Raw genomic sequence first — 57671 nt, forward strand, 5'->3', positions numbered from 1 at the left:
CAGAAAATATACCGGGCTCTATTTGAAGCTGTAAACAGCTTTAACAGTAATACCCGGATCTTTAGTTATTCAGAAGTTAAAGGAGAATGTACTCTTACAGAACTGACCCCTTCGCATGGAATGTTTTATACAGTGATCCCCAGGGGCAAGACTGCATCTGCTGAGGCAATTATCGCCACTGCTTTAATGTTGAAAAAGCATGCCAAGCGTCCGTTTATTATACATTTAACGGATGGAGCTTCAAACTGGGGGAGCGAGGTTAAGCTAGCCATTGATTACTGTAAACAAAAAAAAATTAGCTTGAAGACCCTTGGTTTTGGCTGCTCGTCAAGTAATATGGTTGGCTTAAAAGAAGAGTATGACAACCAGGTCGTGTTTGTGGAGGGCTTAAAAGAACTTCCCAAAGAATTCGCCAAATTATTGGCGAATACGAATTATTTATAAATTAAAACCTAGGAGGGATCTTATGTCTACAGAGGCGTTAAAAATAGAAACAGAGATAAGAGAGCCTTTGATATCTAATATTCAGCGTTACTCCCTTCAGGACGGACCGGGATTTAGAACAACTATATTTTTTAAGGGATGTCCCTTACGGTGTCCTTGGTGTCATAATCCGGATACGCACTCCATCGAACCGGAAATAAGTTATTATTTTGAAAAGTGCATCGGTTGTGGGAGATGCGCCGAGGGTTGTTCAACTGGGGCAACCTATACTGAAGTGAAGGGGCAAGGGTCAGTTCTAAGGTATGATAGAAGCAAGTGCAGTGGTTGCGGAAAGTGTGCAGAGGCTTGTTTATCAGGGGCAAGGGATATCGCTGGTCGAAAAATGCCGCTGAAGGAAATTATTCGAGAAGCAACTGCAGACGCGATGTTTTTTTTCAATTCCGGCGGGGGCGTGACGATAAGTGGTGGAGATCCTATGTTATTCCCAGACTATACTATAGAATTGGCAAGGCTCCTTAAAAAAGAAGGGCTTCATGTAGCGCTTGAGACCTCAGCGTTTGGTCAATGGCAACATCTTGAAAGACTACTAAACTACATAGATTTATTTTTAATCGATATTAAGACAATGGATGCAGATAAATGTAAAAATGTGATTAAGGGAGATTTGAAGGTTATCTTAGGAAATTTTGAGAAACTAGTTGAAGCCGGCGCCTCTGTACGGGCAAGATTACCGATTATACCAGGTTTTAATAATAGCCAGAGTGATTATGAAGCTTATACCGAATACCTAAGCAAATTTGTCGGGAAAATTGATGCTGTAGACCTTTTGCCATTCCATAGTTACGGCGAAAAAAAGTATCAGTTGCTGGGGAGAATGGAAAGTTATCAGTTTCAAAATGTACACTCCCTAGAGTCTAAAGAACTAAAGCCTTTTTTAATCATGCTAATTGAAGCGGGTTTTATCTCCGGCCAAAGTCTGACAGTCGGTGGTTTAATAGGCGTAAAATAAGTAAAAGCTGTTGGTCACATTTTATCTTTACCAAGGAGTTTGGTATCATAAGTTCTCAAAAACTGATGAATCCAAACATCGTAGATGACATTTGTCATCAATACAGGTATCTGTTGGTATACGCTAATCTTTTATAAGGTTCCTACAAAACTGATGATATATTTCATCAGTTTTTTTCACAATAATTTTAATATTCTAATAATACTGCGCAATTAGTGACTGTGCTGAGTTTGGAATGAATCTTGCAATGATTAACGATATTAATGATTACCTATGTGTAATGTCAACTGTATGTACCAAATGAAATAGGCTAGTTCTGGTTAAGGCCAAGTGCAACTCATTGAAGAAAATTTGGTAAAACCAAGTCTCGACTAAAACAAGGTGTAATCATACCCTGTGACAATCAAAACAAAGGAGGGAACGTTTATTTACAACGACAATCAAGGTTTCGTCTAGAAATTATAAAAGAATGGAGCTGTTAGAATGAGCGGTCAACCTACTATTGACACCAATGAACCGGTTTTTTTTCACCCTGATTTATTCGTCGTTCCAACGAACGGGGAAGCACCTTACCTTTTGGGGTACAAATGTGAGGATTGTGGTAAAGTATGGTTTCCAAAATTAGAGATATGTCCCGAGTGTTGGACGGATTTAAAACAAATTACCTTAAGTAGAAGTGGGAAATTGTACAGTTATTCTATTATTCATATAGGTCAAAGAGGGATCAAGTCCCCATACGCAGTTGGTTATGTGGATTTTCCAGAAGAGGTACGAATCTATGCTCAATTGGCCATTCCACACGAAAAATTAAAATTGGGAATGGATGTGGAAGTTATTGAGGGTGTTGTTAGGTTGGATAAAAATAGTAATCCAGTCATGCTCAGCTATATGTTCAAAGCAGTAGAGTAAATACCTTTACATAGAAGGAGGGCTAACAGATGAGAGAAGTATATGTTGTGGGGGTCGGGATGACTCCTTTTGGTAAGTTTCCGGATAGGCCTTATTATGATTTAGGAAAAGAGGCAGTTGTTAAAGCGGTCAAAGATGCGAATGTCGACAAACGTGAGATTCAAGCTGGTTATGTCGGAAATGTTAAAGCAGGAATGGCCCCCGGCCAAAAAGTGTTTAAAACATTAGGCATGACCGGAATGCAAATTGTCAACGTAGAAAACGCTTGTTCTAGCGGACAAACAGCCCTTAATTTAGCTTATTCGGCTATAGCCAGTGGACAATATGATATGGTCATGGCTGTAGGATGTGAGAACTTGACCGGTGGTAGGACTAGCGGAGAGGCCTTGGCTCCCGATCAGGATGACATTGAAGGAATTTTGGGTAATGTTATGCCAGCAATCTATGGTATGCGGGCTAAGAAATATATGGAGCAATATGGCGCTACTCCTGAAGATTTGGCGCTTGTTGCGGTGAAAAATCATAAACATAGCTCATTAAATCCTTATGCGCAATTTCGTAATTTAGTGACTATAGAAGAAGTTTTGGCTTCGCGGATGGTAGCCGAGCCCTTCACTCTTTTGCAATGTTGCCCGATAGCAGATGGGGCAGCAGCAGCGGTTGTCTGTTCGAAAGAGAAGATGCTGCAACTGGGTGCTAAGGGAGTTAAAATTGATGCTTCGATTCTGGTTTCCGGTTTATTCAAGAATCAACCCAGTGATCTGACTGTTCCGGAAATTACCCAGAGAGCTAGTCGCTTAGCCTATGAAATGGCAGGCATGGGACCGGTAGATATCAATATGGTAGAGTGTCATGATGCGTTTACGATTGCTGAATTTCTCTACTACGAAACGTTAGGTTTCTGTGAAAAGGGTGAAGCTGCTTCCTTTATACGAAGTGGTGCAGCTGAATTAGGGGGCAAACATGTTTTCAGTGTCAGGGGAGGTTTACTATGCATGGGACATCCTCTAGGAGCTACAGGGGTTGCTCAGACAGTTGAAGCAGTATGGCAGTTGCGAGGGCAGGCTGGAGATCGGCAGATTCCAGGAGCAAAAACGGCTATGATCCATATTACTGGGGGCGGGGTATCTGGAATGGATAACGCTGCCTGCGGTGTACACATCTTTACAGTTTAGAAAACTATCAGTAGGCGAAAGGAGAACTTCTTATGTCGATTAAGGATAGGGTTGCCCTAATCACCGGCGCGGGAAGTGGGATCGGTGAGGTAGTCGCGAAGACCTTTGCACAACATGGGGCCGCGGTAATTGTTAATGATGTTAGTTCTGAACAAGCAAACCGGGTTGCGGATGAAATTACGAAGAGTGGTAACCGCGCCTTAGCGATCTGTTCAGATGTTTCCAAGAAACCACAGGTTACGGAAATGTTCAAAGCCGCAATGGATACTTTCGGTCGTATTGATATTTTGATCAATAATGCAGGCATTGATAAACCTAAGGGAATAGTCGGAATAGCTGAAGAGGACTGGGACAGGATTATCAATATTAACCTCAAAGGACAATTCTTATGCTGTCAGGCAGCAGCTGCCTCCATGAAAGCGCAAAACTATGGTCGGATCATTAATATCTCTTCTCGCGCTTGGTTGGGTGGAGTTGGGCAGACCTGTTACTCCGCTTCTAAAGGTGGAGTGGTAAGTTTGACTAGAACCTTGGCCCTGGAGTTGGCCAAGAATCAGATCACTGTCAATTGTATTGCCCCAGGAATTATTGAAACTCCTCTCTTTAGAACTCTTCCTGAAGATGCCATTGAGAGATTAATGAAGATGCAGCCAACTGGAAAGATAGGAAAGCCGGAAGACATTGCCTTAGGAGCGGAGTTTTTCGCAGATGACGACGCGAGCTATATCACTGGCCAGGTCATCTATATTTGCGGTGGCAAAAGCATTTACAGTTCACTTTCAGTTATGTAAAGAGGGGGGTGGCAGCATGCATTTTGATAAACGTGTGGCTATGATTACGGGTTCAGGCGGCGGAATCGGTGAGGGTGTAGCCAAAAAACTAAGCGAATTAGGGGTTAAAGTTGTTATTAACGACGTTGACCAGGCAAAAGTAGATCGGGTGGTTCAAGAAATTAACGATAATGGCGGGGAAGCGGTGGGCATAGTCGCTGACATAACGAAGCTCGATGAAGTGGAAAACATGTTCAAGGCTATCGTAAGTCGGTTTGGAAAAATTGATATATTGGTCAATAACGCTGGGATTGCCAAAGATAGGGCGCTTAGGAAAATGACTGTGGAAGATTGGGATTCGGTCATTGCCGTAAATCTCAAGGGACAATTTCTGACTTGCAAAATTGCTTCAGAATACATGCGTGAGCAAAGCTTTGGTCGGATCGTTAATATTTCCTCCCGTGCTTGGTTAGGCGGGCCGGGTCAGGCAAACTATTCTGCTTCCAAAGGGGGAGTTGTAAGTTTGACCAGGACCTTGGCTTTGGAGCTTGGTAAGAGAGGGATCACGGTGAACTGTATTGCTCCGGGTTTAATCGAAACGCCCTTGTGGGAGACCCTCCCAGATGATGTAAAGCAGCGGTTGTTAAAGGCGCAACCCACAGGCAAAATTGGTTCTCCAACGGATATAGCCCATGCAGTAGCGTACTTTGCTTCAGATGATGCGAACTATGTTACAGGACAGACTATTTTTGTTTGCGGTGGTAAAAGTCTGTTTGCTAATATCGGCTAAGTGGGTAGATATTCGAAAGGGGGGGGACTAGTGCAGAATAAAACAGCGGAGGGGACCGTTTTTAGTAACATGAGGATCGTCGAACTTGCTGGTGAATTAGGTGCTTATACGGGCAAGCTCTTTGCGGATCTGGGGGCTGACCTAATTCGTATTGAGGCTATGGAGGGAGATCCTACCCGGTTAGAAAAGCCCTTTTTTAATGAAACCCCTGGAATTGAAAATAGTCTTAGATATCAATATCTAAACACAAATAAAAAAGGAATTGTATTAGATATAACATCTCCAGAAGGGAAAGAGGTTTTTCTTAAGCTAATCAAAACAACCGATTTGCTAATTGAAAGCTTTCCTCCCGGACATCTTGAAAGTCTAGGTTTGGGGTATGAAGTACTTTCGGCAATCAATCCTAAACTGGTGCATACTGCCATTACACCCTATGGTCAGTTTGGGCCTTATAAGGACTATCCTTTTTCAGACTTAACTTGCTTGGCTATGGGCGGAATGTTGTATCTAGCTGGTACCGAGAACGAAAAACCAGCTCAAGTTCCCGATAAACAGTCCTTTTTTCAGGCGGATTTGTATGCTGCCTATGGAAGTATGGTGGCCTTAATTAATGCCGATCTGACCTTAGAAGGGCAATATATTGATGTGTCCATACATGAGAGCGTTGCCACGGCACAAGAGAACGCGATTCAAACTTATGATTTGGAAGGACGGATTCGCCGTGGACTGGGCTTGATAGAAGCAGGTAATGGAACCTATAAATGTCAAGATGGCTATGTCTATATTGTAGCTGCTATGGGAAGCAATGCTCATTTATGGTACCCCTTAGTGGATTGGATGATTGAAGAAAAGATACCCGATGCTGAAGTTTTACGAGGCGAAGAATGGGCAATAAGTGACTATCGAAAAAGAGAAGAATCCATGGAAACATTCAAAATAATCTTTGAGAAATTCTCTGCAAAGTATACCAAACAAGATCTTTATCAAGAAAGCCAAAAGCGAAAAGTTGTGATTTATCCAGTTAACACAGCAAAAGACGTTTTAGAAAACCCTCAACTTAATTATAGAAAGTATTTCAAAGAGAGGTACTCGGAGTCAGTGAACGGTACAATCACCTATCCAGGATGTCCTTACGAATTAGAGAAGATACCTTGGGAGTTAAAGTGTGGAGCCCCTGCTTTCGGGCAACACACCGCCGAAGTGTTAAGGAACTTGGGTTACTCGACAGACGATATGAAATCCTTTGTGAAAAGGGGTATCAGCTATGCCAAATAAGCGACCTTTAGAAGGGGTAAGAGTTTGCGATTTTTCCTGGGTAGGCGCTGGTCCGTCCACAACCCGCCTATTATCGGAATATGGAGCAGATGTTATCCGCCTGGAAAGTAAGTCGAGATTGGATCTCCTTCGTCTAATCGGGCCGTATAAAGACGGCATTGCTGGCATCGAGCGGAGTGGTTATTTTAGTAATCGTAATCCTAATAAAAGAAGTATAGATATTAATATGAAAAACCCACAAGCTAGGGATCTAGTCGTTAAACTGATCAAAGAAAGCGATATTGTCATTAACAATTTTACTATGGGGGTCATGGAAAAATGGAACCTGGGCTACGAAGAGGTAAATGAGATTAAGCCTGATATCATTTATGTCACAATGCCTACTCAGGGTTCAACGGGTCCCCACAAGAACTATATGGGTTTTGGGATAACCATGAATGCGTTGGTGGGGATACATTATCTTACTGGTTATCCAGATAAGGTACCCTTTGGGATGGGAACGAACTATCCTGACCATGTGCCGAATCCTGTGCATACTGCTTTTGCTATTGCGGTAGCTCTTTTGCACCGGCGGAAAACAGGCCAAGGCCAGTTGATCGATGTTTCTCAAACTGAGGCAGCTTTGGCTGTATTACCTACCTCAGTTATGAATTATGCGGCAAATGGTAAGGTACTAGAGCGACGGGGCAACCGTGACCTAAACGTAGCGCCTCATGGGGTCTATGCCACTAAAGGCGACAGAAGGTGGATTGCGATTGCTGTTTTCAATCAATCGGAATGGGCAGCTTTATTAAACGTAATGGGAAACTCTGAATGGTCTAATAGCGAAAAGTTTTCTTCTGCGGCAAGTCGTTTGGAAAATCAAGATGAGCTTGACGAGATGATTGAAACGTGGACCAATCAACATGAAGCATATCAACTAATGGATCGACTGGCCCAAGCTGGGGTTAGAGCCGGAGTTCTGCAAAATTCTAAGGATTTGTTGGAAGACCCGCAGCTTAATGAGAGAGGTTTTTGGGCTTACCTAAACCATCAGGAAATGCGCAGACATGTCTATAATGTTTCGCCAGCTCATCTATCCAAAACTCCCGCGCAATTATATTCGCCTGCCCCACTATTGGGGGAGCATACGGATAGGGTGTTGAAGGAAGTCTTGGGGTTAAGCGAGGCGGAGATTGTGAAGTTAAGGGAAGAAAAAGTCATTGGATAATAGCCTAAACGGGGAGGACAACTTAATGGATTTTAGAATATCGGATGAATATGTAGCATTAAAAAAAATGGTGCGAAAATTTACCGAAAATGAATTGTTTCCTTTAGAACAAGATGTCATTGACCGTGAGTCAGCAAGGGGCACCAGTGATGCTCCATCCTTAGCACCGGAAGTAGAAATGCAATTAATGAAGAGAACTGAGGAATTAGGCTTATGGGGGATTGAGGTTCCCGAAGAATTTGGCGGACAAGATCTGGGCGCATTGGCCAAAGTTATTGTTGTAGAAGAAATGAATCGATCAATTGTTCAATTTACGTTACCCCCAGATGCTCCAAACCTTAATTTCTTAAAAGAGTGCTGCACTAAGGAACAATACGATCGATACCTGACGCCTTATGCCACGGGAAAAAAGCGTTCTGCTTTGGCCATGACGGAGCCCAATGCCGGATCAGACGCATCTGCTATTGAAACCCGGGCTGATTTTAAAAATGGCAAGTGGATTCTAAACGGAACTAAGGCATTTATCAGTTTTGCACCAAAAGTCGATTTTTTTATCGTGATTGCCTTATCGGATAGAGAAAAACGCAAAAAAGGCGGATTTACGGCATTTTTAGTGGATAAAGGAACTCCGGGATTGCAGATCGTCCGCAATGTTAATACTGTTGGCGATATGTTAGCCTACGAACTCGTTCTCGAAGACGTCGAGTTAGACCCAGGCCAGGTCTTGGGTGAGGTAGGGAATGCATTTATTCCGTTACAAAACCGTTTTGGAGTAAGGAGAATGGAGCTTGCTGCTCGGTGCTTAGGTTATGCAGATCGTCTCATTCAGCTGATGATTGAGCAAGCAAATATTAGAACGACCTTTGGTAAACCTTTAGCAGATCGGCAGGCAGTTCAGTGGTGGATATCAAATTCAACGATGGAACTGCACGCTGCCCGTTTAATGGTGTATCATGCCGCTTGGAAAGTTGATCAGGGTCATAAGGATATGCGCAAAGAAGCGGCAATGTTGAAGGTGTATTGTACAGAAATGCTTTCCAAAATTGCTGACCGCGCTATTCAGGTCCACGGTGGCCTGGGGCTTTCCAAAGAAATGCCAATCGAATATATTTATCGCTTAGTTCGCGTCTTCCGAATTGTTGAGGGCCCCTCGGAAATCCATAGGTGGCTACTGGCTAGGGAAATCCTCAAAGACGGTAAACCCTACGATGCATTTAGATAATATACTTGCCAAATTGAAAGGGGTATGAAGAAAATGGGTGTGCTTTTTAACAAAGAAGGACATGTTGCTTATATTACATTAAACAGGCCAGAACAATTAAATGCCTTAGACCCTGAATCATGGAAGGAACTTCATGAAATTTTAAGGATGGCAAAAGCTGATTTGGATATTCGCGTTTTAGTTTTGACGGGGGCAGGTGAGAAGGCATTCTGTACTGGATCGGATCTAAAAAAGAGTATGCCACCGCAAACCAGTTTTGCTTCAACTTATTTTGACGAGGATAATTTACTGGCTCCTATGGAAATGTGGAAGCCAATCATTTGCGCGATTAACGGTTATGCAATCGGTGGGGGTTTGGAAATGGCCCTGGCTTGTGATATTCGCATTGCATCTGAGAAGGCCTCCTTTGGTTTGTCGGAGGTTAAGGTAGGTAGTTTATCGGGATTAGGAGGTACCCAGAGACTGATAAGGGCTATTCCGAAGGCAGTTGCCATGAGAATGCTGCTAACGGGAGATAGGATTGATGCTCAAGAAGCGTACCGGATTGGTCTGATCAGTGACGTTGTTCCTGCAGATAAGTTAATGGAGACTGCTAAAGCCATAGCTGAAAAGATTGCGTCTAATGCTCCTTTATCAGTTAAAGCTGCAAAACAAGCTGTGGTAATCGGAGGAGATTTACCAGTCAAACAAGGTTCTCAACTGGAAGGATTGCTTTGGGGCATATTGCGTGATTCCGAAGATAGGATTGAAGGACGTGTAGCGTTTGCAGAAAAAAGACCTCCCAAATATAAGGGTAAATAAAGAGTGCAACTAAAACTCAAATTTAGAATGCTCACCTTTTTTGGAGGAAAAAACCTATCCAAAAAGGTGAGGTATATAAGAATGAGATGGTTAAATCTTATTTATCAAATGCTTAAATGGCTAATAAAAAATCAGAATTTTTAGAGTATTTATACAATTAAAAGACGCCGCCTAATTTGTCAAGTTCTTCTTAGAGTAGGATCTTTATGTTTAGGAGGTTTACAAATGATGGATGTAATTCGGATTGAAGTTCCATTAAGCCGTGATAAAGTCAGTTTTCTTAAAGCGGGTGATAACGTTCTTCTCAGTGGTACTGTGTATACTGGGATGGATGTAGCTCAGCGTAAAATTGTGGAAACGTTAACACGGGGTGACCGCCTTGAGTTTGATTTGTGTGACCAGCTATTTTATTTTGTAAACCCCTCCCCTACAAAACCAGGGCAGATTATTGGATCTGCTGGTCCGCAAGCTAATGGTTGGATAGATGAGTATTCATTAAAGTTGCTTGAACTGGGAATTACCGGAATTATTGGTAAGGGACTATGTTCTCAAGGCATAGTTGATGGATTTAAGGAACATGGTGCGGTATTCTTTGGGGCAATTGGTGGAATAGGTGCCTTAATTGCTAAAAAAATAATCTCTGCAGAAGTCATTGCCTACCCGGAATTAGGGCACGATGCTATCAATCGTATTGAAATTAAAGATTTCCCAGTTGTCGTTATCGTTGATAGTCAGGGGAATAATTATTACGAGAGCGCTAAAGCCAAGTACAGAAGAGTCTAGGAATTAAGATTGGGATAATATTGAGCTAGCCGTTTGAATGCGTTTACCTTGACATCCTTTACAAGTCTAGCTAAAATAGAACAGTGAGATAAAGAAAAATAGCGAGACACCTATTGAATCGTTGCCCGAGTTGTACCTATACACAAAACATAGTCTTTCTGACAGGAAAAATAAAAGCTAGTGCGGTTCTCGGACTAGCTTTATTTATGTGTTTTGTTGCAGAAGATAGTCTTGTAAGATAGTCTACTGCTTGAGAAATAGAGGAACTCTGTTTACATTTAAAGGTCTGAAAGGAAATGGTAAAGCGCATGACAAAATTTATTTTCGTAACGGGCGGCGTTGTGTCTTCCCTAGGAAAGGGAATTACAGCGGCATCCCTGGGTTGCCTTCTTAAAAATAGGGGTTTCAAAGTGGCAATACAAAAATTTGATCCCTATATTAATATTGACCCTGGAACAATGAGCCCATATCAACACGGTGAAGTGTTTGTTACGGATGATGGAGCGGAAACAGATCTAGATTTGGGTCACTATGAGCGCTTTATTGATGTTCCAGTTTCAAAAAACAGCAATGTTACCACCGGTAAGGTCTACTGGTCGGTCATCCGAAAGGAACGTAAGGGTGATTATCTAGGCGGGACTGTTCAAGTCATACCTCATATTACGAATGAGATTAAAGAGCGGATCTACCGTGTAGCGCGAGAAAGCCATCCAGACTTCGTGATCACCGAGATCGGTGGAACGGTTGGGGACATTGAATCCCTACCTTTTCTTGAAGCAATCCGCCAGATGAAGAATGATATTGGGCGAGAGAATGTCGTCTATATTCATGTAACCCTAGTCCCTTATTTAGCGATGTCTGGTGAATTAAAAACAAAACCGACACAGCATTCGGTTAAGGAATTACGGGGAATCGGTATTCAACCATCGATTATCGTTTGTCGTACAGAGAAAGCCCTCTCCAAGGACATGAAGGAAAAGTTAGCTTTACTATGTGATGTAGACTTAGAAGCGGTTGTTCAATGTTTGGATGCATCGACTATTTATGAAGTCCCCCTTAAACTCCAAGCAGAAGGACTTGACGATATTGTCCTACGCTGCGCAGGTCTAGAAGCCCCTCCGGCAGATATGGCCGAGTGGAAGGTAATGGTGGAGAGAATTAAATCTCCGACGAGGGAAATCGAGATTGCGATTGTTGGCAAATACGTGGAACTCCCTGATGCCTACCTAAGTGTGGCAGAGGCTTTACGGTCAGCAGGGACTGAGCACGGCGCTAAAGTAAAAGTTCGCTGGATTAATTCGGAGAATATTGAGGAAGAATCGGCCGAAAAGTACTTAGAAGGCGTTGATGGAATCCTTGTCCCCGGAGGATTTGGTAACCGGGGCATTGAAGGGAAAATCGAAGCAATCCGGTATGCTAGAGAACAAAAGACTCCATTTCTAGGGATTTGCCTTGGGATGCAAACAGCCATCATAGAAGTTGCACGCAATCTCTGTGGTATGGAACGTGCAAATAGTACAGAATTTGATGCAGACACACCTTTTCCAGTCATTGATATTCTCCCAGAGCAAAAGGACATCGAAGAAAAAGGCGGCACCATGCGCTTAGGTATTTCTCCTGCGAAATTAGTTGAGGGAAGTATTGCATACGCTGCATATCAGGATCAAGTTATTTACGAGCGCCATCGTCATCGCTATGAGGTCAATAATCAATTCCGAACTCAACTTGAAGAAGCTGGGTTGAGGTTCTCGGGCACATCGTTAGATGGACGTCTGGTAGAAATTGCTGAGTTCCCAGATCATCCCTGGTTTGTTGCCTCCCAGTTTCATCCCGAATTCAAGTCTCGGCCGAACCGAGCACATCCACTTTTCAGAGAATTTATACGTGCTACGCTATCGCAAGACGCGAAGTAGTTCGAAGTTCGAATTAATGTACGATATTCGTGCATCGTAAGGGTTCATATTTGCGAGGCGCGGGGTTCAATATTCGAACCTCGCGCCTCGTACTTCGAACCTCAACAGGAAGAGTTCTGCTAAACCTGGATTAAGGGTCAAGCATGAACTCTTCCTGTATAATAGTGAGTTACTGATTAGAGGAGCAAGACCATGGCAAGAATGAAGAGAGGAAGGGGACTGAACCGGATGCCCTATGTTGCAAGATGGATCGATAAAAATGAACATATGCGATTTAATGCTTTTTTAGCTAAAGATTCCAAAGGACACGTGCTCCAGTCGTGGGAGTGGGGAGAAATTAAGAGCAGGACAGGCTGGGTACCCTGGCGTTTGATAGTCGAAGAAAACAATGAGATCGTTGCAGTGGTCTCTATTCTTGAACGGAAAATACCGGTTATAGGGATTCCTATTTTTTACGCTTCACGAGGGCCGGTACTCAACTTAAAAAATAGTGCATTATTAGACTTAGTTTTAAAGGAAATTAAAACGTTAGCTAAGGCTCGAGGGGCTATTTTCCTAAAAATTGATCCAGATGTGTCTTCTTCAGAAAAAGAACTGGAGCAGTATTTGCTTTCGAGAGGATTCAGATCTGCTGAGAGCGGCAAGGGTTTTGAAGGGGTTCAACCAAAGTATGTGTTTCGGCTAGATATATCTCCAGATGAAGCAACCCTGCTCGCAAATATGCAACAGAAAACACGCTATAACATCCGTCTTGCCCAGAAAAAGGGGGTTCAGATCAGGCGAGGAAAACGAGAAGATTTGCCGGAATTTTATCGCGTATTGAAAGAAACGACCGAGCGCGATCGCTTTTTGGTGCGGGCTTATTCTTATTTTGAAGACCTTTATGATTCCTTGGTCCCGGCGGGCTTAGGGGAATTATTTATCGCCGAATATGAAGGGAATATTGTAGCCGGAACCTTGGCATTTGTCATAGGGGATAAGGCTTGGTACATATACGGGGCTTCCTCAAACGCTCACCGCAATGTCATGCCGAACTATTTAATTCAGTGGGAAATGATTCGGTGGGCAAAATCCCTGGGCTGCACTCTCTATGATTTTCGAGGGGTGCCCGGACATTTAACGGAAGATAATCCACTTTATGGGCTTTATCGATTTAAGAAGGGATTTAACGGAGAGTATACAGAGTTCATCGGAGAATGGGACCTAGTGTATCGCCCCATGGTTTATTTTCTTTGGAACCATCTAGAGCCCATCTATTCTGATTTGTTAAAGGGATTAATCACAAAGCTGCGGCGAATGCGGAGGGGATAACGCAATGGCTGGGACCTGGATTGAAGTAGACCTGGATTCCTTAGTTGGAAATTATCAAGAAGTCATTAAGCATCTTCGTCCCGGCTCAAGGTGTATGGCAGTTGTAAAATCTGATGCTTATGGCTTGGGAGCGATTGAAGTTGCGCATTCCTTACAACGTGCTGGATGTGATGCGTTTGCGGTCACGAGAATAGAAGAAGGGCTAATCTTACGTGAGCACGGAATTGAGGGACTCATTCTAGTTTTGGGACCCACACTAAAGGAAGAATGGCCCATGGCTATCGCAGCAAAGTTACAGCTAACAATGACTGAACTAGCCTGGATTGCGGAGTTAAATGAAACGGGTTCGAAATTGGAATTGCAGCTTGATCAGCCAATCCAGGTACATCTGAAGGTAGAGACTGGAATGGGGAGAACTGGGTTCCGGTTCTCTGAACTTGAAGAACTTAGTATGGCCTTGTCCAAATCCAATCATATTCAGGTTGTGGGAGTATATACTCATTTTGCCAGGGCTGCCCAAAGGGATAAACGCTTTACTCTAGAGCAGTATGAACGCTTTAAGTCTTTCTCGGCCCGTTTAGAGGAACTAGGAATTCATCCTACTTGGAAGCACGTCTGTAACAGCGCTGCGTTTCTCGGCTATCCTGAATGGCATCATGATTTTGTGCGCATCGGGACTCTTTTGATCGGGCATTATCCAGGGCCAGGTTTTTCGGGAAAATTAACCTTGCGTGATCCCTGGCTTGCTAAAAGCCGGATTGTTCATCTGCGCAAAGTCCCTAACGGAACGTATGTAGGATATCAAAGTATTTATCGGACGAAGAAAGCTACACAGCTGGCAGTGATCCCTGTGGGATATGCAGATGGATTTGGGGTAGCGCCACATTTTGTTCCCCAAGGCTGGATAGATTTTTTTAAAATTATTATCAAGAATTTTGTAGCCTTGTTTGGTATTTCTCTCGGTCAGGAAAGGGTAGAACTCCAAGGTCGGACGGTTCAGGTTGCTGGAAAAATCGGAATGCAGCTTACGGTGATTGATGTGGGGATGCAGGAATGCTCTTTGGGGGATGATGTGAGGATTCCACTGCGTAGAACCGTAGCAAATCCACGTATCCTTAGGAAATACAGACAAGATGGACAAATATTGTCAGAGAGATTTTTAGAAGAAGGAATTTCACTAGAACATAAAGAATATTCATTTCTTAGAGAATAAGAAACTTGCGTTATCATAAGTTTGGTTAGAGCTTATCTAAAACCAGTTTGTTATTCGATATTCGAATGATGAACTACGAACCAGGATTCAGACTAGAGGAGAGACTTGAGGAATAGGGGGTTATGGGGTGGCAAAAGTTCTTATCGTAGACGACCAATTGGGTGTGCGTCGTCTACTCTTTGAGACCTTCAGGGAAGATCAACATGAGGTTGAAATGGCTGCGAATGGTACGGATGCTGTTCAGTTACTTAAGACCTTTAAGCCTGACCTCATCTTAATGGACATGAAAATGCCAGGAATGAACGGGCTAGAAACATTAGGAAAAATTCGTGCAATAGACCGTCAAGTTGGCGTGATTATGATGACCGCCTACGGTGATGCACAGAATATGGAACAAGCTAAGGATCTGGGGATTCTCTATTATATGAGTAAACCCTTTGATTTATTTGACCTTAGAAAACGGGTGAAGGAAATATTACAAACCTCGTAGCTTTACGACAATAGTTTCGCCGCTTACTACTTGCTTTTTTTGTTAATCAAAAGGCAGGAAATTCTTTATGCATGACGAAGTATATGCAGTAGGAAGAGGTGGGAATTATGATTCTAACAACAAACTCAACAATTGCTATGCAGTGTTCCCAATGTGGAGAGCTAGAATTTCATGCCCTCTCTCTCTTTGCATTTTCTCGACCAGGACGTAAGAATCTGCATTGCAGTTGTGGTTTTCAGTCTATGTCGGTAACCAGCCGTAACAGTCAGCAGTTCAATATTGCTTATGATTGTGCTTACTGTGGGGAGACCCATTATTTAAGATTAAACCGACATGCCATTTGGGGGAGAGATGCTTTGCCGCTCACTTGCCCCGACGTAGGCGCTTCGGTCGGATATATAGGGCCAAAGCAGAAGGTTAACCATGCTTGTCATGAACGTGAAAAATCCATGGAATTGGCAGTAGAGTTAGGTTATGAGGAAGAGTTTGAAAATCCGGAAGTGATGCTTTGGATTTTAGATCATCTTCATCGTCTCGCAAAGCAAGGAGATTTAGGGTGTGCCTGTGGAAACCATCAGTTAACCTTTGAATTGTTGCCGGACCGCATCGAGCTTTATTGTGAATGCTGTGAAGCGGTAGGAGTGGTCTATGCAGACAGCTCAGATAATGTTCGTCAATTTGAAGGTATAAATTCCTTGTATTTGAAGGAGAATAAAACTTGGCTTATTAATAGTCCACTACGAGGGCAACATATATCAAGAAAAATTGAGGAGGAAAAAAAATGGCGTTAGTATCGATGATTGAATTATTAGACAGGGCGCAAAAAGAACGTTATGCAGTAGGGGCATTTAATTGCAACAATATGGAGATTGTCCAGGCTATCGTGGCTGCTGCTGAGGCTGAAAAGGCTCCCGTTATTATTCAAGCTAGTCAAGGCGCGATTAAATATGCGGGAATTGAATATATTACCGCGTTGACAAAACTGGCGGCAGAAAAGGCCAGCGTACCTATAGCTCTGCATCTTGATCATGGAACTAGTTTCGCACAGGTTATGCAGTGTGCGCGAAACGGATTTTCTTCCGTGATGATCGATGGTTCCAAACTTGCGTTAGAAGACAACATTGCTTTGACCAACAAAGTCATTGAGGCAGTTCGACTTTTAGGGGTTTCCGTAGAGGCTGAATTGGGCAAAATAGGTGGAACGGAAGATGATATTACCGTAGACGAGCGAGAGGCGTTGTTTACGGATCCGGCTGAAGCAGAGTACTTTGTTCAAGCGACAAAGGTAGATGCCTTAGCAATAGCTATCGGGACAGCTCATGGTCAATATAAAGGGATTCCGAAACTCGACTTTGAACGGCTAACGAAAATTCGAGAACGAGTTTCCACGCCGCTTGTATTGCATGGTTCCTCCGGAGTTCCAGATGAGGCACTGATCGAAGCGATTTCACGGGGTGTCTGCAAAGTAAACATTGACACAAATATCCGCGAAGCGTTTGTATGGGCTGCTCGCCAAGTGCTTGAAGGGGACGCCCAAGAAATTGACCCGCGCAAAATGTTGGGTCCTGCTCGAGAAGCTGCAACCAAAATAATCCGCGAGAAAATCCGGATTTTTGGAAGCAACGGGAAAGCATAAAAGAAAGAAGGCAATAGAATGCAGTTTTTTTTAGACTCCGCAAATATCGGAGAAATAAAGCAAGCTTGGGATATGGGAGTTATCGCAGGCCTAACGACAAACCCCAGTTTAGTTGCTAAAGAAGGACAGGACTTCCACGAGCTTCTAAACACGATCATTGGGATTGTCGACGGCCCGATCAGTGCAGAAGTAATAGCCCTTGATCATGAAGGGATGTTACAGGAAGCACATGTTTTAGCGGGGATTCACCCAAACATTGTGATTAAGGTTCCGATGACGGAAGATGGTCTTAAAACTGTTAAAGTATTATCGTCTGAGCAAATCAAAACGAATGTCACACTCGTATTTACAGCGAATCAAGCGTTACTAGCAGCACGGGCAGGTGCAACCTATGTAAGTCCTTTTCTAGGGCGACTAGACGACATCGGTGAAAATGGACTCAACTTGTTGGCTGATATATGTGATATTTACCAAGTACATGGTATCGAAACAAAAACTATTGCGGCTAGTATTCGGAACCCAGTCCATGTAACGGAATCCGCCAAAATCGGAGCTGATTTTGCAACGATTCCCTTTGGAGTTTTAAGACAGCTATTTCGTCATCCTTTAACTGAAGCTGGGATCGAAAAGTTTTTAGCAGACTGGAATAAACGATAGATAACTATACTATTTGATTAATACTGCTAGTAAGGTTAAGGTTATAAACGACCTCAAACATTGGCATCTGCTTGTCTGAAACCAGATAGATAGATGCCAATGTTTCTATCTATCTCAAGAGGAATCGAGACCATTAAGGTGTTGAAAACTCTTTTAAAGTATGTCACAATAAGAGTATAGGCGATCAATGTGATAACATAATTAAGGATTACTTACATAGAAGTAACTCGTTTGTTTAAGTCAGCTAAGTAGAAATAAGGGTAATACTATGGGTTAATTTAAGGAGGAGTCGAAAATGGAAAGAGAACTAACAATGGAATTTGCTAGAGTGACAGAGGCTGCGGCGCTAGCTTCGGCACGTTGGGTAGGGTTAGGGGATAAGATAGCCGCTGATAATGCTGCTGTTGAAGCGATGCGGGCAGTTTTTAACACAATTCACATGGATGGTACAGTGGTGATCGGCGAAGGGGAAATGGATGAGGCCCCGATGCTCTACATTGGGGAACGTGTCGGAAATGGAGACAGTCCGGAATTGGATGTTGCAGTTGATCCTCTAGAGGGCACCAATAGTTGTGCGAAAGGAGTGGCAGGGGCGATTGCTGTTGTAGCGATTGCCAAGAGGGGCTGCTTACTCCACGCTCCAGATATGTATATGGATAAGATTGCGGTAGGTCCTGCTGCTGTTGGGAAGATAAGTTTAGATGCCACAGTGCGTGAAAACGTCTCGAATGTAGCTAAAGCGTTAGGGAAAGATATGAAAGACATAACGGTCGTCATTTTGGATCGCCCACGTCATCAGAAATTGATTCAAGATGTGCGTGATTGCGGAGCGCGGGTGCGGCTTATTACCGATGGGGATGTTTCTCCGGCTGTGGCCTGTGCATTTGAAGATACGGGTGTCGATATGATGATGGGGGTTGGCGGAGCGCCTGAAGGGGTCCTAGCAGCTGCGGCCTTGCGTTGTATGGGCGGGGAAATGCAAGGCCGCCTGTGGCCGGAAAACGAAGAAGACGTCGCTCGAGCTAAAGCCTTAGGGATTGAGGACGTCCAAAAATTATTAACGATGGATGACTTGGTGAGTACTGATGATGTCTTTTTTGCAGCGACTGGGATTACAGAAGGCCCTTTACTACGCGCTGTAACCTATACCTCTAAAGGTGCATTGACTCACACTGTTGTCATTCGAGGAAAAACGGGGACAGTTCGCTTTATTGAAGCACGTCACTGCTTTGACAAGAAGCCTGATTATGCTATGAAGGGCTGTTAAATAGGCCGCTAACAAGATCCTTGACCAGCGGATACTATTTGTGCTAGAATAGTAAGAGTTGACTGGAATTTTGTCATGAGCAGGCGTGGTCAAGAAAGCCGCGCCTTGATCTAAACGGGAAAGAGGTGAAGACATGAAAGAAAAAATTCACCCGAAATACGAACAAACCACGGTGACATGTGCTTGCGGAGAAGTCATTCCAACAGGCAGCACAAGAATGAACATAAAAGTGGAAATCTGTTCGAAGTGCCATCCCTTCTATACCGGGATACAGCGGTTTGTCGATGCAGGCGGACGGGTTGATCGGTTTAAAAAGAAATACGGGATGTAAACAACGGCCTGCGGTCGTTGCTGGTGGAAAAGCAGAGCGCAAGCTCTGCTTTTTGCGTAAATGTTTGAAGTGAGGTTCGAGGCGCAATGTTTGATATGCGATATACGATATTTGACCTTTGACCTTCGAGTATCGAACCTCGCGCCTCGAACTTTGATATAATGGATATTAGATTCAGATTAAAGAACTTACGTAATTTTTGAGGTGTAAAAATGTTAGAAAAACTTTATGAGATTGAACGAAAATATGATGAATTGACGGAACTTCTGAGTGATCCGGAGATTATAAAGAATCAGAGTGAGTGGCAAAAATATGCTAAGGCACAGGCCGGCATGACAAATCTCGTCACAGCCTTTAGGGAATACCAAGGAGTAAAGCGTGAGCTTGAGGAAACGGAAACTATTCTTCAAGAAAAATTAGACTCTGAAATGCGAGAAATGGCGGAGCAAGAGAGAGGTCAATTGCAGAGCCAAATACAGGAACTAGAAGAACAGATCCGTGTCCTACTTTTACCCAAAGATCCCTTAGATGAGAAGAACGTCATCATGGAAATTAGAGCAGGCGCAGGAGGGGATGAAGCATCCTTGTTTGCCGGAGATCTCTATAGAATGTATACTCGATATGCAGAAGCTCAGGGCTGGAAAACGGAAGTTCTAAGTGCCAGCTATTCAGATGCGGGTGGTTATAAGGAAATCATTGTGCTTATGGAAGGGCATGGTGCCTATAGCAAATTAAAGTTTGAGAGTGGTGTGCACCGCGTTCAACGGATCCCTGCAACGGAGTCGCAAGGCAGGATTCATACCTCTACGGCGACGGTTGCAGTTCTTCCCGAAGCAGAAGAAGTGGAAGTATCCATTAATCCCAATGACCTGCGCATCGATGTCTATTGTTCTAGTGGACCGGGTGGACAGTGCGTGAATACCACCCAATCAGCGGTACGAGTTACCCATCTACCGACAGGGATTATTGCCTCTTGCCAAGATGAAAAATCCCAACTTAAGAATAAAGAGAAAGCGTTACGCGTCTTACGGGCTAGAATACTAGAGAAAGCTCAAGAAGAGGCGAGCGGTGAACAGGCTTCTGAACGCCGAAGCCAAGTAGGCACAGGAGATCGGAGCGAGCGGATCAGAACGTTTAACTTCCCACAAGGACGGGTTACAGACCATCGCATAGGCCTTACCTTACATCGCTTGGAGACAATCTTAACAGGTGATCTGGATGAAATTATCCAAGCCTTGAATTCGTCGGATCAAGCTGAACGACTTAAGGCTGAGATTCAGTAATGGAAAACTTGCTTTAGATCAAAATCTTATGTCATCTAAAGTAAGCGGAACTTATCTAAGGACTTAATGAACGAACCTCGAACTTCGAATCTCGAACTTCGAGTATGGGGGCTTTTGCTGGTGAAGGTAATTGACAGTCTGCGTTGGGGCGAAGCGCGGCTCACAGAAAAAGGGATTACAAATGCTCGCTTTGATGCAGACATGTTGTTGGCCTGGGTTTTAAATGTTTCCCGACCCCAACTCTATCTGGACGGGGACCGAAATTTGTCTGAGTTAGAGGAGGCAGATTTTCGGGGGGGTATTATCCGTCGCGCCGGGAACGAACCTCTCCAGTACATCTTAAAGCGGCAGGAGTTTATGGGGCTTTCTTTCTACGTCGATGAACGGGTTCTAATCCCGCGTGCGGACAGTGAGATTTTAGTCGAGAAGTGGCTCGAGGTTGTAAGACAGGAAGAAGACGAGCGGCAAGAAAGAAAGATCAAGGTTGCGGATCTTTGTACTGGAAGCGGGGCTCTTGCTATTTCGATGGCGCATTATTATCCTAAAGCAGAAGTGGTTGGAACTGATCTTTCGTCTGACGCACTGGAAGTGGCGCGACAGAATTCTCAGAGTTTGGGTGTCTCGGTGCAATGGCGTCAGGGGGACTTTTTGGAACCTATTTTGGGTCAACTTTGGGATTATATTATTACGAATCCTCCCTATGTTTCTAAGGAGGAGTATAAGCAGTGTGATCCGGAGATTTTCAGAGAACCATCCATGGCCTTTTTAGGAGGACAAGATGGTTTAGATTATTATCGCCGTCTGGCAGAAAATGTGCGATCTATACTAAATCCTCAGGGGATGCTGCTAATGGAAATTGGTTGTGATCAAGCGGAGGCGGTTTGTAGGCTTTTCCAGATGAGGGGTTTTGAAACACAGGTTTTCCCGGATCTGGCAGGGAGAGACCGGGTGATCATAGCGAGGTGACAAAGATGCTAACAAAACGGAGTTATATAGATAGAATCCACCCAGAAGTCGAATTGTTAAGAGAAGGGTCAGAATGGCTGCGTTCGGGAGAACTGGTAGCTTTTCCTACTGAAACGGTCTATGGGTTAGGGGCCAGTGCGCTGGATGCCCTAGCCTGCGAAAAGATTTTCTGGGTAAAAGGACGGCCACAAGATAACCCTTTGATTGTGCATGTTAGCAATCGTGCTATGGCAAACAAGCTGGTTGAAAGATGGACCCCAGAAGCTGAACTATGCGTTCAACATTTTTGGCCGGGTCCACTAACTTTAGTTTTGCCCAAAACCGCTTTGGTTCCCGATGTTGTCACTGCTGGGTTAGCGAACGTAGCGGTCCGTATGCCCAGTCACCCGGTAGCCCTTGGCCTAATCGAAGAAACCGGCCTTCCCATTGCTGCGCCAAGCGCTAACCTTTCAGGCAAGCCTAGTCCGACGAGCGGCAGCCATGTCTGGCGCGATATGAAAGGCAAAATACCGCTGATTCTAGACGCTGGGGCCTGTCAAGTAGGGGTTGAATCAACGGTCCTCGATGTCACTGGAGGGGTACCCACCATCCTACGCCCAGGTGGTATTTCCAAGGAAATGTTGGAAGAGATCTTAGGTGAGGTTCGAATGAATACTCTGACGGATAATCGGGTTCCTAAAGCACCGGGTATGAAATATAGGCACTATGCTCCCCAAGGAGATATGATTGTAATGGTCGGCCTTCAAGAGCGTGTCATACAGCGGATGGGGCAAGAAATTCAAAAAGGACATGCTCGCTTAAAAAAAGTAGGAGTTCTTTGCACGCTTGAAAGTGCACCCTTTTTACATAGCCGTTTACCGGATCTTTTGTTTGTGTTGGGATCTAAGCATCGATCGGAAGAAGTTGCCAGTAACTTGTTTGAGGGATTAAGATTATGCGATGAAAGAGGAGTGGACATAATCTTAGCTGAAGGAATCGAAGAGGGAGGCCTTGGAGCGGCTATTATGAACCGCTTACAAAAAGCATCAGGCCATCGGATTGAATATATCTAAACATCATTCATCTAATAAAACCCTTTCCCTTGCATATACATAGAGGGAACGGAGGGAAGGGTATGAATTTAACGTGGGTTGTGGCAGTAGCAATTGCCTTGGGAGCAGACGCGTTTTCATTGTCTCTAGCGATTGGGCTGGCGGGAATTCGGAAGCGTATGATCGTCCACTTGTCGTTAGTGGTCGCTTTTTTCCATGTCTTCATGCCTCTTTGTGGGATGATCCTTGGCCAAGCGTTAGGAACTATTCTTGGTCGTTATGCAAATCTGATGGGCGCATTAGTCCTGATTGGATTGGGCGGGAGAATGATTTATAAGGTTTACCGTCCGAGCGAGGAGCATTTTTCATTTGGGGAAGCCAGGAAGGTTCTTTTTCATACCAAGTTATCCAGCAACAGTTCTTTAAGTGGATGGGGTATCTATGTATTGGCTGCTAGTGTAAGTTTAGATGCCCTTAGTGTTGGGGTTTCGTTAGGAACAATTAGAACGGACATTTATATAACCGTTATAATAATGGGTTTGATTGCGGGGTTAATGACTGGAATTGGCTTAGTTTTGGGACGAATGATAGGAACACGCCTAGGAGATAAGGCGGAATTGCTCGGCGGGTTGGCATTATTGCTGATCGGAGTTAAATTGTTCTTCTAAGGGAGTGGGGATGGTCTGATGGGTTTTAAACTTTTATTTATTTGTACAGGAAATACCTGCAGAAGCCCAATGGCTGAGGGATTAGCACGAGATATGTTTGGGGACATGGTTCAAATAAGTTCGGCAGGAATGTCAGCCTGGGAAGGGGAAGAAATCAATGCCCATGCCCTAGAGATTCTTAAAGAACAGAACCAAGACCTTTCACAGCACCGCGCAAGACGAATTACTGAGGAGCTAATGGCGGATGCAGACTGGGTTATTCCAATGACCCAAGCCCAAGAGGAAAGTTTAAAGCGTCTTTTTCCTCAATATGAGACTAAGACCCGGTGCTTAGGTAATTGGGGAGATTCCCAAAAGGATATTTTGGATCCTTGGATGGGCTCTCTTAATGTTTATCGTCAGACGGCAAAGGAAATTAGTGAATTACTGAGTGAACTAAAAGAGAAGTTGAGGTTAGAGGGCTAGATTCCCCAGAAAATAGCATAAGTTTGTCGAAAAATGTCTACACTAGCGGCGTAATACGTCGCTTTATTCTGTGATATTGCAGGAATTTTGCAACTATATGTAGAAATGGAAAATAGGACAAGGAGGGGGAATGAGTGTGAGAGTTGCGCTGGGAGCAGATCACGGCGGTTACGAACTTAAGGAAGCCATAAGCAAGCATTTGAAAAATCAGGGATTAGAAGTACACGATTTTGGAACCTACTCGACCGAATCCGTAGATTATCCAAAGTATGGGTGTGCAGTAGGCTATGCTATCACAAAAGGGGAGGCAGACCTAGGGATTTTAATCTGCGGCACGGGGCAGGGGATTTCTATGGCCGCCAATAAAATTCCAGGAATTCGTTCAGCTGTCTGCTCAGAGACATTTTCCGCTCGAATGGTTAGAGAACATAATAATGCCAATATCTTAGCAATGGGTGCCAGAGTAATCGGCGTCGGACTCGCCCTGGACATTGTGGATATTTTTTTGAAAACAGAGTTTTCTGGCGGCAGACATGCTAACCGAGTGGATTTAATTTGTGACATTGAACGGGGAGAGATAATCTGACGGCCTACGGGGAGGAATCTTTTCACATGGATAATTTCGTTGCTGGTTTGTCTGAAGAATTAGCTAAAGTATGGGAAAGCATACTGGATGCCTTTTTCCAAAAAGCAAATTTGCGTTCACAGCAAATTCTTGTTATAGGGTGTAGCACGAGTGAAGTAATGGGTCACCGAATTGGACAGGGAAGCAGTTTGGAAATTGCTGAAGTATTGCTTCCCCCTTTGCTGGAACGAGTTAACCAGCAGGGGATTTTTCTAGCGGTTCAGGGATGTGAACATCTAAATCGGGCCTTAGTCGTAGAAGAAGCCTGCGTAAATCATTATGGGTTAGAAGAGGTAACAGTGCTTCCCTCCCTGCATGCTGGAGGAGCAATGACAGTCAAAGCTTGGGAAAAATTTTTGTCTCCGGTTATGATCGAACGAATCCAGGGGCATGCTGGAATTGATGTAGGAGATACATTTATAGGCATGCACTTACGACCCGTGGTAATACCCATTCGCATACACGTAAAAGAACTAGGCCAAGCGCATTTGACCCTAGCACGCACCCGCCCCCGCCTCATCGGCGGACCACGGGCGGTATATGATGAAAGCAAATAATAATAGTAGGAGTGAATAAAAATGGATTATATTCATCAGTGGCTGGAATCTCAAGACCCCGAGGTTGCAGAAGTAATTTCGCAAGAAGAGAAACGTCAAACCAATACTATCGAGTTAATAGCCTCCGAAAACTTCGTTAGCCGGGCAGTGATGGCAACCCAAGGATCTGTTCTAACGAACAAGTATGCCGAAGGATATCCAGGAAAACGGTATTATGGTGGATGTGAGTATGTTGATGTTGTCGAAAACTTAGCTCGTGAACGCGTTAAGAAAATTTTTGGTGCTGAACATGCTAATGTACAGCCGCATTCTGGATCCCAGGCCAATATGGCAGTCTATTTCGCCTATTTGAAACCAGGAGATACGGTCCTCGGCATGAACTTATCTCATGGTGGACACTTAACCCATGGTAGTCCGGTCAATATTTCAGGAGTATATTTTAATTTTGTTCCTTACGGAGTCGACCCAGAAACAGAGCGAATTGATTATGATGAGGTTCGAAAATTAGCTCATGAACACAAACCGAAGATGATTGTTGCTGGAGCAAGTGCCTATCCTAGAATCATAGACTTTGGCGTAATGCGTGAAATTGCGGATGAAGTGGGAGCCTATTTAATGGTGGATATGGCGCACTTTGCTGGGCTTGTGGCTGCAGGATTACATCCATCACCCGTGCCCTATGCTGATTTTGTGACTTCCACTACCCATAAGACGTTGAGAGGGCCGCGTGGTGGCTTAATTCTCTGTAAAGCTGAGTATGCCCAAGCTATTGATAAGGCAATTTTTCCAGGCATTCAGGGTGGGCCGTTGATGCATGTCATTGCGGCTAAAGCGGTGGCTTTTGGGGAAGCTCTTCAGCCAGAATTCAAAACCTACCAAAAGAGTATTATAGATAATGCGAACGCATTGGCTCAAGCCTTAACAGATCGAGGATTCCGCCTTGTTTCCGGAGGAACAGATAACCATGTGATGCTCGTTGATGTACGGACCAAACAGTTAACAGGTAAGGAAGCAGAAAATATCCTTCATGAAGTAGGTATTACTGTAAACAAAAACACGATTCCTTTTGACACCGCGAGTCCTTTTGTCACTAGTGGAATTCGGCTTGGAACCCCTGCGGTCACAACGCGCGGTATGAATACGGACGCGATGGTGCGGATAGCAGAAGCCATGGACCTTGCCTTGACCTCCCACCATGAACCTGATAAACTGAAAAAAGCACGGGAAATCGTCAGTTCTCTATGCGCTGAGTTTCCCTTATATACTAATTTAGATTAGGAGAGCCGAAATGATGGCGAAGCTTCAAGTACTTGATCATCCTCTGATTCAACATAAACTGTCCCTTATTCGTGACGAGAAAACAGGTTCGAAGGAATTTAGAGAACTGGTAGAGGAAGTCGCGATGTTAATGGCCTATGAGGTTACCCGTGATTTCCCACTTCAGGAAATAGAGGTAAAGACACCTGTCTCAATCGCAAAAAGCAAAGTGCTGGCTGGTCGAAAAGTAGGATTGGTTCCAATCCTGCGTGCCGGGTTAGGGATGGTCGATGGAATGCTCCGTTTAATTCCTGCTGCAAAGGTTGGGCATGTCGGTCTTTATCGAGATCCTGAGACTCTAATGCCTGTGGAATACTATTGCAAGTTACCACCTGACATCGCAGAACGCGATCTTATCGTGATTGATCCTATGTTGGCAACGGGTGGCTCAGCGGCTGCAGCAATCACGTTTTTAAAAGATCGTGGCGCAAAGAATATAAAATTAATGTGCCTGATCGCAGCTCCAGAAGGAATTCGTGCCGTGCAAAATGCCCATGCAGATGTAGATATTTTTGTCGCAGCTGTGGATGAACGGTTGAATGACCATGGCTATATTGTTCCGGGTCTCGGGGATGCAGGGGACCGGCTATTTGGCACGAAATGATGGCACAAGAAAAGCGACCTAGCTGGGATAGTTATTTTATGCAGATGGCCTTAGTGGTAGCTGGGCGCTCAACTTGCTTGCGCCGCCAAGTAGGGGCTGTCATGGTAAAGGATAAGCAAATTTTAAGTACAGGTTATAATGGGAGTCCTTCGGGACTCCAACATTGTGATGAAGTCGGTTGTTTACGGCAGAGCTTAGGCGTTCCTTCGGGGGAGCGCCATGAGATCTGCCGTGCTGTGCATGCCGAGCAAAATGCTTTGGTACAAGCAGCAAAGCATGGGGTCGCTATTACTGGAGCAGATCTCTATACCACTCATCAGCCTTGCGTGCTGTGCACAAAATTATTAATTAATGCAGGGATAAAGCGAGTGATCTATACGCATTCTTATCCAGATCAGCTTGCAGTCAAAATGGCCGAAGAAGCAGGACTGAAATTGGTTCAATATGGGGAAGATATTCTATAGAGTAGTATGACGTTCTTTTCTACACACACTTTTTATACCACATGAGATAAGTTTTCTAGGAGTTCTACTCCATCTAAAGTCTTGTTGAACTTTCCTGAGGGCTAAGGCCGGCTAGTCAAGGCGTTTAGCCATCGGATATTAGATTGACTTTAAGCGAAGGGAGCATAAGAGTGATTAAGCGGAAAAAAGTGATGGTTGTGTTTGGAACACGTCCCGAAGCCATAAAAATGGCCCCAGTGATCCAGGCGCTTCGGCAGAAGGATAAAATTATCTGTCGGGTTATTGTGACTGCTCAGCACCGTGAGATGTTAGATCAGGTTCTTCAATTATTTAAGATCGTCCCTGATTTTGATCTGGACCTCATGAGGCAGGGGCAAACATTAACAGAAATCACAACCCGAGCTCTTATTGGTCTTAAAGAGGTTTTTGAGCGGGAACTCCCAGATCTGGTGCTGGTACATGGAGACACAACCACTACTTTTGTGGCGGCCCTTGCTGCTTTTTATGCACAGATCCCAGTAGGTCATGTTGAAGCCGGTCTACGGACAGGAAATAAGTATTCACCGTTTCCAGAGGAGATGAATCGAAAACTAGCAAGCGTTCTGGCAGATTACCATTTCGCCCCTACAAAAACAGCAGAAAAAAATCTTCTACTCGAAGGAATAGCACCTGAAAAGGTCTTTGTAACCGGAAATACTGTTATTGACGCTTTGCTAGCGACTGTAAAACCGAAGTACAATTTTCTTGACCCTACCATTGAAGTGCTGCTGAAACGGGAAAAAACTCGAATCATTCTCGTTACAACCCATCGCCGGGAAAATCTCGGTGAACCAATGCGTCAGATTTATCAGGCTTTGCGGAACACACTGGATTCATATCCGGATACACACGTGCTTTTTCCTGTCCATAAAAACCCCTTAGTGCGGAAAGTGGTCACTGAGGTATTGGGGTCTCATCCACGAGTCAATCTTGTAGAGCCGATGGATTATGAGCCCTTTGTAAACCTGATGGCACGATCGAACTTAATTTTAACAGACTCGGGAGGAATTCAAGAAGAGGCCCCGTCGCTGGGTATCCCCGTACTTGTGGTCCGTGACACAACAGAACGACCTGAAGCAGTGGAAGCGGGGACGGTATCCCTCGTGGGTACGGAGTACGAAAGTGTCAATTTAGAGCTGAAGCGTCTTCTGAGTGACCAAGCAGCCTATCAGAGGATGGCAATGGCGAGTAATCCCTATGGCGACGGTTGTGCAGCAAGCCGAATTGCCAAAATTATTGGAGACCATGGAGGAGGGTGGACATAAAATTCTTCAATGCTGTAAAAAAAAGCACAAAGTATTACCAAAGTGTGCTAATATATAAAATATAGCGTGAATTGTAAAAATGTGTAACGCTTGGTTTACATATATAAGTTAGGATCGAAGTGAATATGGCTAAAAACCCAAAAACGTGGCAGAAAGCGGTTGCAGTGGGCTCAAATATATCAACGTCCCTGGCTGGTTTGGTACTTGGAGGATTTTTCCTAGGTCGTTATCTAGATACCCGCTGGGGGACTGAGCCGTGGTTAATGATCCTATTAATGTTGTTAGGACTTGGACTCGGAGGGAGCTACCTGGTTGTCATTTTAAAAAGGTTTGGAGCATCAGATGATAAAGAGTAGCTTTATAGCATTATTTAGTGGTACCGCTAGCGTGTTGCTTGTGATAGCCGTAACAGGTCAGCAGTCTTTTCTAGGCAGCCTGCTGGGATATTGGGTTGGATTCGGCTATACTTTATGGTTTCATCATGAAACATTACGCATCTCAGACTTAGAAATCCGTATAGCACTTAGGCGGATGCGCAGCAATCTAATCGCTCGCTTAGGGATGGTTACTCTGGTTGTTGTAGCCGTTGCTCGTTTTCAGAGGGACTGGCTTTTCAGCCTAGCAATAGGGATTGTTACAGGGGTGACAATATCCTTTATCATTGTGGCAATAAATAAAATTAATGAAGAAAGGGGTGATAAAAGAAGTGCATGAAACAGTTTTGTGGCATTTGGGTAGTATGACCTTTCATGGAAAAACTCTGATCATGACTTGGATTGCGATGGCCCTTGTAATTTTGTTCTGTTATCTGGGGGTTCGCAATTTAACCAGTGGTAAACCTGGTAAAATGCAAAACGTCTTGGAATATATTGTAGATTTTGTTCGTAGCATTATATCTGACAATATGGACTATGAAAAGGGTCGTCCGTTGCTAAGCTATTTGGTGACGTTGTTCATGTTTGTTTTCTTTTCCAATATGCTTGGCCTTATTCCCAACTTCACGTTCGGTCTATTACACAATGTTCATTTTGCCCAGTTAGGTCATATTTTTGATAGTCCATCCATGATGTCGCCTACCGCAGATATCAACACTACAATGGCTTTAGCTTTGTTAACCATTTTCTTAGTTGTCTTTTTAGGTATTAAGACTAAAGGTGCAGGTTATTTCCATCACTTTTTGGAGCCACATCCAGTATTCGCGATCATTCATGCGATTGACTTACTATCCAAGCCGATGACACTGGCCTTCCGTCTTTTCGGGAACATCTTTGCTGGTGAAATTCTACTTGGAGTTATACTAATGCTTCCTGGTATCTGGGTTCTGCCTGGGATTTTGCCAACCACAATTTGGCTGGCCTTTAGTATTTTCGTGGGAGCCATTCAATCTTATGTGTTTGTAGTACTGACTACAGCCTACGTATCGCAGGCTGTCACAGAATCCCATTAAGCACTGCGCTCCGAGTTAGATTTCAGTGATGCTTGACACTCACTGAGGGAATAATACTTATTAATTTTTGGAAACAAGAAAGGAGGAAATCCCATGGACGTATCTGCTGCTGCTGCACTTGGTGCAGGGATCGCTGCTGGATTAGCAGCTCTTGGTGCATCAATTGGTAATGGTAATGTTATTAGTAAAACGGTTGAGGGCATTGCTCGCCAGCCAGAGGCTAAATCAACATTACAAGCTACGATGTTTATTGGTGTCGGTTTGATCGAGGCTTTGCCGCTCCTTACCTGGGTTGTTGCCCTGTTGCTCATGTTCACAAAGTAAGTTCGTGCGCTGGGCTTAGGAATAAGGCCCAACTTAATTCAAGGGGGAACGAGAGTTCCCCCTTGAAAAAAATCATCCCGACGTCAACAGACTCGAGAGGGGGGTAGACCATTGGGTGGGAATCCTATTCAATTTGACTATACGGTAGTGGCTACGGTCTTATCTTTCCTGTTGCTCGTTTATTTCCTTAGTAAATTAGCATGGAAACCGCTGATGAAAATGATGGAAGAACGGCGGACAAACATTGAAAACATGCTTGCTTCGGCAGAAAATGAACGTCAACAGGCTGAGAAAATAAAACGCGAGTATCAAGAAGAAATGCGTAAGGCTCGCCAGGAAGCTCAGGAAGTGATCGCTAAGGCAACAAAAGTTAGCGAAGACCGTGCGAAAGAAATTTTAACTGCTTCTCATGTAGAAGCTGAAAAGATCAAGAAATCTGCCCTTGTGGATATTGAACGCGAACGTGATCGGGCGATCTCTGAGGTTAAAGCTCAAGTCGCCGATATGTCAGTCTTAGTTGCTGAGAAAATCATTCGTCAGAAGCTTGACATGAAGGGTCAAGGAGAGCTCATTGAACAATTCATTCAAGAAGTAGGGGAAATGCAATGATAAATGGATCACTTGCTCGAAGGTACTCCCAAGCCTTGTTTGAAATCGCCTCCGAGACGTCCCTGGATTCGATTGATAGCGATCTGCGAGAACTTACAAAGCTCGTTGAAGAAAATGCAGAGGTTAAAGGGGTATTGCTTCATCCGCATATTTCGCTCAGCGTCAAGAAGTCGATTATGGAAAAGTTATTGGGAGAAGATTTTGGCGAAGTAACGCGTCGTTTCTTTTACTTGTTGATTGATCGGAAAAGGGAGAATCTCTTACCGCTCATTCAACGTGAGTTTTCTCGACTGGCGGATGAAGCGCGCCAAGTTGTGGAAGCGAAAGTAGCCAGCGCCATAGAACTGAGTACTACTCAGCTTGACGATCTCAAGAAGTCCATTAAGCGAATGACAGGGAAAGACGTCCGCATCATCAGCGAGGTTAGAGCTGAACTCATTGGTGGGATTCTTGTGCAGGTCGGAGATCGCGTGATGGATGGCACCATTGCCCATGCTTTGAACCGAATGCGTGTGGAGTTACGTAGAAACTCAGAGAAACCTCAGGAAGTAGGGGTGAAATAACAGGATGAACTTGCGTCCAGAAGAAATAAGTTCTATTATCAAACAACAAATCGAGAACTATGAGACGTCTGTCGATATCGTCGATGTGGGAACCGTTATCCAAGTTGGAGACGGAATTGCCCGCGTTTATGGCTTAGAAAAGGCCATGGCTGGTGAACTCTTAGAGTTTCCAAACAGCGTTTACGGTATGGCGATGAACCTTGAAGAAGACAATATCGGTTGCGTTATTCTTGGCTCTTTCTTAGGAATTAAAGAAGGAGATCAAGTCAAGAGGACTGGTCGGATCGTGGAAGTCCCAGTGGGCGAGGCTTTGATTGGTCGAGTCGTTAATGCACTAGGACAACCCATTGATGGCAAAGGAGAAATCGTGACAAGTAAGTTTCGTCCGATTGAATCCATAGCCTCCGGCGTTGTATCTCGAAAATCCGTCCATGAACCTGTGCAAACGGGTCTGAAATCAATTGATGCTATGGTACCTATTGGTCGCGGTCAGCGTGAGTTGATCATTGGTGACCGTCAAACTGGTAAAACCGCAGTGGCCATCGATACCATTATCAACCAAAAAGGGCAAGACATGATTTGTGTTTATGTCGCAGTCGGACAAAAAGCATCGACAGTTGCCAGCGTTGTTAAGACGCTAGAAGACCACGATGCCATGAAGTTTACCATTGTGGTAGCAGCTACTGCATCTGAACCTGCACCGATGCTCTTTATTGCTCCTTATGCTGGCTGTGCAATGGGCGAGGAGTTCATGTATAATGGCAAACATGTCTTGATTGTTTACGATGACCTTTCTAAACAAGCGGTGGCATATCGTGAACTATCCCTGCTTCTAAAACGCCCACCCGGACGTGAAGCATATCCTGGAGACGTTTTCTATCTGCACTCTCGCTTATTGGAGCGAGCAGCGAAGCTGTCGGATGAACTTGGTGGCGGGTCGATGACTGCGCTCCCAGTGATTGAGACTCAAGCGGGTGACATGTCAGCCTATATTCCTACGAATGTGATTTCCATCACAGATGGTCAGATCTTCCTCGAAGCTGACCTCTTCAACGCTGGCTTCCGGCCTGCAATTAATGTTGGTATTTCCGTCTCACGGGTAGGGGGTTCCGCACAAATCAAAGCGATGAAGCAAGTCGCAGGACAACTTCGTTTGGATCTCGCTTCATATCGTGAGTTGGCAGCCTTTGCTCAGTTTGGATCGGACTTGGATAAAGTCACCCAAATGCGACTCACGCGTGGTCAGAGGACACTGGAAATTCTTAAGCAGGGTCAGTATTCACCTTGCCCTGTTGAAGAAGAAGTTGTAGTAATCTACGCGGCAGTTAAAGGCTTTATCGACGAAATTGACGTAGATAAGATCGGGAAATTTGAAGAAGAATACCTGCGCTTCATGCGCTCCGTGAAGGCTGACCTGATGGAGAAGATTCGAACTGAGAAGGCACTCTCTAAGGAAATGATCGCCGAGCTTGAAAAAGCGATTAATGAGTTCAAGCAGGGGTTTTTGGCCTAGAATAAAAAGGAGTAGGTGAATGAGGTGGCAGGAACACAAGATATTCGTCGTCGGATTCGCAGTGTTCGCAATATGCAGCAGATCACAAAGGCGATGAAAATGGTTTCCGCGGCCAAACTCAGAAAAGCCCAACTAAAACTTAACGCTGCCCGCCCCTATGCTCGCCAATTGCAAGGGGTCTTAGAACGCCTTGCACAGGCTCCAGTGGATGTCCTTCATCCGCTCTTGAAAAAAAGGCCAGTGCAAAAGGTAGTTTATGTGCTAATAACATCGGACGGTGGTCTTTGCGGAGGGTACAATGCGAACCTCATACGCAAGACTAGTGGGCTGATTTCTGAATCACAGCAGCCGGTTAAGTTGGTGACTGTAGGCCGCAAAGGTCGAGATTTCTTCCGACGCGGTAAAATTGAGTTTTTGGCTGAGTATACGAAACTCGGGGATAACCCGAGTTATAACCAAGCCAAAGAGATTGCCCAGGAAGTGGTTCGCCTTTATGAGCAGGGCGAAGCAGATGAGGTGTATATCCTATATACCGAATTCGTCTCAGCGATGACCCAGAGGCCCTCGCAAATCAAAATCCTTCCGATCGAACAACCTGAAGGGAAACAAGGCAAACAGTACATTTTTGAACCGTCTGCTGAAGACATTCTAAACAGTCTGTTGCCGAAGTATATTGAAACGCAGATCTTTCGGACGATCTTAGAAGGAAAAGCGAGTGAGCAAGGGGCTCGAATGACGGCAATGAGTTCGGCTACGGATAATGCCAAGACTATGATTGATAAGCTGTCGCTGGCGATGAACAGAGCCCGACAAGCAGCGATCACGACAGAAATATCCGAAATCGTCTCGGGAGCAGCTTCCTTAGAATAAGCTGCCGGAAATACCCAAAAAGGAGGTTTCGCGCCTGTGAATATCGGCAAGGTTTTGCAAGTTTTGGGAGCGGTAGTTGACGTTGAGTTTAAGCCCGACCAACTGCCGGCAATATATAGCGCAATTCAGATTAAGGTTCCTGAGCAGAACCTTAACATAACCTTAGAGGTCGCTCAACATCTTGGAAATAATACGGTACGTACTGTTGCAATGTCCTCTACGGATGGCTTGCAACGGGGTATTGATGCAGTCGACACTGGGGCACCCATTACGGTACCTGTGGGCACAGCAACGCTTGGGCGCATGGTTAGTGTCTTAGGTTTGCCTATTGACAACGGAGGAGAAGTCACCTCCGACACCCATTATCCGATTCATCGACCAGCTCCAGCCTTTGCGGATCAAGAGCCTTCGACACGGATTTTGGAAACTGGAATTAAGGTCATTGACTTACTCGCTCCGTACTCTAAGGGTGGAAAAATTGGACTCTTCGGGGGTGCCGGAGTAGGCAAGACAGTACTCATCATGGAATTGATCAATAATATTGCTAAAGAACATGGTGGGCTTTCCGTCTTTGCTGGTGTAGGTGAACGTACTCGTGAAGGAAACGACCTTTGGAACGAAATGAAAGAGTCCGGCGTTATTGACAAAACGGCGATGGTGTTCGGTCAAATGAACGAGCCTCCGGGTGCTCGTCTTCGTGTAGGCTTAACGGGACTAACCATGGCGGAGTACTTCCGCGATGAGCAAGGCCAAGACGTACTGCTCTTTATTGACAACATTTTCCGATTCACACAAGCAGGTTCTGAGGTTTCGGCCTTGCTCGGTCGGATGCCATCGGCGGTTGGATATCAGCCGACCTTGGCTACGGAAATGGGTCAACTCCAAGAGCGGATTACGTCCACTCGCAAAGGATCGATCACTTCGGTACAAGCAATCTATGTGCCAGCGGATGACTTGACAGACCCCGCTCCAGCTACAGCCTTTGCGCATTTGGACGCCACGACAGTTTTGTCCCGTTCAATTGCTGAAATCGGGATTTACCCAGCAGTGGACCCCTTGGATTCTTCATCACGGATTCTTTCTCCTTTAGTGTTAGGAGAAGAACATTATACTGTGGCGAGACGTGTTCAGCAAATCCTCCAAAAATATAAAGAGTTGCAAGATATTATTGCTATTCTGGGTATGGATGAGCTGTCTGAAGAGGAAAAACTGATTGTATTCCGAGCTCGTAAGATTCAACGTTTCTTGTCCCAACCGTTCCATGTAGCAGAAGCATTCACGGGTTCGCCTGGAAAATATGTGCCCTTGAAAGAAACGATTCGTGGCTTTAAAGAAATTGCGGATGGAAAATACGATCACTTGTCTGAGGCCGCCTTCCTTATGGTTGGACCGATCGAAGAAGTGATCGAAAAAGCCAAGACATTGGGGGAATAATCCATGGCAGGAACATTCTCACTCCAAATAGTCTCTCCTGAAGGGAACGTCTTGAAAGAAGATGTTGAGTTTGTTGTTCTTCCCGGTGGAGCAGGTGAATTAGGGATTTTACCGAATCACTCAGCTTTAATCGCGGGACTGGATGTCGGCGTCATACGCTACACAAAAAACGGTGACATCAAACGTGCTGCAATTACGGGCGGGTTTGTTGAAGTCGTTGATAACACAGCGACAGTCCTTGCGGATACGGCTGAACTGGCTGAAGCAATTGATCTCACTCGTGCTGTAGAGGCCAAAGAGCGAGCTGTGAAGCGCTTGGCGGCGCGGAACAATGAAATCGACGTACGTCGCGCGGAGTATGCTTTGCGTCGAGCCGCTGCCCGAATTAGTGCCTCTAGTGACAATAAATAAACAAAGTACGCTGAAGTAGATTCTTTACTAGATCTCTTTAGTAGCCTAACTGCATAAACAAGAAAAGGGTCCCTAATTTGGGCCCTTTTCTTGTTTATGCTAGGGGTCTTGCTAGAGCTTGGCACCAGCAAAATCGTGTTATTAAACTCAGGCTTTCACTAAAGAAAAAAATAAACTCAGGGTATGTTAGCTTTCTCACTATTTGGTAAAACTAAAGTTAAGCTTATAGTATGAGAAAGAGGCCTCAGATGTTTATGGGTTTAACACTGCCGCAATTCCATTTAGCCAGAAAAGGTGTATTATTAATAGTAATAGGTTGCCTTATGCTTATCGGATTTAAGTCTTGGGTTATTGAGGGAGTCTTGCAAAGCAATCAGCCAGTACATTCATCAACTACAGCAGCACCTTTGTTACTTAATAACGGAATGGTGCAGGCACAGGAAGCCGAGGTTAGTATCATACTCTGGTCTGAGGATGGAACAATACCCATTGAACTATGGACACAACGTCCGATGCCAGATTGGAAATGGTCTCATGAAGAACAGCTGACAAAACGTGGGAATAGCGCGGCGACGCTAACTGGACATCGGGTTATTGATAAAACTGAAGAAAGAATGTTATATACTTGGTATACGACGATCTCTCCGATTCTTGCTAAAGAAGGTGTAAAAATCTATTTGGATGAACGGATTCCTGAGGCGATCGATATTTCAGGCTATTTATGTCAATCTAATACCCTTCCATCTCAATGGTTCCTTCTAGATAATATGGTTTCGATCGCAGGGTACCAGAGCAATATAGGTACGAGCGTCATGGCTGGACAAGACAAGATAAATATTCAACTTCTTAGCCGAGGGCAAAATACTGATGGACAGACTGTTTTAGCGATTCCAGCGCTCCTAAAAGAATTCTAGAACCAGCTGGAGAAAAAAGTCGAAATTAAGCAGGAAAAATGGCCTAGCAAAGAGAATATTAACAAGTCGGAAAAATAATCAAAATAGGAAATAATAAAGATAAGAAACTTGGCTGGCGCCAAGCCTTAGCGAAGGGGATCTCATCTCGCCAACGGCACCTTGCCATCTTGGCGATGGTCCCTAAAATCGCCATCACTGCGCTCCAACCTCGAACATCTTTGTTCGAGTCAGAGCTGTGTTCTAGATTCGAACATCCAATTCGAGTCTCGGCCAGAGGCTGCCAAGTTGCACTAAAGTTATACTTTCTGACTAGTACTGAACAGGGGGTGTCTTCAGAATTTGAGTAAGCTCACAATTACAGGCGGCAAACCGCTTGAAGGAACAATCACAGTGAGTGGGGCCAAGAATGCTGTCCTTCCAATAATAGCGGCAAGTTTACTCTGTGCCGAACCCATTCAACTGGATGACGCTCCAGATTTGTTAGATGTTAACATAATGAATCGAGTTATATCGGCATTGGGTGCAAAGGTAGAGCGGAAAGGCTCAACTCTTTACATCCAAGCCCAAGAGATAGATTGTATTGAGGCACCCTACGACCTTGTATCTCAAATGAGAGCGTCTATTGTTACTATGGGACCGCTACTTGCCCGTAAAGGTCATGTTCGTATTTCGCATCCTGGGGGCTGTGCCATTGGATCCCGCCCAATAAATTGGCATTTGAAGGGTTTAGAGGCTTTAGGGGCAGAGGTCAAAATGGATCATGGGTTTTTAGATGTTTCTACTAAGGGTTTAAAAGGTACTCGTATATATCTGGATTACCCTAGCGTGGGAGCTACTCAAAATATAATGATGGCAGCTTCTATGGCCCAAGGAACAACTTTGATTGAGAATGCAGCACAAGAACCCGAGATTGTCGATTTGGCAACGTTTCTGAACGAGATGGGTGGAAAGGTGCGTGGTGCAGGTACCAGTATTATCCACATAGAAGGGGTTCGTGAATTCCATGGTACTACTCATACAGTCATTCCTGATCGTATCGAAGCTGGAAGTTTTCTGCTCCTAGCAGCGGCAACTGGAGGAGACGTCTTAGTTCAAAATGTGATTGCGGATCATCTTAAGCCCTTAATTGCCAAAATGGAGGAAGCAGGAATCCGCATGGTGGAAGAAGGAGACGGTATACGGATAAGGGGAGATGGAATATACAATTCAGTCGACATTAAAACTCAGGTTCACCCCGGTTTTCCCACGGATCTTCAGGCTCCCTTTATGGCATTTCTGACTAGAGCAAGAGGCACAGGGTTAATTACTGAAACTGTTTTTGAAAACCGCTTTATGCATGTCGATGAGCTAAAACGTATGGGAGCGGATATCAAGATTGAGGGTCGGAGCGCCATTGTTCAAGGGATTCAGCGCATAAATGCAGCACCTGTTACGGCGACAGACTTGCGGGCAGGAGCCGCCTTAATCCTGGCAGCCTTAACCGCGGAAGGGACGACAGATATTCGAGGGATTCATCACATTGATCGAGGTTACGAGAAAGTGGAGGAGAAGCTCTCGCGCCTGGGAGCCAATATTACACGCGCGGATTAGGGGTAAAATGAAAGAACAAGAAGTAGATTATTCGATTATTCTACTCTTGTTCTTTTTGTATTCCTAGTATGCCATATTCCATAATCCTTCTGCATAGATTTAAGCAAATGCTTGTACCGCAGGAGGGCTATTATGAAAAAAGAATGGGTTTGGCTCATTGCACTATCACTATGTATTATTTTTATAATACCCTGGAGTGTTGTACGTTGGCAAACAGAGCAGGAATTAGAGAATGATGTGCAAATACGGGTTTTGATGCCCAATGGAGGGGTTGAAACACTCTCACTTGAGGATTATCTCATAGGCGTGGTTGCTGCAGAGATGCCTGCCGAATTTGAGGTCGAAGCCCTAAAAGCTCAAGCAATTGCAGCCCGGACCTATGCTGCAAAAAAGTTAAGCCAAAATAAACTAATCGATGCGAACTATGATGTAGATACGACGGTACTAACACAGGTATGGTTATCTGATACTCAGATGAAGAATCATTGGGGATGGCTTAACTACTGGAGGTATCGGAGTAAATTAGAAAAGGTTGTTGTGGCTACGCGTGCGCTGGTTCTCGTATCAAAAGGGGAATATATCGATGCTCTTTACCATAGTAGTAGTGGAAGAAAGCCCACTGAACGGTCGGAAGAAGTATGGAATTCATCCCGTGACTATTTGCAAAATGTTAGTTCGGGTGAAGAAGATCCACAACGTTATGTCAAAACAGTGACCTGGACACCTCAGGAACTTTATAAGAAACTGGGAATTAAAGATTTACCGAGAGCTTTTACTTCAGGGGATTTCCAAACTATAGGTCGAACGTCGGCCGGAAGAGTAAAAAGCGTACGAGTGTTGGGAAGAGTCTATCAAACGACCCAACTCCGTACCTTAATGGGACTCTCGTCAACAGATTTAGAATGGGTTGTACAACCAGATCGCCTGACAATCACGACATATGGTAACGGACATGCAGTGGGAATGTCACAGTGGGGAGCCAACGATTTAGCCAAAAACAATAGCAATGCGGAGGAAATACTGGCTCATTATTATCCAGGAACAAAGCTAATGAAGTTAGGTTATATGCAGTAAACTTTCTAACTACAATAGTATTGAGGATACTGGTTTGTCTAAAAAAATATTATTGGGCAAGGCTAGTATAGAGGTGAGTCAATTGAAAAATCGTAAACTTTCTACAAGCGGGGTTTTAGTTTGGAGCTTTTTCATTCTTATAGGGAGCTTAATTGTATACATAGGATATCGAAGTACACTGTCAGAATCTGTCCATAATAGGTCGCCAATAACTAATCAAGTAGCTCGAGCCGTGTCAGTCAATGCAGTTCCGAATACAGGAACTGCAGGAGAAAACGAACTATTGCAAAGTGAGACGGAAGACCGCCCAAATATCAACCAAGAAGATCAAGAAACACAGAAAGAGTTAATGCTTGTATATGGGGAGAATAATAATGAAAAGGTTTGGGGACTAAAGGATGCACCTTGTCCAGTAAATGGAAATGTCTTGCGAGGAATCGGTAATTATTATTCTGAGTCTTTTGGGGATTATCACTTTCATGCAGGTGTTGATTACGCAGTATTAGAAGGAACCGTGATTCGGGCTACGCAAGGAGGAAAAGTTACCTTTTCAGGGTTGGATCCTTTACTTGGTCAAAAAGTAACTCTAGACTGCGGAGAAGGTTGGTCGGTCACATACGGCGGACTAGATAACCTTCGGGTTAAAGTAGGGGAAACGGTAGAGGCACATGATGCGCTAGGTCAAGTGGGATTGTATCCGGGAGCGGAAGGGGTTAGTGATCAACCACAACTTCATTATGAACTATGGCATGAGAATGAAATTCAAAGGCCTGAGCACAATTAACCGACGGAAGACCGTCGGTTATTGTATGTAGTATCAGAACGGTCTCTATTTATTGATTAGACTCATTCTGTACAAGCGATGTCTCGTCGAGTTATTAAACTTCTTGAAAAATCGGAATTATCATGGGACGCCTCTTGGTCTTATTATAAAGTTGTCTGCTCACTGCATCCCTAACGTGATTTTGTAAAATGTGTGTTTCACGAATACCATTCTGAAAACCTCTAGCTATGGTCTGTCTAGTGATTGCTTTTACCTCATCGAGCATTAAGTTGGACTCTCGAACATAGACAAAACCACGAGTGACAACATCTGGTCCCGCTAATATGGTGGAAGTTGCGCTATTGAGTGCCAAAATGATGATCAAGATTCCATCTTGGGATAAGAGCGTTCGGTCTTTCATAACACTATTTCCTATATCCCCGATTCCCAAGCCATCAATAAAAATTCGCCCGGCTATCACATTATCAGCTAGCCTTGCCCCATGACGAGTAAACTCGATAACATTGCCAATCTCGGCAACAAACGTATTTTCGCGTGGAATCCCTAGTTGCGCAGCTAGTTCAGCATGTTTCATAAGCATGCGGTATTCTCCGTGGACAGGTATAAAGTACTTAGGTTTTACCATGCTGATCAGTAGTTTAAGCTCTTCTTGGCTGGCGTGACCAGAAACATGCATCTCCGAGACGGATTCATAGATGACTTTGGCCCCTAACTTGAAGAGCTGATCAATATTGCGAGAGACTGCTTTTTCATTTCCAGGGATGGGAGAAGCTGATAGAATCACTGTATCTCCTGGATAAATGGAAATCTGACGATGGCTATGGGCCGCCATGCGGGTTAGTGCAGCCATCGGCTCGCCCTGACTACCTGTCGTAAGGATGCATACTTGATCGGCAGGTAAACGCATGGCCTCGTCGACGTCAATGAGAGTACCTTCTGGGACATCGAGATACCCAAGCTCTGAGGCTATGTCAACAACATTGATCATGCTTCTACCGACAGTAGCGACTTTGCGATGGTATTTGAAGGCGGCGGAGATCGCTTGCTGAAGCCGATTGACATTAGAGGCAAAACTGGCGAAAATAATGCGCCCCTCAGCATCCGCGAAGGCCTTGTCAATGTTTTCTCCTACAACTCGCTCAGACTGTGTAAATCCTGGGCGTTCAACATTCGTACTGTCAGACATCAGGCAAAGAACTCCGTTATCCCCAAGTTCTGAAAACTTTGGTAAGTCAAGGACCCCCCCGCTCACCGGGGTATGATCCAGTTTAAAATCGCCAGAGTGAACGATGGTTCCTAGAGGGGAATGAATAGCCAAACCAACAGCGCCAGGGATGCTATGGCTGACATTTATAAAGTCTACGCTGAACGAACCTAGTTTTATAGTATCTCGGGGCTGAATTACCTGGGTGGTTACTTGTCCCAATTTAGCTTCAGTTAGTTTGTATTGAATTAAACCGATTGCAAGACGTGTTCCGTAAATAGGAACGTTCAAATGTCTCAATAAATAGGGTAGTCCCCCGATATGATCCTCATGACCATGAGTAATTAGGATTCCCAGGATCAGGTCTTTGTTCTCAATGAGGTAAGTATAATCTGGGATAACGAGGTCGACTCCTAACATATCATCGTCAGGAAACGCTAGACCCGCATCGATTATCAAGATCTGATTGTTATAGCGGATGGCGGTTGTATTCTTTCCGATTTCCCCGAGTCCACCGAGGGGAATAATTTGTAGTTTGCTTTCGTTGGTCAAGAAATAGTACCTCCTGCTAAAAATTTGACTCTCTGCCTTCTCGAAGGTGAATTCTAGTCACTTTGGGCTCCTAATAAAAAGGGACAGCTACGCATTTAACAAGCCAGGTGACGGAACACCGACCTTGTTAGTGCTACTTATCCCTACTAGGTGAATTCTTATGTGTCATCTGTCTAATCCCTATAAAACCCCTCGATAGAGGTTATTAGGAAGCTTATAAGAATACGTAAAAATACAAACGCCCACGGTATTTAAAGGTATTCTTAAGGAGTATCATGTCCGTCCGAACCCAATCAATAATCTTACTATATCGTATTGAAATAGTATGTGCAAGATTTTTGCCAGAAGTTGTCCTAGGAAGTGTGCGCTTAAGGGCCTGTCCCTACTAACGCTGTCAGATATCAACCTTGAATATATACCATATTTAGGATAAAATAAATCAAGATGAAAGGGTGGAATTTTAAAGAGATCAAGTATTAGCTAAGAATTTTCAATTAAGGTAGGTGAGAAACTTATGGCTAATGATGTGCGTTGGAAGCAAAGACATGATAACTTCAGAAAAGCAATTTCGCAATTAAAGGAGTTTATCGAAAAACCTGAACTCAATAAATTCGAAAAACAAGGTTTGATCCAATGCTTTGAATATACCTTTGAGCTTGCGTGGAAAACTATGAAGGATTATCTTGAGGAGCAAGGTTTTAACATAAAAAGTCCAAGAATGGCTATTCAGACAGGGTTTCAGATAGAGTTGTTGCAGGATGGGCATGTATGGATTGATGCGCTCGAAAAAAGAAATCTCATGGCCCATACTTATAATGAGAATTTGACAATTGAAGCAGAACGGCTTATTCGTACAGCTTACTATGGGATGTTGCAAGAGCTTTTTTCCACTTTGGAGGGCATGGTATGAATTTCGGACTTCGAGAAGAGGATTTGTCCCATATTATCACAACTATGAAGCAATTTTCTGAGATCGAAAAGGCGGCAATCTTTGGCTCTCGTGTAAAGGGAAATTATAAGCCTGGCTCCGATGTGGATATTGCGATTTGGGGAAATAAAATTTCCTTTTCAACGTTATCAAGGCTTCATGCCATTTTAGAAGAAGAAAGTCCAATGCCATATTTCTTTGATATAGTGGATTACTCGCATTTGAACCATAAAGACTTGAAAGGACATATTGACAGAGTAGGAATAGTATTTTTTACTAGAGATTTAGCTTAATTATAATCGTTTTCTAGGTATCGGTTAGCAAACTGGTACCGTTTATAATTTTGATTAGGTTATTGATTTGGTAAGGCTTCATGTGCTAATTATTCCATCCATATCAAGGATGCCTCGATCGATGTGAACCAATTTGAAAGACTGTTGCAAAAGGCATCTGACATGAATGATAGCGCTTCACTTAAGAGGCTGTTTGGGTATATAGTGGAGATTATCTGGAGGAGGAAGGTTCGCTCAGAGTTCAGTGAGTTTTGCTACTAAAGATTGCCGTATTATAGTTTGAAGCGAGGTAGCGGTAGTTATTCTACAGTATTTACCAACAGAGGACATCCTTTTACGGATGTCTTTTTTGATTGAGCACGCATATAAATGTACTACACTTGTGGACGAAGGAGGGCTCTGCGTGCAAGAATATATACGTAAACGGGTGCTCGATATTGGGACTTACATATTAGAATCGAGTGCGACCGTTCGGCAAACGGCTGATGTCTTCGGAGTATCGAAAAGTACGGTTCATAAAGATGTTACGGAAAGATTGCCCCTGGTAAACGAGAAGTTATCTATGGAAGTTAAGCACATTCTGGAGACCAACAAAGCTGAACGACATATACGAGGAGGCGAGGCTACAAGAAAAAAATATCAAGAAAACTAGCTTATAAGCATAATGTGAAGTAAAATGGATCATGAAGAATTTAAAAAAAACTTGCCATAACTAAAGGGATTATCAAATTAATCACGAATAATTTTAGAAGTACTAACTTATAATAGCGAATCTCCCGAAAGGGAGATTATGCTATTTGTTTATAGTCTATTCAGATGGACAAGCTACAGAGGACGAAAGGGGTATCTCTACTCATGTTTGGAATGGATTTTGGGATAGATTTAGGAATAGATTTGGGGACAGCCAGTGTTTTAGTGTACGCCAAAGGAAAAGGAATTGTCTTACACGAGCCTTCGGTGATTGCAATCGACCGTAATAACAATAAGCGAATAGCCGTTGGTGAAGAAGCGAGATTAATGATTGGTCGAACACCTGGAAATATTGTGGCTGTGCGCCCAATGCGTGATGGAGTCATTGCAGATTATCAGACTACAGAACTAATGTTAAAATACTTTCTCGAAAAAGCAGGCGCGAAGCGTTGGCCATTTTACAGAACGCGAGTTGTTGTGTGTATTCCTTCTGGGGTAACAGAAGTTGAGCAAAGAGCTGTAAAACAAGCAGCCTACCAGGCTGGTGCTAAAGATGTTAAAGTAGTGGAAGAACCCTATGCGGCAGCCTTGGGAGCAGGACTGGATATTTCTGGACCTACAGGAAGTATGGTCGTAGATATTGGGGGAGGAACAACCGATATTGCAGTACTTTCGCTCAACGGTATAGTGGCGAAACGCAGCCTTCGGGTCGGTGGAGATAAATTTGATGAGGCAATTAGCCGCTATATCCGACGTGAGCATAATCTCATGATAGGAGAGCGTACGGCTGAAGAAATTAAGATTGCGGTTGGCTCAGCTATTTCAGAGGGCCGTCCCTGCGTGGACATTGATGTGCGAGGTCGGGATTTAATTACGGGTTTACCCAAGACGATTAAAGTCAATTCCCGAGAGTGTTATGTGGCCCTTGAGGAATCCATTGATGCGATTGTTGCTGGGGTTAAAGAAGTATTGGAGCGGACCCCACCTGAATTATCGTCGGATATTCTTGATAAAGGGATTATCATGACAGGCGGAGGGTCATTAATGTACGGTTTCGATATCCGGTTGGCTCGTGAGACAGGATTGCCTGTGAGTATTGCTGAGGATCCTATTTCATGCGTGGCCTTAGGCACTGGCAAATTATTAAACGGAAAGTTTTAGAGCAGAAAACAGGTTTAATAAACGTAAAAATATCCCGAAATGGTCCGAGGCTAGTGGCTGGATCCGAAATGAGAAATCTTATTCGGGTAAGGTCTTCTTACCTTGGACTTTATCATTCTCAGTAGACCCAAGGAAGTGGAAATCTAACTTAGAGAGCATGCGAGAAGAATTGCCTCAATGAGTGCAGAGGATAGGACGTTACGAAACTTCCTTAGAAAGGAAAGGTACCATGAGAGTTGATATTCTCGGAATTACCGTAGATACATATTCCATGCCAGAGACTGTGGAGAAAATTCGAGAGTCGGTTGAAAATCAGATTAAGATTCGAGTGGTGACAGCCAATCCTGAAATGATCTATGCATCTGGCTACAATCAAGGACTGAAGAGACTGATTAATTCTGCAGATGTTGTGACGGCTGATGGGATTGGTGTGGTTTGGGCCGCCCGGCGATTAGGAACTCCAGTACAGGAAAGAGTAACCGGGATAGATTTAGTCCAGTCGATATTCCCTGTGGCTAATGACCAGCAATGGCGGCTCTTCTTTTTAGGAGGGAAACCCGGCGTAGTCGAAAAAGCCATAAAACAGGTAGTTCAAAAATACCCCGGAATTATTTTAGAAGGACATCACGGATACTTTAGTTTGGCTGAAGAAACTCGTGTATTAGAAGAGATCCTAAGGTTTCAACCGGATGTCTTACTCGTAGGATTGGGTGCACCTCGTCAGGAATATTGGCTTGCTGAACATCCTGGATTAGCAACGGTAAGTATAGGGGTAGGCGGAAGTTTCGATGCACTCGCTGGGATCGTGATCCGTGCACCTAAACGTCTCCGAGAACTTCATCTAGAGTGGCTGTATCGTCTGTGGAAAGAGCCCTGGCGTTGGAAACGCCAAACCGTTCTACCACGCTTTGTAATAAAAGTGTTATTACAGGGAATGGGCCCCAAGACCCCTTAAAAGAGAAAAATCATTTCGTATAGGAAATTAGGAGGAAGGAAAAAGATGCCGGAATGTGAAAAACAATGGCAGTGGCAGCGTTTGAAAGAGGACTCAGAAGCCCGAGAGGATTTCTTAGCAAAATCTCAAACGTTTATTCGTCATGTATCTAGCCAAGTGTGTTTTCGCACTCTGGAATGGGGACGAGATGACGAATTATCGGAAGCCTTAATTGCTTTTAATAATGCGATAGATCTGTTTGTAGAAGATAAAGGAGTCCCTTTTTTAGCCTATGCTAGAGTTTTGATGAAACGCCGCTTGATTGATTATTATCGTAGGCAGCGTCTGCGGCAAGCAATTTCTCTCGATCAAGAGGACATTGGGCGAGGGATCGATATTCATCTTGGGTTAGATGAGTATTACGCGCGGGAACAGAGTGGTGAGAGGGCTGCAGAGATCCAACAGTATTCCAAGGCTTTGTCAGAGTTTCAGCTAACGTTTCAAGATTTGGTCGCAGTTTCTCCAAAACACCGGGATTCCCGTGAAACCCTACTCAGAGCGGCTCGGGAATTAGCATTGGATACTGAGTTGTGGCTCCAGGTCGAACGGAAGGGGAAAGTCCCTATGCAAGCGTTAGCTTTAAAAACCCAGATTAGTCTTAAAGTATTGGAACGGGGACGAAAATATATTTTGGCGGTTGCCTTACTGATAGCAAACCAACATGACTATGTTTATTTAAGAGAATATGTTCTTCAGCGGGAAGAGGAGGCGAAGGGATGAGCAAAATGAAAGCCGTGGTGTTAGAAAAGTCAGGAACACATTACAGGGTTCTAGTTATGGACGGCACCTTTCGTCAGGTTAAGAGACGACTTAATGCTGAGGTGGGCGAAGAGATTGAACTGGATATTGGTAGAGATTGGTTTGGGGGCTTAAGTGCCTGGGCGGGGATAGTCGCACTTTTCCTTATGGTATTAACCTCTCTTATCGGGTGGAATCTCTATCAAGCGCCAACGGCAGTAGCCTTGGTCTCGGTCGACATTAATCCTAGTTTGCAATTTACGTTGGATTCTCAAGGGCGGTTATTGAAATTTAAAACACAAAATGAGGATGCTCGACAAATGCTGGGTGAGAATGATTTCAAAGGTAAACCGATTGACGAAGTATTAGAGAAAATAGTTACTCTGGCCTATAATCAGAACTATATTAACCCGGAGCAACAGTGGATTGTGGTTGGATATTCTCCGCTGACTAACAAAAGCACGGAAAAAATGCCTAAGGAACTTAATGAGATTCAAATCAGTGATTGGATCACAGAGGCCATTGAGAAAAACGGATTGACCCCTCAGGTTGCTGTCTTCACTCTAAGTCCCGAAGATGGGGAACTTGCCCAAAAGGAAGATTTGACGATAGGCGAATTTGCGCTTTGGCAGACAGCTCAAAAGGCGGGAGTAACGACTCAACCACAGAAACTTAAAGAGACTTCAGAACGGGTTCGCATACTTGAAAATCCGCAGGTTCAAGCGTTGGTTAAAGCTGAGCAGAAGGGAATTAAGAATGGTTTACCCATAAAGCCTGGAACAACGACGGAAAATCAAAGGGCTTTAGTGAACCCCTTTGATAATAATCTAGGAAAACAGAAACCGAATGCGTCACCCTCCTCTGTCGATAAACCAAATCCTCTCACCAAAAAAGATAGAGAACCAGAAACTGAGAAGGGAGAGCCAACGGTAAAAGAGAGTAGAAACAACAATAATAACGACAAAAATAATGACGAAAATGACAAAAGAAATAATGATAACAGAAAAAATAACGCTAAAGATTTAGCAAATGAAAATGAAAAAGATATTCAAAACGATAAGAATAAAGGAAAAGAAAATAATAGATGAGCAAGTTAGCGAGAGAGAAATAGGTCAGTTCATAACAAAGGGGAGGTTGACCATCAACAGTGAGTCAGTGGATAATTGCATCATAATGTTATTTGCCGGGCAAGGGTACTACTCAATTAAGCGAGTGTATACTTGCTCGGTTTCTCTGACCATACTATTTATAGAAAAGATGGGCCAGCGTTTTTGGCCTGAGTGGGCAAGAGACTTGGCCAATGTAGGATTCTCGAGGATAGAAGTACACGCTTTAGTAAACTTAGCGACATGGCCTGGAGGAAAAAGTAGTCCGTCTTGGCCTGCGCGAATAACTTCTGGAATACCGCCAACAGTACTGGCCACAATCGGAACCCCTGCTTGCATAGCTTCAAGAAGGACTAGTCCCATACCTTCACTAACTGAAGGCAAGACGAAAAGGTCCATGGCAGGCAGCACTTGATGGGCTAAGGGAAGGTAGCCGGTCATGGTGTAGGGAATGGCATTTCGCTTAAGCTCAGATTCTAGGTTTGCTCGTAGGGGGCCATCTCCTATGAATAAAAGGTGAAGTTTTGGAAACTTCAAGCGTAGTTCAGTCGCAGTTTTAATTAAATAAATCTGACCTTTAGTAGGATGAAGGCGGCCTATTGTACCGATAACCAGTGCATCTGTCGGGATCCCCCATTCTTTGCGGAACTGTTCTCGAGAAGAAGACGGGTCAGCAAAGGAAATAGCTGCTTGGCCGTTATAGATAGTTTCCAGATTCCGACCACCTCTTAAGGCAACCTCTTTGGCTAAATATTCGGATACAGTGATAATTCCGGATGTCAGGGGGAGGGTGAGGCGATCAAGCCCTAAAGCTATTCGGGCAGACCATGGGGAAAGATAATCGTGGGCTAGAGAACTATGAACGGTGGTTAGAGTAGGAATTCCCAACCATTTAGCCCCTAAGCGGCCTAGGAGATTGGCCCGTGAACCGTGGGTGTGAACAAGGTGTATCCCCTGGTGTTTAACCCAGCGAACTAGAGCGGGAAGAGGAGAAAGGTCAAGGGGGAAGCGCATAGGGAAAGTTTGCGTTGGGATGTTATTTTTTATAGCCAAGTCGGAGAAGGGTCCTTGGGCTAAGCAGACAAGATATAGGTCAAAACGGGTCCGGTCGACACCCTTGATTAGGGATAAGACATGTTGCTCGGCCCCTCCGACTTCGCCACCTCCAATAATATGTAGAATTTTGTAAGTTTTTTTCATGACCTTGCCATCTTCCCTTCAAGCACAAACTTGGTTATACTGTTTGCTAGTAGGTAAATACATCAGTACTCTACTAATCATAGGCAAAAAGGTACATGTCTGCAAGCGATACTGGAAGTTCGTAGTTTGATATTCGTAGTTCGACTACATGTTATGACCCTATGAATGCAAGTCGAGAACCGTCCCAGCTTACACAGACAAAGTGGTTTATATCTACAATACTCATGTTCTAGTACGTCGTTCGAACTACGAACTACGTACTACGAACCACAATTAGTAAGGAGGAATTTCATTGCTACAGAGTCAAGAGATCCAAGATATTATTCCTCATCGTTATCCCTTTCTTCTAGTCGATCGTATCATAGAATTAGACGAAGGAAAACGTGCAGTGGGAATAAAAAACGTTTCCATCAATGATTCGTTCTTTCAGGGGCATTTCCCAGAACACCCCATAATGCCAGGGGTTCTAATCATTGAAGCTCTGGCCCAAGTCGGAACCGTAGCTATTCTTAAGATGCCAGAATACGCTGGTTACTTAGGGTTATTTGCAGGTTTGGATGAAGTCAAGTTTAAGCGGCAAGTCATTCCAGGAGATCAGCTTCGCCTAGAAGTAGAGCTTATCAAGCTGAGAAAATCATTCGGTGTCGCTAAAGGTAGGGCGTATGTCGGAGAAGAGTTGGCAGCAGAAGGGACTCTTAAATTCTTTTTAGAGCGGAAGAAACCTGCGCAGTGATCGGTTTATCGTTACAACAAGACAGCAGAGTTAGGAGCAACACAGCACGCTTCCTAGCTCTTTTTTTAGCCTTTAGTGTTCTTAGCCATGGGCTTTACTATTCTGAGGAATGGCTTATTTTTGGGTTTGCCATATCCCTTTATGTTATGGTTTCTCATCTGTTCGGCAGGTTTAAGGTAGGAAAAGCTACGTATTTGACCCTAGGTCTAACAGATTCTTTGCTGGTGGGAATGCTTGGTTTTTCAGTGCTGGGAGTTCTTCATCCTGTCAAGGCAGCGAACGGCTTGCAGGAAGCGTTGCAATGGGGAATTTTTTGGCTCGTCTATCGGTTGGGAATGCGTATTTCATCCGATGAGACAGCTAAAAAAAAATTGCTAAGTTATATAGAATGGTTGGCAATGGTGGTTGCTATCATTGGTTGGCTACCATGGGTAGGCCAAGTAGCTGGACGATTGAGTTCTGTCTTCGGTTATCCCAATACAATGGCTGCATTTTTGGGAGCAGTTCTTTTGCTTAATCCACGCAGGAAATTGGTCCGAATTCTACTAGGAACGTCCCTATTAGCCACGGGTTCCCGTGCGGGGGTAGGATTATTTGTTGTTATCTTTATTGGTCAACTGCTTTTAATCGGGGCTAGATCACAGAACATTTCACCCTACTTTAAAGCGAGACAAGCGGTGCCTAGGCTGAAAAAACGTTTAGGATCAGCAAACTATCTCAGCGGACTGTGGGTTATCGTATTAAGTGTTTCTGGGTTAGTTCTCATAATGCTCATGAATGGAGCTGCCTGGGATAATTTAACAACTTGGAGCTTCTCCTCTTCAAGTTGGCAGGAACGGCAGGTCTATTTTAAAGACGGAATAAGGTTGGCCTGGAATGCGAGGGGCCTTCCCCAAGCAGGGGGGTGGTTGGCCTTTCCGACAGTTCAGCAATTTCCATATTGGACGGCTGACCCTCATTCGAGTTTTATACACATCCTTTTAAATCAAGGAGTTCTAGGAATATTAAGTGTAGGGATTTGGAGTTGCTTAACCTTAGCTCAAACCTGGAGGACTTGGAGAAAGAAGCGCATGTTGCACAAAGCAGGTGCTGAATCTCAAGAAACTAAGGCCCAGGTCCGAGTATGGGCAGCCTTGCTCTTTTTGGCGCTGCATAGTTTGGTGGATGCTGATTTTTCCTTTGGCACCTTGGGGGTTTTATTCTGGTTGCTTTTAGGAAGCTTTCAAAAAACAGAGACTTACCACCGTTCTTTTTATTCAAAACGGAATATGGCGGTCAACATGAGTAACAAAATAATGTTGCTGATGAGTGCCATCTTGTGCTTGGTCAGTGCAAGTATACTCTTAAATCCTGCACTCATAGAGAAAGAACGAACTTGGAATGCTCTTGCGGATCATTGGAGTGAACAGGACTCAGAAAAGAGTATTGCCCTCTGGGATAAAAGTTTGAACTGGGATCAAACGCAAAGCAACACGAGGCAAAAGCAAGCTGAGCATTTACTTCGGCAAGGAAATGGCTTAGCTGGACTAGAGGCAGTGGAAGAAGTACTTAAATGGCAACCTTATAACATAGAAGCGTACGAATGGGCTCAGTCAGTCATCTGGGACGCTGCAGAGGTGCAGCGGCACACCCATCCGGAAACGGCAAATAGGCTCTATCGATGGGTGGAAGGAGTTCCTAAAACTATAGAAGAGAAAGTTCAGGGCTTGTCGTCAAAAGAACGTTTGCTTTGGAAGGGGCATCCGGATTTTTTACCCTCCCCACATATTATGCTCCTCGCAGAGTATGCTCGGCAAAGACAACTCACACAACCCCTTTTCATAACATAAGTTGTGGGGAGGGGGCGAGATTATGACGTTATTGATGGGCGTGATCTTGATCTTAGGGGCTCTATTATGGAGAGTAAATTCAAGTTGGGAATGGGATATTCCCCAGAAATGGCAGGCTAAAATTAGGGCATGGAAAGAAGGACTCTCCAGTCCAACTCATATCATAAATTATGATTGGGACGTGGATCCAGAAAATACGGAGCTGGAGAAACACTTGTGGCTGCTTAAGAGGGCCTACCCTCGGTTAAGGAAGAAATATAGGGCTCCGATAAGGGCCGAAGTATGCGTCTATCCCAATTTCCCACCTGAACAAAATAAGATTTACATATCCTGTCTTCAGCGTCGCTTCCCAGAAATAAGTCTATCTGAATGTCCACTAGGCAGCGAAAATGCAGCGGAACACTGGGACAGGTGCGCTGTTTCGGTAATAGCGGGAGTAAAGATAGAGAAACACGGAGAAAAGCGGGGACAGGCACCTTGTTTCGTTGATAGCAGAAACGGGGATGAGGGAAGAACTACAGAGTCGAAGGGAAATGAATGAAAGAGAGGGGTAGTTATGCTCTTTTACCTGACGTTAAAGAAGAACGGTAACGTCAGTTCTTCTCCGCTTCGAGAGTGGGACAAGCAGGATTTTGGGGCTAGCTACCTCAGTACCCCACTTCCATTAGCAGTTATCGAGGAGATTAAAGATCAAGTACAACGGCCAAAGCCGCCTGATCTTTGGAATTTTGGTAAAAGCACGAATCTTAAGCAAGAAATTATCAAACGGCTAAACACTATTTGTGGGAATTCGTTGGTTTTTAATTGGGAGGAAATTGACCCTATTGCTTTGCCTCATCAAGGTCTGTTAGAGGAAGAAACGAAGGATGAGAGAGGGGTTAGGTTTAATCAACTTGTCTTAGCGCGGCAACTTTCTAATCGTGACCTTCGGGGCCTTGCTCGAGAGCTTAAGATTCAAGAGGAGAGGGTCACTGAACTTGCCCATAGGAATGTGTTACAGGGGAAGGCACAGTGGGTTTCTTCCGTCAGGCAGCAAGGTAGAGGGTGGCAGTGTCAACGATGTGGAGAAGAGGACGTGGAAGAATGGCCTAGTCTTTATGGGATGGCAGCAACCTGTCGAAGTTGTGAAAGCATCGGAGTAAGCACCTCTATGGAAGTACTTTATCGAGATCAACGTTCACTCATGGAAAGCCCTAGAGAGGTCAATTTTCAGCCCCATTGGGACTTAACAGAGGCTCAACGGCTAGCCAGCCAACAAGCCTTACAATTTATTCAAGAAGCCTCAGAAAAAAAGGCACTTCTCTGGGCGGCATGTGGTGCGGGTAAAACTGAAGTGTGTTTTCCATCTGCAGCATGGGCACTTAAGCAGGGGAAGTCTGTACTTTTTGCTGCACCGAGACAAGATGTCATCTACGATATTCTCCCAAGGTTACAGAGGGATTTTCCTGGTTATCCATTGCAAATGTTAACAGGCACATCCTCGATTAAATTTCAAAGTGGAGGATTGGTACTGGCCACAACCCATCAAGTTTTAAGATTTTGGCAAGCCTTTGATGTCATTTTTATGGATGAGATGGATGCCTTTCCATATCAGGGGAGCAAGGCATTGGCCTGGGGATTGCAGCACGCCCTGTGCCAAGGAGGTAAGATTCTATACTTGACGGCAACTCCATCTCCTGAAAGTTTAAATTTGATAAAGAGAGGCCAGATGCGCCTTATCCAGCTGCCAGCACGGCACCATCGCAACCCACTGCCGATTCCGGTATGGCATCAAGCTCGTCACGCAATTGAGCCCAACGAAGACCGGAGTAACGATGAATGGACATTGCTAATTAGAGCTTTAAGGAGAGAGGGCCCGATATTGGTATTTGTGCCTAAGATTTCTTGGGTTCGTTCTTGGATTCAGGCGTTCAGAAAAAGTTTTCCGGATTGGCTGATTGACGGCAGCTATAGTTCGGATCCAGAACGTGCCCCCAAAATAAAACGTTTGATTCAAGGTGAATTTGATCTATTTGTGAGCACAACTATCTTGGAACGCGGTATCACGTTATCTGAGATACAAGTGGTTGTGCTCGGGGCGGATCATCCGATTTTTGATGAGCGAGCCTTGGTTCAAATGGCTGGCAGAGTGGGGCGAACTCGAGAATGTCCCGGAGGAGGGGTCGTCTTTATATCGAAGCATATTTCTCCAGCTATAAAGACAGCAATTCAGTGGATTGAGGGCCAAAATAGACGTGCAATGGAATTAGGACTCCTTGATACAGGGCAAAAGGAGGGAAGCAATGAAGGATTTTAGGGGAGCCGCAACTGATATCATTCGTTCGCTTTGGTACAGAGATGAAAACCTTTGTGTTTTATGTAGTGAAGGAAACGGGCCAATCTGCCCGACTTGTTCGGAGAACTATCTACATCCTGAGCTAGCTCGTTGTCACGGGTGCGGAAAAATAATACCGCTTGAAAAACAACAGTGTCAAGATTGTGAGGCGGGCCGCGGCCCAAAACAGCTTGATAAGGTAGTAGCCTGGGGGCATTATTGCGGTGGATTAAAGGAATTCATTCATAGCGTAAAATTTAATGCCCATCCAAAACGCATAAGACAGATCATTGGCCCTTTTGCGGAATGGGCTGTAAGTCAGCTTCCTGCAGTTGACGGTATAGTGGCAGTTCCGATGCATGCAACAAAACTAGGAGAACGTGGCTTTAATCAAGCGGAGGTTATTGCATCTGCCTTACATTGGGAATTGGGGTTGCCGATTTTCCAAGGAGTTGAACGAATTGAGTCGAGGGCATCTCAAGTTCTACTTTCTCGTAAAGAACGCTTGCATAACTTGGAAGGAGCCTTTTCAGTGCGTAATCCAGAGTATTATTTAGGACGAAGTGTATGGTTAGTGGACGATGTAACAACAACAGGAGCAACTCTCCAGGCAGTGGCGGAAGTACTTCGTGGTTGTGGAATTCAGGCGATTTATGGCTTGTGCCTAGCTGCTGGTCGCGAAAAAAGACTTGTGCCTTCGACTGAATAGAGTTATAATAATTCTGGATGGGCACAGCCTATTACATTTTTTTACGTAAGGGGAATATCTTTCATGGCCTTTGAAGACAAAGATCTAGTATGTAAAGACTGCGGAGTAACTTTTATTTTTACCGTCGGAGAGCAAGAATTCTACGCTGAAAAAGGTTTCGAAAATGAGCCACAACGTTGCCGTGAATGCCGTAACGTACGCAAATCCAATCGCAATTCCCAAGAAGGAAGATCACGTGAAATGTTTTCTGTCGTTTGTGCGGACTGTGGAGTAGAAACACAAGTTCCGTTCCAACCGACTTCTGATCGTCCAGTATACTGCCGTGAGTGCTACCAGCACCATCGTCCGGCTCGTGAGCAATATTAATTCAAGCAACTTGAATTAGCATATTATTGAAATTGATAAGCACTGGTCGGCGTCTCGTCGGCCAGTGCTTTTTGTATTCGTTAAGCACAGCACCAGCCGAACGAGTTTCCTTTTTCCTGAATATTAATCCCCTATAAAGGGTTACTAACAGGGTTATCCACAATCAATTCTTGAAAAACAGGGTATTTCTTGTACTTATCCACACTATACACACTCTCCTGTGTGTAACTTTTGGGGATAAAATCGACTGAATGATAAGGGATATTTTTTACTCGAGTTTGAAAAAATAACTAAACAGACATTAAAAGTGTTGTATAGATATTCGTTAGTATGTATAATCTGAATAGACAAGGATGACAAACGCATAACGCAAAAGTTGGTTAGTAAGTTATTGCGGAACCCATCCAAAAAGAGAGGGGAATAAAAATGTTTAAACCTAAATTTCGTTTTGTACTAGCTGGATTACTTAGTTTAAGCCTCTTGACACTAGCCGGATGTGGTAGTACACCTGCACCAGCTCCTGCTCCTACTCCCGCCCCAGCTCCCGTTGAGAAGGTCCTGAAGGTTGGATCGGATATCGCTTATGCACCGTTTGAGTTTATGGATGAAAAGCAACAAGCGACGGGCTTCGATATTGAGCTTATCAATGCTCTTGGGGCAGATATGGGATACACCAAGGTGAATATTGAGACAGCTGCTTTTGACGGCTTGCTTCCTGCCTTGCAAGCAGGAAAATATGATTGCGTGATTTCAGCCATGACAATCACAGAAAAGCGTGCTCAGAGTGTCCAATTTAGTGATAAGTATTTTAGAGCTATTCAGTATATAGCCATGAAAAAAGGGGCCGGTTTTAAGAATTTGGCCGACTTAAAAGGTAAAAAGGTTGGGGTTCAACTCAGTACGACAGGGCAAGAGGTTGTTGAGAAAGCCGGAATAGAGCCAAGAAAATTTGATACAACACCTGATGCAATGAACGATCTTCTGAACGGTGGAGTAGAAGCCGTTGTGGCTGATGGACCGGTTGTACTTTGGTTCCAAGCACAAAATGAGAAAGCTAATATAGTCTCCGTAGAAGCAGATGTTGAAGAAGAATTTTATGGAATTGCTATGAAATTAGATAACAAAGAATTAGGCGACAAAATGAATGCTTCCTTAAAGAAACTCAAAGAAAACGGGAAGTATAATGAGATTTACAAGAAGTGGTTTAAAGTGGACGCGCCAAAATTCTAAGTAATTCATTTTGTTAGGTTAAATACTTATAATAATAAAATAAGGAAGGCACTTGATGTTGTGCCTTCCTTTATTTTTTGAGCCTACCTCACAAATTTCAGAAGATATAGGAAAGCTGGAATTAGAGGTCTAAGGGAGAAATTGGGGCTTGAATTAACCAATCCTCATGTTATAATTAGGTCTTGTTGTGTATAAACAAGACAATACTAGGGAAGCGTTTTTACTTGTATAAGTTTACAGTAAAATGTATAATTTTATGCAGATAAATAACCTTTAGACATCTGGCATACTCATTATTATGAAGAAGGAGGATTTTTTTGTGGGTCAAAACTGGAAAGCAGCCATAGATAGCATCCCCATTCTAAATAAAGCCGCAATACTTACTTTGGAGCTGACAGCCGGTGCAGTCATGATTGGACTTGTGATTGGACTTTTTATGGCGTTGGCGCGTTTGTCCAAGAACAGGTTGCTACGCATAGGGGCAATCGGCTATATAGATTTTTTTAGAGGAACCCCATTACTAGTTCAAATATTTCTAGTCTATTTTTTAGTGCCTAAACTCCTTAATTGGGAAACTTTGCCTGATAACTATCAATATATTGCTGGAGTCCTGGCGATGGGCCTAAATTCCGGTGCGTATATTGCCGAAATATTTAGGGCTGGAATTCAATCGATTGACCGTGGGCAATCGGAAGCGGCCCGGTCATTGGGAATGACTCATAGTCAGTCCTTACGGTATGTGATTCTACCCCAAGCGTTTAAACGGGTTATACCACCCTTGGGTAATGAGTTTATTGCCTTACTTAAAGATTCTTCTCTATTATCGATTATTGCGATCCAAGAACTTTTCTACAGCGCCAAGATTATCGCCGGACGAACTTATCAACCTATTCCCATGTATATAGCTGCTGCCTTGTATTACCTCGTCATGACCCAATTGATTACCCAATGGGTTAGCTATATGGAGAGGAGGCTGGGTAAGAATGATCTTCGTTAAGAATTTGCATAAATACTTTGGCAAACTGGAAGTTCTTAAAGGGATAGATTGCCATATTCGGGAAAAGGAAGTTGTAGTTGTCATTGGCCCCAGTGGTTCAGGAAAAAGCACCTTCTTGCGTTGCCTCAATAAACTTGAAGAGCCAACCAGCGGAGAGATTATTGTTGATGGAATTCCTCTTAACTCTGAGGTGAATGTTAATGCAATACGGCGAGAAGTAGGCATGGTTTTTCAACGTTTTAACCTCTTCCCGCATATGACGGCAATCCAAAATATAATATTAGCTCAAGAGGTTGTACGCAAAACAAGTAAGGCAGAAGCACGCAAGATTGGGTTGGAACTTTTAGAAAAGGTTGGCTTATCTGATAAAGCCGATGAATATCCAGATCGCCTTTCTGGAGGGCAACAACAAAGGGTTGCAATCGCTCGAGCTTTAGCAATGAAGCCAAAGATTATGCTTTTTGATGAAACCACGTCCGCCCTTGATCCTGAAATGGTGGGAGAGGTTCTTGCGGTCATGAAAGATTTAGCTCGTGAAGGGATGACAATGGTCGTTGTGACTCACGAGATGGGATTTGCTCGCGAAGTCGGAGATCGGGTAATT

Annotated in this window: 62 protein-coding genes and 1 pseudogene (1 of these 63 running past the window's edge); 61 read left to right on the forward strand and 2 right to left on the reverse strand. The window is 44.2% G+C overall.

All coding sequences use genetic code 11. The annotated features are described in order from the left end of the window. From JL57_RS06495 to JL57_RS06715, 45 genes and pseudogenes are all read left to right on the forward strand, one after another. Nucleotides 1-444 (forward strand): annotated as a pseudogene (locus tag JL57_RS06495) (VWA domain-containing protein); the annotation flags it as partial. Between the two features lie 22 nt (nt 445-466). Further along, complete coding sequence (locus JL57_RS06500; protein ID WP_045691421.1) at nt 467-1453, forward strand: glycyl-radical enzyme activating protein; 987 nt, start codon at nt 467-469, stop codon at nt 1451-1453. A gap of 483 nt (nt 1454-1936) precedes the next feature. Then, nucleotides 1937-2362, forward strand: a complete 426-nt coding sequence (locus JL57_RS06505) for a Zn-ribbon domain-containing OB-fold protein (protein WP_034141244.1) — start codon at nt 1937-1939, stop codon at nt 2360-2362. A 29-nt stretch (nt 2363-2391) separates the two neighbouring features. After that, nucleotides 2392-3537: a thiolase family protein gene (locus JL57_RS06510; RefSeq protein ID WP_034141245.1), complete on the forward strand. Its 1146-nt coding sequence runs from the start codon at nt 2392-2394 to the stop codon at nt 3535-3537. Between the two features lie 32 nt (nt 3538-3569). After that, nucleotides 3570-4328, forward strand: coding sequence for an SDR family NAD(P)-dependent oxidoreductase (locus JL57_RS06515; RefSeq protein WP_034141246.1), 759 nt, complete (start codon nt 3570-3572; stop codon nt 4326-4328). A gap of 16 nt (nt 4329-4344) precedes the next feature. After that, a complete protein-coding gene (locus JL57_RS06520; protein ID WP_034141247.1) occupies nt 4345-5097 on the forward strand; it encodes an SDR family NAD(P)-dependent oxidoreductase in 753 nt (250 codons plus the stop codon). A 30-nt stretch (nt 5098-5127) separates the two neighbouring features. Next, a complete protein-coding gene (locus JL57_RS06525) occupies nt 5128-6372 on the forward strand; it encodes a CaiB/BaiF CoA-transferase family protein (protein WP_291299778.1) in 1245 nt (414 codons plus the stop codon). Continuing rightward, nucleotides 6362-7582, forward strand: coding sequence for a CaiB/BaiF CoA-transferase family protein (locus tag JL57_RS06530; protein WP_034141248.1), 1221 nt, complete (start codon nt 6362-6364; stop codon nt 7580-7582). Before JL57_RS06525 ends, JL57_RS06530 begins: the two co-directional genes overlap by 11 nt. Nucleotides 7583-7607: 25 nt before the next feature. After that, nucleotides 7608-8804: an acyl-CoA dehydrogenase family protein gene (locus JL57_RS06535; RefSeq protein WP_034141249.1), complete on the forward strand. Its 1197-nt coding sequence runs from the start codon at nt 7608-7610 to the stop codon at nt 8802-8804. Between the two features lie 33 nt (nt 8805-8837). Next, entirely contained in the window at nt 8838-9605 is a 768-nt protein-coding gene (locus JL57_RS06540) for an enoyl-CoA hydratase/isomerase family protein (RefSeq protein ID WP_034141250.1), read from the forward strand. 225 nt (nt 9606-9830) lie between these two features. Next, complete coding sequence (locus JL57_RS06545; RefSeq protein ID WP_034141251.1) at nt 9831-10388, forward strand: fumarate hydratase C-terminal domain-containing protein; 558 nt, start codon at nt 9831-9833, stop codon at nt 10386-10388. Between the two features lie 308 nt (nt 10389-10696). Beyond that, entirely contained in the window at nt 10697-12301 is a 1605-nt protein-coding gene (locus JL57_RS06550; RefSeq protein ID WP_034141252.1) for a CTP synthase, read from the forward strand. Nucleotides 12302-12529: 228 nt separating this feature from the next. Beyond that, nucleotides 12530-13612, forward strand: a complete 1083-nt coding sequence (locus tag JL57_RS06555; RefSeq protein ID WP_034141325.1) for a peptidoglycan bridge formation glycyltransferase FemA/FemB family protein — start codon at nt 12530-12532, stop codon at nt 13610-13612. A 4-nt stretch (nt 13613-13616) separates the two neighbouring features. Beyond that, complete coding sequence (gene alr / locus JL57_RS06560; RefSeq protein WP_034141253.1) at nt 13617-14825, forward strand: alanine racemase; 1209 nt, start codon at nt 13617-13619, stop codon at nt 14823-14825. Between the two features lie 127 nt (nt 14826-14952). Then, nucleotides 14953-15315 (forward strand): response regulator, encoded by a 363-nt coding sequence (locus tag JL57_RS06565; RefSeq protein ID WP_034141254.1) that lies wholly within the window; start codon nt 14953-14955, stop codon nt 15313-15315. A gap of 107 nt (nt 15316-15422) precedes the next feature. Continuing rightward, nucleotides 15423-16106, forward strand: coding sequence for a hypothetical protein (locus JL57_RS06570; protein WP_034141255.1), 684 nt, complete (start codon nt 15423-15425; stop codon nt 16104-16106). Next, a complete protein-coding gene (locus JL57_RS06575) occupies nt 16097-16951 on the forward strand; it encodes a class II fructose-1,6-bisphosphate aldolase (protein WP_034141256.1) in 855 nt (284 codons plus the stop codon). Before JL57_RS06570 ends, JL57_RS06575 begins: the two co-directional genes overlap by 10 nt. 18 nt (nt 16952-16969) lie before the next feature. After that, entirely contained in the window at nt 16970-17608 is a 639-nt protein-coding gene (gene fsa / locus JL57_RS06580; protein ID WP_034141257.1) for a fructose-6-phosphate aldolase, read from the forward strand. A gap of 295 nt (nt 17609-17903) precedes the next feature. Beyond that, nucleotides 17904-18875 carry a class II fructose-bisphosphatase gene (glpX, locus tag JL57_RS06585; protein WP_034141258.1) on the forward strand — a complete coding sequence of 324 codons (972 nt, stop codon included), beginning with the start codon at nt 17904-17906 and terminating at the stop codon, nt 18873-18875. Between the two features lie 133 nt (nt 18876-19008). After that, a complete protein-coding gene (rpmE, locus tag JL57_RS06590; RefSeq protein ID WP_034141259.1) occupies nt 19009-19206 on the forward strand; it encodes a 50S ribosomal protein L31 in 198 nt (65 codons plus the stop codon). A gap of 212 nt (nt 19207-19418) precedes the next feature. After that, a complete protein-coding gene (gene prfA, locus JL57_RS06595) occupies nt 19419-20489 on the forward strand; it encodes a peptide chain release factor 1 (RefSeq protein WP_034141260.1) in 1071 nt (356 codons plus the stop codon). Between the two features lie 120 nt (nt 20490-20609). Next, nucleotides 20610-21455, forward strand: a complete 846-nt coding sequence (prmC, locus tag JL57_RS06600) for a peptide chain release factor N(5)-glutamine methyltransferase (protein WP_034141261.1) — start codon at nt 20610-20612, stop codon at nt 21453-21455. Nucleotides 21456-21460: 5 nt separating this feature from the next. Beyond that, the gene (locus JL57_RS06605) at nt 21461-22507 is read left to right on the forward strand and encodes an L-threonylcarbamoyladenylate synthase (protein WP_034141262.1); all 1047 of its coding nucleotides are present in this window, start codon (nt 21461-21463) and stop codon (nt 22505-22507) included. Between the two features lie 62 nt (nt 22508-22569). Next, complete coding sequence (locus JL57_RS06610) at nt 22570-23154, forward strand: manganese efflux pump (protein ID WP_034141263.1); 585 nt, start codon at nt 22570-22572, stop codon at nt 23152-23154. Between the two features lie 18 nt (nt 23155-23172). Then, nucleotides 23173-23619: a low molecular weight protein arginine phosphatase gene (locus JL57_RS06615; protein ID WP_034141264.1), complete on the forward strand. Its 447-nt coding sequence runs from the start codon at nt 23173-23175 to the stop codon at nt 23617-23619. Between the two features lie 136 nt (nt 23620-23755). After that, complete coding sequence (gene rpiB / locus JL57_RS06620) at nt 23756-24205, forward strand: ribose 5-phosphate isomerase B (RefSeq protein WP_291299779.1); 450 nt, start codon at nt 23756-23758, stop codon at nt 24203-24205. Between the two features lie 26 nt (nt 24206-24231). After that, nucleotides 24232-24801, forward strand: a complete 570-nt coding sequence (locus JL57_RS06625; protein ID WP_034141266.1) for a TIGR01440 family protein — start codon at nt 24232-24234, stop codon at nt 24799-24801. A gap of 21 nt (nt 24802-24822) precedes the next feature. Continuing rightward, entirely contained in the window at nt 24823-26079 is a 1257-nt protein-coding gene (glyA, locus tag JL57_RS06630; RefSeq protein WP_034141267.1) for a serine hydroxymethyltransferase, read from the forward strand. Between the two features lie 13 nt (nt 26080-26092). Beyond that, a complete protein-coding gene (upp, locus tag JL57_RS06635; RefSeq protein WP_034141326.1) occupies nt 26093-26722 on the forward strand; it encodes a uracil phosphoribosyltransferase in 630 nt (209 codons plus the stop codon). Further along, complete coding sequence (locus JL57_RS06640) at nt 26722-27186, forward strand: dCMP deaminase family protein (protein ID WP_034141327.1); 465 nt, start codon at nt 26722-26724, stop codon at nt 27184-27186. Before upp ends, JL57_RS06640 begins: the two co-directional genes overlap by 1 nt. Nucleotides 27187-27356: 170 nt before the next feature. After that, entirely contained in the window at nt 27357-28490 is a 1134-nt protein-coding gene (wecB, locus tag JL57_RS06645; protein WP_291299780.1) for a non-hydrolyzing UDP-N-acetylglucosamine 2-epimerase, read from the forward strand. Between the two features lie 125 nt (nt 28491-28615). Further along, a complete protein-coding gene (locus tag JL57_RS06650; RefSeq protein WP_034141269.1) occupies nt 28616-28846 on the forward strand; it encodes an AtpZ/AtpI family protein in 231 nt (76 codons plus the stop codon). Next, entirely contained in the window at nt 28833-29204 is a 372-nt protein-coding gene (locus JL57_RS06655) for a hypothetical protein (RefSeq protein WP_034141270.1), read from the forward strand. Before JL57_RS06650 ends, JL57_RS06655 begins: the two co-directional genes overlap by 14 nt. Beyond that, entirely contained in the window at nt 29197-29937 is a 741-nt protein-coding gene (gene atpB / locus JL57_RS06660; protein ID WP_034141271.1) for a F0F1 ATP synthase subunit A, read from the forward strand. Before JL57_RS06655 ends, atpB begins: the two co-directional genes overlap by 8 nt. Before the next feature lie 93 nt (nt 29938-30030). Next, on the forward strand, nt 30031-30261 hold the full coding sequence (gene atpE, locus JL57_RS06665) for a F0F1 ATP synthase subunit C (protein ID WP_034141272.1): 231 nt from the start codon (nt 30031-30033) through the stop codon (nt 30259-30261). Between the two features lie 111 nt (nt 30262-30372). Then, nucleotides 30373-30870, forward strand: coding sequence for a F0F1 ATP synthase subunit B (atpF, locus tag JL57_RS06670; protein WP_034141273.1), 498 nt, complete (start codon nt 30373-30375; stop codon nt 30868-30870). Then, nucleotides 30867-31433 carry an ATP synthase F1 subunit delta gene (atpH, locus tag JL57_RS06675; RefSeq protein ID WP_034141274.1) on the forward strand — a complete coding sequence of 189 codons (567 nt, stop codon included), beginning with the start codon at nt 30867-30869 and terminating at the stop codon, nt 31431-31433. The genes atpF and atpH overlap by 4 nt, the downstream gene beginning before the upstream one ends. Nucleotides 31434-31437: 4 nt before the next feature. Beyond that, complete coding sequence (gene atpA / locus JL57_RS06680; RefSeq protein ID WP_034141275.1) at nt 31438-32946, forward strand: F0F1 ATP synthase subunit alpha; 1509 nt, start codon at nt 31438-31440, stop codon at nt 32944-32946. Between the two features lie 24 nt (nt 32947-32970). Next, nucleotides 32971-33816, forward strand: a complete 846-nt coding sequence (gene atpG / locus JL57_RS06685) for an ATP synthase F1 subunit gamma (RefSeq protein WP_034141276.1) — start codon at nt 32971-32973, stop codon at nt 33814-33816. Nucleotides 33817-33852: 36 nt separating this feature from the next. Further along, nucleotides 33853-35250, forward strand: coding sequence for a F0F1 ATP synthase subunit beta (atpD, locus tag JL57_RS06690; protein ID WP_034141277.1), 1398 nt, complete (start codon nt 33853-33855; stop codon nt 35248-35250). 3 nt (nt 35251-35253) lie between these two features. Then, on the forward strand, nt 35254-35661 hold the full coding sequence (locus tag JL57_RS06695; RefSeq protein ID WP_034141278.1) for a F0F1 ATP synthase subunit epsilon: 408 nt from the start codon (nt 35254-35256) through the stop codon (nt 35659-35661). A 248-nt stretch (nt 35662-35909) separates the two neighbouring features. Then, a complete protein-coding gene (locus JL57_RS06700; RefSeq protein ID WP_034141279.1) occupies nt 35910-36575 on the forward strand; it encodes a hypothetical protein in 666 nt (221 codons plus the stop codon). Between the two features lie 339 nt (nt 36576-36914). Then, the gene (murA, locus tag JL57_RS06705) at nt 36915-38165 is read left to right on the forward strand and encodes a UDP-N-acetylglucosamine 1-carboxyvinyltransferase (RefSeq protein WP_034141280.1); all 1251 of its coding nucleotides are present in this window, start codon (nt 36915-36917) and stop codon (nt 38163-38165) included. Between the two features lie 132 nt (nt 38166-38297). Then, nucleotides 38298-39239 carry a stage II sporulation protein D gene (spoIID, locus tag JL57_RS06710; protein WP_034141281.1) on the forward strand — a complete coding sequence of 314 codons (942 nt, stop codon included), beginning with the start codon at nt 38298-38300 and terminating at the stop codon, nt 39237-39239. An 82-nt stretch (nt 39240-39321) separates the two neighbouring features. Further along, nucleotides 39322-40023: a M23 family metallopeptidase gene (locus JL57_RS06715; RefSeq protein WP_034141328.1), complete on the forward strand. Its 702-nt coding sequence runs from the start codon at nt 39322-39324 to the stop codon at nt 40021-40023. A 94-nt stretch (nt 40024-40117) separates the two neighbouring features. Here JL57_RS06715 and JL57_RS06720 read toward each other — a convergent pair whose 3' ends face one another. Then, complete coding sequence (locus tag JL57_RS06720) at nt 40118-41779, reverse strand: ribonuclease J (RefSeq protein WP_034141282.1); 1662 nt, start codon at nt 41777-41779, stop codon at nt 40118-40120. A gap of 514 nt (nt 41780-42293) precedes the next feature. On the opposite strand from JL57_RS06720, the gene JL57_RS06725 reads away from it, so the two are divergent. The 7 genes from JL57_RS06725 to JL57_RS06755 all read left to right on the forward strand — a co-directional run bounded on the left by JL57_RS06725 (nt 42294) and on the right by JL57_RS06755 (nt 47671). Further along, nucleotides 42294-42689, forward strand: a complete 396-nt coding sequence (locus JL57_RS06725; protein ID WP_034141283.1) for a nucleotidyltransferase substrate binding protein — start codon at nt 42294-42296, stop codon at nt 42687-42689. Beyond that, nucleotides 42686-43000, forward strand: coding sequence for a nucleotidyltransferase domain-containing protein (locus JL57_RS06730; RefSeq protein ID WP_034141284.1), 315 nt, complete (start codon nt 42686-42688; stop codon nt 42998-43000). The genes JL57_RS06725 and JL57_RS06730 overlap by 4 nt, the downstream gene beginning before the upstream one ends. A gap of 403 nt (nt 43001-43403) precedes the next feature. Then, nucleotides 43404-43652 (forward strand): sporulation transcriptional regulator SpoIIID, encoded by a 249-nt coding sequence (gene spoIIID, locus JL57_RS06735; protein WP_009619498.1) that lies wholly within the window; start codon nt 43404-43406, stop codon nt 43650-43652. A 203-nt stretch (nt 43653-43855) separates the two neighbouring features. Further along, nucleotides 43856-44851 (forward strand): rod shape-determining protein MreB, encoded by a 996-nt coding sequence (gene mreB / locus JL57_RS06740; RefSeq protein ID WP_034141285.1) that lies wholly within the window; start codon nt 43856-43858, stop codon nt 44849-44851. 229 nt (nt 44852-45080) lie between these two features. After that, nucleotides 45081-45806, forward strand: a complete 726-nt coding sequence (locus tag JL57_RS06745; RefSeq protein ID WP_034141286.1) for a WecB/TagA/CpsF family glycosyltransferase — start codon at nt 45081-45083, stop codon at nt 45804-45806. A gap of 45 nt (nt 45807-45851) precedes the next feature. Then, on the forward strand, nt 45852-46565 hold the full coding sequence (gene sigI / locus JL57_RS06750; protein WP_034141287.1) for an RNA polymerase sigma-I factor: 714 nt from the start codon (nt 45852-45854) through the stop codon (nt 46563-46565). Then, on the forward strand, nt 46562-47671 hold the full coding sequence (locus JL57_RS06755; RefSeq protein WP_045690906.1) for a hypothetical protein: 1110 nt from the start codon (nt 46562-46564) through the stop codon (nt 47669-47671). The genes sigI and JL57_RS06755 overlap by 4 nt, the downstream gene beginning before the upstream one ends. Nucleotides 47672-47779: 108 nt before the next feature. On the opposite strand, the gene JL57_RS06760 is transcribed toward JL57_RS06755, so the two are convergent. After that, the gene (locus JL57_RS06760; protein ID WP_034141288.1) at nt 47780-48889 is read right to left on the reverse strand and encodes a glycosyltransferase; all 1110 of its coding nucleotides are present in this window, start codon (nt 48887-48889) and stop codon (nt 47780-47782) included. A 292-nt stretch (nt 48890-49181) separates the two neighbouring features. On the opposite strand from JL57_RS06760, the gene fabZ reads away from it, so the two are divergent. From fabZ to JL57_RS06805, 9 genes are all read left to right on the forward strand, one after another. After that, nucleotides 49182-49622 (forward strand): 3-hydroxyacyl-ACP dehydratase FabZ, encoded by a 441-nt coding sequence (fabZ, locus tag JL57_RS06765; protein ID WP_034141289.1) that lies wholly within the window; start codon nt 49182-49184, stop codon nt 49620-49622. After that, nucleotides 49619-51451: an O-antigen ligase gene (locus JL57_RS06770; RefSeq protein ID WP_034141290.1), complete on the forward strand. Its 1833-nt coding sequence runs from the start codon at nt 49619-49621 to the stop codon at nt 51449-51451. Before fabZ ends, JL57_RS06770 begins: the two co-directional genes overlap by 4 nt. Before the next feature lie 22 nt (nt 51452-51473). Next, nucleotides 51474-51992: a hypothetical protein gene (locus JL57_RS06775; protein ID WP_034141291.1), complete on the forward strand. Its 519-nt coding sequence runs from the start codon at nt 51474-51476 to the stop codon at nt 51990-51992. A gap of 15 nt (nt 51993-52007) precedes the next feature. After that, the gene (locus JL57_RS06780; protein ID WP_034141292.1) at nt 52008-53747 is read left to right on the forward strand and encodes a DEAD/DEAH box helicase family protein; all 1740 of its coding nucleotides are present in this window, start codon (nt 52008-52010) and stop codon (nt 53745-53747) included. Next, nucleotides 53734-54474: a ComF family protein gene (locus JL57_RS06785; protein ID WP_034141293.1), complete on the forward strand. Its 741-nt coding sequence runs from the start codon at nt 53734-53736 to the stop codon at nt 54472-54474. Before JL57_RS06780 ends, JL57_RS06785 begins: the two co-directional genes overlap by 14 nt. A 63-nt stretch (nt 54475-54537) precedes the next feature. Continuing rightward, complete coding sequence (locus JL57_RS06790; RefSeq protein WP_034141294.1) at nt 54538-54840, forward strand: zinc-ribbon domain containing protein; 303 nt, start codon at nt 54538-54540, stop codon at nt 54838-54840. A gap of 426 nt (nt 54841-55266) precedes the next feature. Further along, on the forward strand, nt 55267-56070 hold the full coding sequence (locus JL57_RS06795; RefSeq protein WP_034141295.1) for a basic amino acid ABC transporter substrate-binding protein: 804 nt from the start codon (nt 55267-55269) through the stop codon (nt 56068-56070). A 319-nt stretch (nt 56071-56389) separates the two neighbouring features. Beyond that, the gene (locus JL57_RS06800; RefSeq protein WP_291299781.1) at nt 56390-57067 is read left to right on the forward strand and encodes an amino acid ABC transporter permease; all 678 of its coding nucleotides are present in this window, start codon (nt 56390-56392) and stop codon (nt 57065-57067) included. Next, a protein-coding gene (locus tag JL57_RS06805; RefSeq protein ID WP_034141297.1) for an amino acid ABC transporter ATP-binding protein crosses the window boundary here: on the forward strand, nt 57054-57671 show its 5' portion. Its footprint extends 102 nt past the window's final position; only the first 618 of its 720 coding nucleotides appear in the window; the start codon lies at nt 57054-57056; its stop codon lies off the right edge, out of view. Before JL57_RS06800 ends, JL57_RS06805 begins: the two co-directional genes overlap by 14 nt.

Source organism: Desulfosporosinus sp. BICA1-9, assembly GCF_000802135.1.

Excerpts from the sequence above, each read along its gene's own strand:
- JL57_RS06500 (WP_045691421.1), top strand. The coding sequence starts at position 467 with ATGTCTACAGAGGCGTTAAAAATAGAAACAGAGATAAGAGAGCCTTTG.
- JL57_RS06570 (WP_034141255.1), top strand. The coding sequence starts at position 15,423 with ATGATTCTAACAACAAACTCAACAATTGCTATGCAGTGTTCCCAATGT.
- JL57_RS06505 (WP_034141244.1), top strand. The coding sequence starts at position 1,937 with ATGAGCGGTCAACCTACTATTGACACCAATGAACCGGTTTTTTTTCAC.
- JL57_RS06655 (WP_034141270.1), top strand. The coding sequence starts at position 28,833 with ATGATAAAGAGTAGCTTTATAGCATTATTTAGTGGTACCGCTAGCGTG.
- JL57_RS06555 (WP_034141325.1), top strand. The coding sequence starts at position 12,530 with ATGCCCTATGTTGCAAGATGGATCGATAAAAATGAACATATGCGATTT.
- JL57_RS06535 (WP_034141249.1), top strand. The coding sequence starts at position 7,608 with ATGGATTTTAGAATATCGGATGAATATGTAGCATTAAAAAAAATGGTG.
- JL57_RS06575 (WP_034141256.1), top strand. The coding sequence starts at position 16,097 with ATGGCGTTAGTATCGATGATTGAATTATTAGACAGGGCGCAAAAAGAA.
- JL57_RS06755 (WP_045690906.1), top strand. The coding sequence starts at position 46,562 with ATGAGCAAAATGAAAGCCGTGGTGTTAGAAAAGTCAGGAACACATTAC.
- JL57_RS06725 (WP_034141283.1), top strand. The coding sequence starts at position 42,294 with ATGGCTAATGATGTGCGTTGGAAGCAAAGACATGATAACTTCAGAAAA.
- JL57_RS06530 (WP_034141248.1), top strand. The coding sequence starts at position 6,362 with ATGCCAAATAAGCGACCTTTAGAAGGGGTAAGAGTTTGCGATTTTTCC.
- JL57_RS06790 (WP_034141294.1), top strand. The coding sequence starts at position 54,538 with ATGGCCTTTGAAGACAAAGATCTAGTATGTAAAGACTGCGGAGTAACT.
- JL57_RS06615 (WP_034141264.1), top strand. The coding sequence starts at position 23,173 with ATGGGTTTTAAACTTTTATTTATTTGTACAGGAAATACCTGCAGAAGC.
- JL57_RS06515 (WP_034141246.1), top strand. The coding sequence starts at position 3,570 with ATGTCGATTAAGGATAGGGTTGCCCTAATCACCGGCGCGGGAAGTGGG.
- JL57_RS06730 (WP_034141284.1), top strand. The coding sequence starts at position 42,686 with ATGAATTTCGGACTTCGAGAAGAGGATTTGTCCCATATTATCACAACT.
- JL57_RS06795 (WP_034141295.1), top strand. The coding sequence starts at position 55,267 with ATGTTTAAACCTAAATTTCGTTTTGTACTAGCTGGATTACTTAGTTTA.
- JL57_RS06695 (WP_034141278.1), top strand. The coding sequence starts at position 35,254 with ATGGCAGGAACATTCTCACTCCAAATAGTCTCTCCTGAAGGGAACGTC.
- JL57_RS06780 (WP_034141292.1), top strand. The coding sequence starts at position 52,008 with ATGCTCTTTTACCTGACGTTAAAGAAGAACGGTAACGTCAGTTCTTCT.
- rpmE (WP_034141259.1), top strand. The coding sequence starts at position 19,009 with ATGAAAGAAAAAATTCACCCGAAATACGAACAAACCACGGTGACATGT.
- JL57_RS06760 (WP_034141288.1), bottom strand. The coding sequence starts at position 48,889 with ATGAAAAAAACTTACAAAATTCTACATATTATTGGAGGTGGCGAAGTC.
- atpA (WP_034141275.1), top strand. The coding sequence starts at position 31,438 with ATGAACTTGCGTCCAGAAGAAATAAGTTCTATTATCAAACAACAAATC.
- JL57_RS06775 (WP_034141291.1), top strand. The coding sequence starts at position 51,474 with ATGACGTTATTGATGGGCGTGATCTTGATCTTAGGGGCTCTATTATGG.
- JL57_RS06550 (WP_034141252.1), top strand. The coding sequence starts at position 10,697 with ATGACAAAATTTATTTTCGTAACGGGCGGCGTTGTGTCTTCCCTAGGA.
- JL57_RS06540 (WP_034141250.1), top strand. The coding sequence starts at position 8,838 with ATGGGTGTGCTTTTTAACAAAGAAGGACATGTTGCTTATATTACATTA.
- JL57_RS06545 (WP_034141251.1), top strand. The coding sequence starts at position 9,831 with ATGATGGATGTAATTCGGATTGAAGTTCCATTAAGCCGTGATAAAGTC.
- JL57_RS06510 (WP_034141245.1), top strand. The coding sequence starts at position 2,392 with ATGAGAGAAGTATATGTTGTGGGGGTCGGGATGACTCCTTTTGGTAAG.
- fsa (WP_034141257.1), top strand. The coding sequence starts at position 16,970 with ATGCAGTTTTTTTTAGACTCCGCAAATATCGGAGAAATAAAGCAAGCT.
- glyA (WP_034141267.1), top strand. The coding sequence starts at position 24,823 with ATGGATTATATTCATCAGTGGCTGGAATCTCAAGACCCCGAGGTTGCA.
- JL57_RS06640 (WP_034141327.1), top strand. The coding sequence starts at position 26,722 with ATGGCACAAGAAAAGCGACCTAGCTGGGATAGTTATTTTATGCAGATG.
- alr (WP_034141253.1), top strand. The coding sequence starts at position 13,617 with ATGGCTGGGACCTGGATTGAAGTAGACCTGGATTCCTTAGTTGGAAAT.
- prfA (WP_034141260.1), top strand. The coding sequence starts at position 19,419 with ATGTTAGAAAAACTTTATGAGATTGAACGAAAATATGATGAATTGACG.
- sigI (WP_034141287.1), top strand. The coding sequence starts at position 45,852 with ATGCCGGAATGTGAAAAACAATGGCAGTGGCAGCGTTTGAAAGAGGAC.
- JL57_RS06650 (WP_034141269.1), top strand. The coding sequence starts at position 28,616 with ATGGCTAAAAACCCAAAAACGTGGCAGAAAGCGGTTGCAGTGGGCTCA.
- JL57_RS06605 (WP_034141262.1), top strand. The coding sequence starts at position 21,461 with ATGCTAACAAAACGGAGTTATATAGATAGAATCCACCCAGAAGTCGAA.
- atpH (WP_034141274.1), top strand. The coding sequence starts at position 30,867 with ATGATAAATGGATCACTTGCTCGAAGGTACTCCCAAGCCTTGTTTGAA.
- JL57_RS06520 (WP_034141247.1), top strand. The coding sequence starts at position 4,345 with ATGCATTTTGATAAACGTGTGGCTATGATTACGGGTTCAGGCGGCGGA.
- upp (WP_034141326.1), top strand. The coding sequence starts at position 26,093 with ATGGCGAAGCTTCAAGTACTTGATCATCCTCTGATTCAACATAAACTG.
- JL57_RS06625 (WP_034141266.1), top strand. The coding sequence starts at position 24,232 with ATGGATAATTTCGTTGCTGGTTTGTCTGAAGAATTAGCTAAAGTATGG.
- mreB (WP_034141285.1), top strand. The coding sequence starts at position 43,856 with ATGTTTGGAATGGATTTTGGGATAGATTTAGGAATAGATTTGGGGACA.
- glpX (WP_034141258.1), top strand. The coding sequence starts at position 17,904 with ATGGAAAGAGAACTAACAATGGAATTTGCTAGAGTGACAGAGGCTGCG.
- JL57_RS06610 (WP_034141263.1), top strand. The coding sequence starts at position 22,570 with ATGAATTTAACGTGGGTTGTGGCAGTAGCAATTGCCTTGGGAGCAGAC.
- JL57_RS06745 (WP_034141286.1), top strand. The coding sequence starts at position 45,081 with ATGAGAGTTGATATTCTCGGAATTACCGTAGATACATATTCCATGCCA.
- atpE (WP_034141272.1), top strand. The coding sequence starts at position 30,031 with ATGGACGTATCTGCTGCTGCTGCACTTGGTGCAGGGATCGCTGCTGGA.
- JL57_RS06785 (WP_034141293.1), top strand. The coding sequence starts at position 53,734 with ATGAAGGATTTTAGGGGAGCCGCAACTGATATCATTCGTTCGCTTTGG.
- spoIID (WP_034141281.1), top strand. The coding sequence starts at position 38,298 with ATGAAAAAAGAATGGGTTTGGCTCATTGCACTATCACTATGTATTATT.
- JL57_RS06700 (WP_034141279.1), top strand. The coding sequence starts at position 35,910 with ATGTTTATGGGTTTAACACTGCCGCAATTCCATTTAGCCAGAAAAGGT.